Annotated in this window: 55 protein-coding genes, 1 tRNA gene, 1 pseudogene and 2 riboswitches (1 of these 59 only partly in view); of the genes and pseudogenes, 21 read left to right on the top strand and 36 right to left on the bottom strand. The window is 46.9% G+C overall.

The window, feature by feature from the left end; all coding sequences use genetic code 11:
* Positions 1-140 precede the first annotated feature (140 nt).
* The 5 genes from DCMF_RS12255 to DCMF_RS12275 all read right to left on the bottom strand — a co-directional run bounded on the left by DCMF_RS12255 (position 141) and on the right by DCMF_RS12275 (position 5,138).
* Positions 141-698, bottom strand: coding sequence for a hydrolase (locus tag DCMF_RS12255; RefSeq protein WP_148134697.1), 558 nt, complete (start codon positions 696-698; stop codon positions 141-143).
* Between the two features lie 115 nt (positions 699-813).
* Positions 814-2,196 (bottom strand): DUF5808 domain-containing protein, encoded by a 1,383-nt coding sequence (locus DCMF_RS12260; RefSeq protein WP_148134698.1) that lies wholly within the window; start codon positions 2,194-2,196, stop codon positions 814-816.
* Positions 2,197-2,208: 12 nt separating this feature from the next.
* Positions 2,209-2,583, bottom strand: a complete 375-nt coding sequence (locus DCMF_RS12265; protein ID WP_148134699.1) for a GntR family transcriptional regulator — start codon at positions 2,581-2,583, stop codon at positions 2,209-2,211.
* 395 nt (positions 2,584-2,978) lie between these two features.
* Positions 2,979-4,208 carry a serpin family protein gene (locus tag DCMF_RS12270; RefSeq protein ID WP_148134700.1) on the bottom strand — a complete coding sequence of 410 codons (1,230 nt, stop codon included), beginning with the start codon at positions 4,206-4,208 and terminating at the stop codon, positions 2,979-2,981.
* Positions 4,209-4,367: 159 nt separating this feature from the next.
* Positions 4,368-5,138, bottom strand: a complete 771-nt coding sequence (locus DCMF_RS12275; protein WP_148134701.1) for an IclR family transcriptional regulator — start codon at positions 5,136-5,138, stop codon at positions 4,368-4,370.
* Positions 5,139-5,441: 303 nt separating this feature from the next.
* Here DCMF_RS12275 and DCMF_RS12280 point away from each other — a divergent pair, with 303 nt between their 5' ends.
* Positions 5,442-5,981 (top strand): helix-turn-helix domain-containing protein, encoded by a 540-nt coding sequence (locus DCMF_RS12280; protein WP_148134702.1) that lies wholly within the window; start codon positions 5,442-5,444, stop codon positions 5,979-5,981.
* Positions 5,982-6,105: 124 nt separating this feature from the next.
* Here DCMF_RS12280 and DCMF_RS30240 read toward each other — a convergent pair whose 3' ends face one another.
* From DCMF_RS30240 to DCMF_RS12315, 7 genes are all read right to left on the bottom strand, one after another.
* Positions 6,106-6,978: a methyl-accepting chemotaxis protein gene (locus DCMF_RS30240; protein ID WP_269467162.1), complete on the bottom strand. Its 873-nt coding sequence runs from the start codon at positions 6,976-6,978 to the stop codon at positions 6,106-6,108.
* A 123-nt stretch (positions 6,979-7,101) separates the two neighbouring features.
* The gene (locus DCMF_RS12290; RefSeq protein WP_148134703.1) at positions 7,102-8,736 is read right to left on the bottom strand and encodes a carbon starvation CstA family protein; all 1,635 of its coding nucleotides are present in this window, start codon (positions 8,734-8,736) and stop codon (positions 7,102-7,104) included.
* A gap of 179 nt (positions 8,737-8,915) precedes the next feature.
* The gene (locus tag DCMF_RS12295) at positions 8,916-10,097 is read right to left on the bottom strand and encodes a glycine C-acetyltransferase (RefSeq protein ID WP_148134704.1); all 1,182 of its coding nucleotides are present in this window, start codon (positions 10,095-10,097) and stop codon (positions 8,916-8,918) included.
* A complete protein-coding gene (locus DCMF_RS12300) occupies positions 10,082-12,376 on the bottom strand; it encodes a xanthine dehydrogenase family protein molybdopterin-binding subunit (protein ID WP_148134705.1) in 2,295 nt (764 codons plus the stop codon). Before DCMF_RS12300 ends, DCMF_RS12295 begins: the two co-directional genes overlap by 16 nt.
* Positions 12,373-12,861, bottom strand: coding sequence for a (2Fe-2S)-binding protein (locus DCMF_RS12305; protein ID WP_148134706.1), 489 nt, complete (start codon positions 12,859-12,861; stop codon positions 12,373-12,375). The genes DCMF_RS12300 and DCMF_RS12305 overlap by 4 nt, the downstream gene beginning before the upstream one ends.
* On the bottom strand, positions 12,845-13,726 hold the full coding sequence (locus DCMF_RS12310; protein WP_214659302.1) for an FAD binding domain-containing protein: 882 nt from the start codon (positions 13,724-13,726) through the stop codon (positions 12,845-12,847). Before DCMF_RS12310 ends, DCMF_RS12305 begins: the two co-directional genes overlap by 17 nt.
* Before the next feature lie 16 nt (positions 13,727-13,742).
* Positions 13,743-14,930: a 4Fe-4S binding protein gene (locus tag DCMF_RS12315; protein ID WP_214659303.1), complete on the bottom strand. Its 1,188-nt coding sequence runs from the start codon at positions 14,928-14,930 to the stop codon at positions 13,743-13,745.
* A gap of 618 nt (positions 14,931-15,548) precedes the next feature.
* On the opposite strand from DCMF_RS12315, the gene DCMF_RS12320 reads away from it, so the two are divergent.
* The 3 genes from DCMF_RS12320 (at position 15,549) to DCMF_RS12330 (ending at position 18,501) form a co-directional block, all read left to right on the top strand.
* Entirely contained in the window at positions 15,549-17,204 is a 1,656-nt protein-coding gene (locus DCMF_RS12320; RefSeq protein ID WP_214659304.1) for a M24 family metallopeptidase, read from the top strand.
* A 73-nt stretch (positions 17,205-17,277) separates the two neighbouring features.
* Positions 17,278-17,613 (top strand): cupin domain-containing protein, encoded by a 336-nt coding sequence (locus tag DCMF_RS12325; RefSeq protein WP_214659305.1) that lies wholly within the window; start codon positions 17,278-17,280, stop codon positions 17,611-17,613.
* Positions 17,614-17,961: 348 nt separating this feature from the next.
* Entirely contained in the window at positions 17,962-18,501 is a 540-nt protein-coding gene (locus tag DCMF_RS12330) for a helix-turn-helix domain-containing protein (RefSeq protein WP_214659306.1), read from the top strand.
* Between the two features lie 227 nt (positions 18,502-18,728).
* Here DCMF_RS12330 and gcvT read toward each other — a convergent pair whose 3' ends face one another.
* Positions 18,729-21,377 carry a glycine cleavage system aminomethyltransferase GcvT gene (gene gcvT / locus DCMF_RS12335; protein WP_148134712.1) on the bottom strand — a complete coding sequence of 883 codons (2,649 nt, stop codon included), beginning with the start codon at positions 21,375-21,377 and terminating at the stop codon, positions 18,729-18,731.
* 235 nt (positions 21,378-21,612) lie between these two features.
* A riboswitch (glycine riboswitch) is annotated at positions 21,613-21,716 on the bottom strand.
* 88 nt (positions 21,717-21,804) lie between these two features.
* Positions 21,805-21,890: riboswitch (glycine riboswitch) on the bottom strand.
* Positions 21,891-22,146: 256 nt separating this feature from the next.
* Positions 22,147-23,061, bottom strand: a complete 915-nt coding sequence (locus DCMF_RS12340; RefSeq protein WP_148134713.1) for a metal ABC transporter substrate-binding protein — start codon at positions 23,059-23,061, stop codon at positions 22,147-22,149.
* 150 nt (positions 23,062-23,211) lie between these two features.
* Here DCMF_RS12340 and DCMF_RS12345 point away from each other — a divergent pair, with 150 nt between their 5' ends.
* The 7 genes from DCMF_RS12345 to DCMF_RS30090 all read left to right on the top strand — a co-directional run bounded on the left by DCMF_RS12345 (position 23,212) and on the right by DCMF_RS30090 (position 29,722).
* Entirely contained in the window at positions 23,212-23,895 is a 684-nt protein-coding gene (locus tag DCMF_RS12345) for a metal ABC transporter ATP-binding protein (protein ID WP_148134714.1), read from the top strand.
* Positions 23,882-24,697, top strand: coding sequence for a metal ABC transporter permease (locus DCMF_RS12350; RefSeq protein WP_148137871.1), 816 nt, complete (start codon positions 23,882-23,884; stop codon positions 24,695-24,697). Before DCMF_RS12345 ends, DCMF_RS12350 begins: the two co-directional genes overlap by 14 nt.
* A 195-nt stretch (positions 24,698-24,892) precedes the next feature.
* Positions 24,893-25,846 (top strand): CobW family GTP-binding protein, encoded by a 954-nt coding sequence (locus DCMF_RS12355; protein ID WP_148137872.1) that lies wholly within the window; start codon positions 24,893-24,895, stop codon positions 25,844-25,846.
* Between the two features lie 4 nt (positions 25,847-25,850).
* On the top strand, positions 25,851-27,425 hold the full coding sequence (locus DCMF_RS12360) for a permease (protein ID WP_148134715.1): 1,575 nt from the start codon (positions 25,851-25,853) through the stop codon (positions 27,423-27,425).
* Positions 27,426-27,427: 2 nt separating this feature from the next.
* Entirely contained in the window at positions 27,428-28,327 is a 900-nt protein-coding gene (locus DCMF_RS12365; protein WP_148134716.1) for a TIGR03943 family putative permease subunit, read from the top strand.
* Positions 28,328-28,423: 96 nt separating this feature from the next.
* Complete coding sequence (locus DCMF_RS12370; protein WP_148134717.1) at positions 28,424-29,173, top strand: Uma2 family endonuclease; 750 nt, start codon at positions 28,424-28,426, stop codon at positions 29,171-29,173.
* A 423-nt stretch (positions 29,174-29,596) separates the two neighbouring features.
* A complete protein-coding gene (locus DCMF_RS30090; RefSeq protein WP_257790959.1) occupies positions 29,597-29,722 on the top strand; it encodes a hypothetical protein in 126 nt (41 codons plus the stop codon).
* 274 nt (positions 29,723-29,996) lie between these two features.
* Here the strand turns inward: DCMF_RS30090 and DCMF_RS12375 are convergent, their stop codons facing one another.
* The 15 genes from DCMF_RS12375 to DCMF_RS12445 all read right to left on the bottom strand — a co-directional run bounded on the left by DCMF_RS12375 (position 29,997) and on the right by DCMF_RS12445 (position 40,170).
* The gene (locus DCMF_RS12375; protein WP_148134718.1) at positions 29,997-30,338 is read right to left on the bottom strand and encodes a cupin domain-containing protein; all 342 of its coding nucleotides are present in this window, start codon (positions 30,336-30,338) and stop codon (positions 29,997-29,999) included.
* On the bottom strand, positions 30,320-30,550 hold the full coding sequence (locus DCMF_RS12380) for a DUF1858 domain-containing protein (RefSeq protein WP_148134719.1): 231 nt from the start codon (positions 30,548-30,550) through the stop codon (positions 30,320-30,322). Before DCMF_RS12380 ends, DCMF_RS12375 begins: the two co-directional genes overlap by 19 nt.
* Before the next feature lie 34 nt (positions 30,551-30,584).
* Positions 30,585-31,772 (bottom strand): anaerobic nitric oxide reductase flavorubredoxin, encoded by a 1,188-nt coding sequence (locus tag DCMF_RS12385; RefSeq protein ID WP_148134720.1) that lies wholly within the window; start codon positions 31,770-31,772, stop codon positions 30,585-30,587.
* A gap of 344 nt (positions 31,773-32,116) precedes the next feature.
* Positions 32,117-32,192 (bottom strand) — tRNA-Ala (locus DCMF_RS12390).
* A 115-nt stretch (positions 32,193-32,307) separates the two neighbouring features.
* Complete coding sequence (locus DCMF_RS12395) at positions 32,308-33,060, bottom strand: class I SAM-dependent DNA methyltransferase (protein ID WP_148134721.1); 753 nt, start codon at positions 33,058-33,060, stop codon at positions 32,308-32,310.
* Positions 33,057-33,413, bottom strand: coding sequence for a ribosome silencing factor (gene rsfS, locus DCMF_RS12400; protein ID WP_236860259.1), 357 nt, complete (start codon positions 33,411-33,413; stop codon positions 33,057-33,059). The genes DCMF_RS12395 and rsfS overlap by 4 nt, the downstream gene beginning before the upstream one ends.
* Before the next feature lie 39 nt (positions 33,414-33,452).
* Entirely contained in the window at positions 33,453-34,025 is a 573-nt protein-coding gene (gene yqeK / locus DCMF_RS12405) for a bis(5'-nucleosyl)-tetraphosphatase (symmetrical) YqeK (protein ID WP_148134722.1), read from the bottom strand.
* A 64-nt stretch (positions 34,026-34,089) separates the two neighbouring features.
* On the bottom strand, positions 34,090-34,338 hold the full coding sequence (locus DCMF_RS12410) for an RNA recognition motif domain-containing protein (RefSeq protein ID WP_236860260.1): 249 nt from the start codon (positions 34,336-34,338) through the stop codon (positions 34,090-34,092).
* A 100-nt stretch (positions 34,339-34,438) separates the two neighbouring features.
* Positions 34,439-35,062 (bottom strand): nicotinate-nucleotide adenylyltransferase, encoded by a 624-nt coding sequence (gene nadD / locus DCMF_RS12415; protein WP_148134724.1) that lies wholly within the window; start codon positions 35,060-35,062, stop codon positions 34,439-34,441.
* 65 nt (positions 35,063-35,127) lie between these two features.
* Positions 35,128-36,384, bottom strand: coding sequence for a glutamate-5-semialdehyde dehydrogenase (locus DCMF_RS12420; RefSeq protein ID WP_269467163.1), 1,257 nt, complete (start codon positions 36,382-36,384; stop codon positions 35,128-35,130).
* A gap of 11 nt (positions 36,385-36,395) precedes the next feature.
* The gene (proB, locus tag DCMF_RS12425) at positions 36,396-37,532 is read right to left on the bottom strand and encodes a glutamate 5-kinase (RefSeq protein WP_148134725.1); all 1,137 of its coding nucleotides are present in this window, start codon (positions 37,530-37,532) and stop codon (positions 36,396-36,398) included.
* A 98-nt stretch (positions 37,533-37,630) separates the two neighbouring features.
* On the bottom strand, positions 37,631-37,921 hold the full coding sequence (gene yhbY, locus DCMF_RS12430; protein ID WP_148134726.1) for a ribosome assembly RNA-binding protein YhbY: 291 nt from the start codon (positions 37,919-37,921) through the stop codon (positions 37,631-37,633).
* 136 nt (positions 37,922-38,057) lie between these two features.
* Complete coding sequence (locus tag DCMF_RS12435) at positions 38,058-38,255, bottom strand: hypothetical protein (RefSeq protein WP_148134727.1); 198 nt, start codon at positions 38,253-38,255, stop codon at positions 38,058-38,060.
* 39 nt (positions 38,256-38,294) lie between these two features.
* Positions 38,295-39,572 carry a GTPase ObgE gene (obgE, locus tag DCMF_RS12440; protein ID WP_148134728.1) on the bottom strand — a complete coding sequence of 426 codons (1,278 nt, stop codon included), beginning with the start codon at positions 39,570-39,572 and terminating at the stop codon, positions 38,295-38,297.
* 67 nt (positions 39,573-39,639) lie between these two features.
* A complete protein-coding gene (locus DCMF_RS12445) occupies positions 39,640-40,170 on the bottom strand; it encodes a Spo0B domain-containing protein (protein ID WP_148134729.1) in 531 nt (176 codons plus the stop codon).
* Positions 40,171-40,470: 300 nt separating this feature from the next.
* On the opposite strand from DCMF_RS12445, the gene DCMF_RS12450 reads away from it, so the two are divergent.
* The 10 genes and pseudogenes from DCMF_RS12450 (at position 40,471) to DCMF_RS29675 (ending at position 50,741) form a co-directional block, all read left to right on the top strand.
* Entirely contained in the window at positions 40,471-41,451 is a 981-nt protein-coding gene (locus DCMF_RS12450) for an ornithine cyclodeaminase family protein (RefSeq protein ID WP_148134730.1), read from the top strand.
* A gap of 335 nt (positions 41,452-41,786) precedes the next feature.
* Positions 41,787-41,975, top strand: coding sequence for a hypothetical protein (locus tag DCMF_RS12455; protein WP_148134731.1), 189 nt, complete (start codon positions 41,787-41,789; stop codon positions 41,973-41,975).
* Between the two features lie 163 nt (positions 41,976-42,138).
* Positions 42,139-42,891 carry a 4Fe-4S double cluster binding domain-containing protein gene (locus DCMF_RS12460; protein WP_148137875.1) on the top strand — a complete coding sequence of 251 codons (753 nt, stop codon included), beginning with the start codon at positions 42,139-42,141 and terminating at the stop codon, positions 42,889-42,891.
* Positions 42,892-42,915: 24 nt separating this feature from the next.
* Positions 42,916-43,932, top strand: a complete 1,017-nt coding sequence (locus DCMF_RS12465) for an MtaA/CmuA family methyltransferase (protein ID WP_148134732.1) — start codon at positions 42,916-42,918, stop codon at positions 43,930-43,932.
* Positions 43,933-45,897: an ASKHA domain-containing protein gene (locus tag DCMF_RS12470; protein WP_148134733.1), complete on the top strand. Its 1,965-nt coding sequence runs from the start codon at positions 43,933-43,935 to the stop codon at positions 45,895-45,897.
* A gap of 17 nt (positions 45,898-45,914) precedes the next feature.
* Positions 45,915-46,850, top strand: a complete 936-nt coding sequence (locus tag DCMF_RS12475; protein ID WP_148134734.1) for a tetrahydromethanopterin S-methyltransferase subunit H family protein — start codon at positions 45,915-45,917, stop codon at positions 46,848-46,850.
* 21 nt (positions 46,851-46,871) lie between these two features.
* On the top strand, positions 46,872-47,945 hold the full coding sequence (locus DCMF_RS12480) for an MtaA/CmuA family methyltransferase (RefSeq protein ID WP_148134735.1): 1,074 nt from the start codon (positions 46,872-46,874) through the stop codon (positions 47,943-47,945).
* Between the two features lie 42 nt (positions 47,946-47,987).
* Complete coding sequence (locus tag DCMF_RS12485; RefSeq protein ID WP_148134736.1) at positions 47,988-48,662, top strand: corrinoid protein; 675 nt, start codon at positions 47,988-47,990, stop codon at positions 48,660-48,662.
* A 29-nt stretch (positions 48,663-48,691) separates the two neighbouring features.
* Positions 48,692-49,333, top strand: a complete 642-nt coding sequence (locus DCMF_RS12490; protein WP_236860261.1) for a corrinoid protein — start codon at positions 48,692-48,694, stop codon at positions 49,331-49,333.
* A gap of 19 nt (positions 49,334-49,352) precedes the next feature.
* Positions 49,353-50,741: pseudogene (locus DCMF_RS29675) on the top strand (monomethylamine:corrinoid methyltransferase).
* A 450-nt stretch (positions 50,742-51,191) separates the two neighbouring features.
* Here the strand turns inward: DCMF_RS29675 and rpmA are convergent.
* The 7 genes from rpmA to DCMF_RS12530 form a co-directional block, all read right to left on the bottom strand.
* Positions 51,192-51,458, bottom strand: a complete 267-nt coding sequence (gene rpmA / locus DCMF_RS12500) for a 50S ribosomal protein L27 (protein ID WP_148134738.1) — start codon at positions 51,456-51,458, stop codon at positions 51,192-51,194.
* Between the two features lie 14 nt (positions 51,459-51,472).
* A complete protein-coding gene (gene rplU, locus DCMF_RS12505) occupies positions 51,473-51,784 on the bottom strand; it encodes a 50S ribosomal protein L21 (RefSeq protein WP_148134739.1) in 312 nt (103 codons plus the stop codon).
* Between the two features lie 115 nt (positions 51,785-51,899).
* Positions 51,900-53,591, bottom strand: coding sequence for an Rne/Rng family ribonuclease (locus tag DCMF_RS12510; RefSeq protein ID WP_148134740.1), 1,692 nt, complete (start codon positions 53,589-53,591; stop codon positions 51,900-51,902).
* 94 nt (positions 53,592-53,685) lie between these two features.
* The gene (locus tag DCMF_RS12515; protein ID WP_214659310.1) at positions 53,686-54,360 is read right to left on the bottom strand and encodes a TIGR03936 family radical SAM-associated protein; all 675 of its coding nucleotides are present in this window, start codon (positions 54,358-54,360) and stop codon (positions 53,686-53,688) included.
* Complete coding sequence (locus DCMF_RS12520) at positions 54,357-56,225, bottom strand: TIGR03960 family B12-binding radical SAM protein (RefSeq protein WP_148134742.1); 1,869 nt, start codon at positions 56,223-56,225, stop codon at positions 54,357-54,359. Before DCMF_RS12520 ends, DCMF_RS12515 begins: the two co-directional genes overlap by 4 nt.
* 122 nt (positions 56,226-56,347) lie before the next feature.
* Positions 56,348-57,232, bottom strand: coding sequence for a site-2 protease family protein (locus tag DCMF_RS12525; protein WP_148134743.1), 885 nt, complete (start codon positions 57,230-57,232; stop codon positions 56,348-56,350).
* Between the two features lie 46 nt (positions 57,233-57,278).
* Positions 57,279-57,671, bottom strand: partial view of a murein hydrolase activator EnvC family protein gene (locus DCMF_RS12530; RefSeq protein WP_148134744.1) — the 3' portion only. It continues 159 nt past the right edge of the window; 393 of the gene's 552 nt are visible here — the last part of the coding sequence; its start codon lies beyond the right edge, outside the window; it ends in the stop codon at positions 57,279-57,281.

The following is a 57,671-nucleotide window of genomic DNA, read 5'->3' on the forward strand; positions in this document are numbered from 1 at the left end:
ATAGAACCTGGAATAGTTAATGGGTTATGGGTTATAGAGAAAGTTTTTTTCACCTGAAAATTAAAATGCCGCACCATTTTTGGTACAGCATTTTTTTTGAAACTATTTTCGTTTGCAACTACCGTAAACAAAACCCAATCTCATAATTCACACGATCTTAGGGCCAAGATTGTTTGCTCAATAAGCTCATCAAGCTCCCATCCGAGCATTTTTGCCCCTCGTTCTATCACTTCACGGGAACAACCGGCCGCAAAATTTGCCGTTTTATATTTTTTCTTCACTGATTTTAATTCTAAATCCATCACGCTTTTGGATGGACGCATGATGGCAACGGCCCCGATCAGTCCTGTAAGTTCGTCAGTAGCGTATAATATCTTTTCCATTTGATGCTCCGGCTCAATATCTACCGTCAGATCGTATCCGTGACTGGCGACAGCATGAATCAAACGCTCATCAAGCCCGCGCTCCCCCATAATTTCCTGCACTTTGATACAGTGCTCCTGAGGGTATACCTCGAAATCAAGATCGTGCAAAAGTCCAACAATGGCCCAAAAATCAGCCTCGTCGCCGTAGCCCAGCTTACATGCAAAATAACGCATTACGCCTTCTACGATCTGAGCGTGTTTTAAATGGAATTCATCTTTGTTAAATTCCGTGAGAAGCGCCCACGCTTCTTCTCTTGTGATATCCTTTGCCATTTCTATCTCTCCAAATTTATCAGTTTCTTATTAAACAGGTTTATTTAATAGGAATTATAATACTACTTTTACCAAAATGTCAACTATCCTGGATAAAAAAGAACTATCTCAAACCTTATTCCGCCAGCCATTGCTTGATCGTTTGATACAGTTGCTCCGTTTCATCCTGAGATTTATCATTAACAATCACATAGCTTGGATCGTTCCCTTTCAATTGTACCACGATATATTTGTCAACATGATTGTAAACATAAAGCATACATTTCCCATATCCCTCAATGGAGAAATGTCCGAAGCTTTTGTTTAGGCCCCCATATCCATTTGTCCGCATACCGTTCGGAATTTTATCAACTATGGACAGTGAAACGACCTGATTCTTCTCAAAGCGCATGTCGTACATAGCTGCATCAATTGTAATCTGGGCGCCGTTTTCCGCTATGGTATAATCCTTGATGCCGCCATAAAAAACGCTGCCCATGATGATCAGAAATAAAGCAATCATTCCCAGGCCGATGGCTTTCCCGGCCGGGTTTCCGATATTAATCGTCCAACCCATGCCTGCAATCCGCTTGGGCACAATGATTCTGGGATCATGGGGATTATAGTAGCACCCCCATTTCCAAGTACTTTCCTGTTCAAAAATACCGTCGTCACCCTTCCATATTTCACCGAAAAGGCTATTTTCTACAGCACGGATTTTTCTCTGCTGCCAGTGGGCAATCATAAGCAGAGCAACTACCAGAATGGCGGACGATAAAACAACAAGGATGCCATTTTTTACATAGATGACAGAAATATTAAACAGAATCCAGAAGACCAGCATGGCAAAAGCGGAAAGTGTCGCCGCTGTTGTATTGATGCGCTCCTCTGCCCTGGCACTGGCCTGATTCATCTCCGTGAGATCACTGAGCACCGGTGCATGGCGATTTCTCATTTGATAATATAAGTAAACTGTACTTAACTGGCACAACGGCCCAATAAGGCTAAAGCCGATAGGGTAGAACACTTGCATCTCTCCATATCGGATTAGAAAAACCGTAGGTATAAAACTCAAGAAAAAAAATAACCAAGTCCAAAAAGGGGTAAGGCCTGATTTTCCCTTCTCTTTTGCAACATTCATATCAACCGTTACGACCCTCGTGCGCGGGTAAGTCCATGCCTTTTTCTTTTTTATCGCTAGAAGCCTTTGCTGATAATGATGAATCACAAGCCAATTTGCAAAAAGGTTTGCCATAACCAGAACCAGCATATAGAACTCCGCGTATGGTCCCATCGCCTTAACCAGCATCAAAAGGCTAAACCCTATGGATAGCAGTAAAACCAGATAACAAGCCATTTTGAATCCCTTGATCATTTCCTGCACTTCCGGCGACCTTGCATGTTCGTGGGACAGGGTCACTCCTAGAATCTGATGATCATGATGATTCTTATAGAACAATGCGGACGCAGCCATTGTTCCGAAAACTAGCCATGTAATAATGAGCAGTACTTGAAGCATAGAAATCCCCCCTTATTCGTAAACCATGTCAATCAGATCTGAAAAATGCTTTTTGATCTCCTGCTTTGAAGCGCCTTTCATACGTGCTTCTGAAACTAAAAGTTCTGCCCGATGGTCAAAATCCGGATCAAAAGCATTTCCGTTCATGCCGCGATTGCTGATTTGGGCACCATGTCTTCGGTCAATGACAATAATCCCTTCTTCTCTTAGAAGAGCATAGGCTTTATTTACCGTCATGGGGTTCACACCAATATCATTTGCCAGTTGGCGGACGGTAGGCAGTGAATCGCCCGGCTTAACATCCCCTTTGGCAACACCAAACACAATTTGATTGCGGATTTGCTGATAAATTGGGATATCGCTGGTCATGTCTATCCTTAATATCATCTGCCTTCCCTTCCCTTTTAATATCTGTATTATTCATAGTAATACAAATAATACTTAATGTCAATTATTTTCTGCTGGACAGCTTTTAAGCCGGTGGTTGTATGGCACTGCGATAAAACGGAATCAATATCTTTCTTCGCCCCGTCATAGCGCCGCTGTTCAGCTTGCGCTATTCCCAGTACTTTTAGGAGTAGTAATCAAAAAACCACGAGACCTGGAAGTATCGTGGTTTCTACGATAGGAAGTATCTCCTATTTAAAAGCGCAAGCTCATCGTCTACTCAGTAGCTCGGCCCCTGATCAGCCTGAACACTTGCAAAATTTAAGATGAGTATAGTTAACATACCTAAACCCAGATATCCTATTCCGAAATTTCATTGGATTCGTCCTCCTATCCTATTTTACATCCCACATCTTCCCCATAAAAAGAATGGTGCCGGTTTCATCATCCGCAATCATAAAGACAAAAGGCCGGTCGGCAATAAATGTCAACGGCTCAAGGGCGGCTGATTCCTTCACTTCCACCACGGTTGCCGCCGCTGCTTCACTTCCTTTTTCATTGACTTCAATCACTGCTTTATGGAGAACTCTGCTAATGCAGAGACCATCACGGATGCCGGAAAAATCGGCTTCAGCTGTAAAGGCCTCCCCCATTCCCAGGGCTTTCAGACTGTCGTTCAGATTTTTGATCCCATACTCCAGTTTGAAACGGGGTAGCCTTAATTGAACGCCATCCCGCTCGCTGATGCTTTCCCTAATCCTCTGCCAGTGCTCCTCATCCAGTTCCCCAATAAAATCATGGACAGATATATCCTCCCGGGGCAGAATACAATACATCGCCGCTTTTCCTCCGCCGTAGGGAAGTCTGACGGCTTTATAGTTTTCCCCCTGCCCGTATTCCACTTTTCCGTTTTTACTCATCATCATTACTTCCTGGTTACTGCCGTCTCCGGCCTGAAATGACGCAGAGATAGTTTGCTTCGGATCAAATTGATCAGCCCATTCCCCTTTGAAATAGATGGCATTAATCAGGTACATGACCACATCCGCAGGTATGGGAGGTTCAATCATCTTTTCGATTTTCTTTTTTGTCGCGTCGGATATCCATTGATTGATTCTATCTACCTCCTTTTCTTGGGAAAAATCCAAAGGAGTTACAGGGGCATCAAATATCTCCCTGTTTACAGCTAAAAAGTCCTCCTTAATATCCTCTCCTTCTCTCACCCACAAAGAATTGCCGATATTCAGCTCAATCTTATTATCCGACTGCCTCAGATACCGGATCAGGTTCCTATAGCTTCTATTTAACTCCTCATCATCAATTCCCGTATAGCCCAAAGCCTTCGCCATAGCTTCCTTCGTTGTGGTCCCGGCACCCTGATATGTCATGGTCAGGGCAGTTGATATGCTAAAAGGAGAAATGAAGACATTCTGATCCCCGTCCTCCTGCTCCAACTGCCGGAAAAGATCAAAAGCAAACCGGGAATTCCCCTCTACCGTCGCCGTCCCGATCTGTTCCAGATCAAAATCATCATTTTGCCCGAAAGATAAAGCCTTGCCGGAACAGCCGGAAAGTATGACCATCATCAGGAATAAGAAAAAAATAAGACATAGGCATTTTCTCATAGGATCATCTCCTCCAAAAGCTTGATATGTCTTTAGACGTACAGAAGAATCTTTCAGTTCCAAGAAAAGGTAGGAAGTCCTTCTTTTTAACGACTTCCCAATAAATCACCCTTTTTTTTGTAAAAAGAATTCAATTCAAGAACCGTCCCCGAATTGAATTCATTTCTGATCACTGCCATGCCAACCAAGGATCCCCGAAAACTGTCTGGAAACCTGTTTTAATCGTGTTGCTAAACCTTCCATATTATTTTTGTGGATTCTCGTTGCTGGTCCGGAAATACTTACTGCGCAAGTAATGTTCCCCGTGTGGTCCCTTACAGGACATGCCAAGCAGCGGACCCCTTCATAGCACTCTTGGTCGTCAAAAGCCCAGCCCTGCTGCCGCACTTCATTTAGCTGCAAAAGAAGCTCCCCAAATGAACCGACGCTCTGCGGCGTATAGCGCACAAACTGATCGTGGCTAAAGAGCTGCTTTAGTTTTACTTCATCAAGTCCCGATAAGATTGCCTTCCCGATGGAAGTCAAATGGGCAGGAAGACGGGTTCCCTTTTTAAAAGAAGCATTCAAGGTCTGATTTGGCTCAGCCGAATCTATAAACAATATTTCATTGCCCACTAGTATCCCTAGGTTTGCCGTCTCGCCTGTCTCATCAGTCAATTCCCGGAGAATATCATGGGTGTTCAGCTTAAATCCCCTCATCAACGGCACTGCCTGTCCTATCTCGAATAGCTTCCAGCCCAAAGTATAGTTGTCCCCGCTCTGTTCAATAATATTGAATTCCATGAGAGTGCTCAGTATCCTGAAAAGGCGCGTCTTATTCATTTTTAAGGCACTGCCTATCTCTGTGAAGGATAGTTCTTTTCTCTTTTGTTGAAATAACTGCATCACCGCTAAGCTGTCGGCTAGATTTTTCACGGTATAGTCGGCCATAGTATTCCTCCCCTGACAGGCTATTAAATTTAATTAAGTAATAAAAAATTTTCTAAAACCTTTTTTCATTTTTTATTTCATTCTATTATCCAAATTTCACCCTGTCAAGGAAAACCAACACGAGGTTCCCCGTGTAAAGTGTCTATTTTTCGTTTTCACATAGAAAATAATATATCTGTAAAACCGGAAACCTGGTTTTATTTTTTGTGCAAATAAAGCAGCGCTTATTATTTTATTTACTGATGTTAACATATAGTGTAGAATAATAGTGTTATAAGCATATATATCGAAAGAAGGTTTTCCATGTCAGTCGGTACTAAATTAAGAGAGATTAGACTAGCAAAGAATATGAGTATCGCGGAAATTGCTGAGAAATCCCAGCTATCTCAAAGTTTTATCAGTCAGGTGGAACGAGGGTTAAACAACCCTTCCATTTCTTCTTTAAAGTCTATTTGTGATGTGTTAGAAGTACCCATGTTTCAACTCTTTATTGATGATGAGAACGATGGAATGATCGTGAGGAAAAATAGCAGGACGAAGATTAGTTATCCGGATACCAATGTCGTGTATGAATTGCTAAGCCCTAACCTCAGTAAATCTTTTGAAGTGGTCCAGATTAACCTTGACCAAGGAGAAGAATCGGTGCCCCGGCCCTTTGGCCATAAAGGCGAAGAATGCGTTCTGGTCCTCAAAGGTAAAGTTGAGGCACAACTTGGTTCAAAAAACCACACCTTAAATAAGGGAGATACGATTTATTATGACAGCCTGCTCCCCCACACCTTTGTAAACACCGGAAAAGGGACTGCTGAAATTCTTGTGATTATTTCTCCGCCCACGTTATAAGCAGCCAACAAAAGCAATAGTAGCTATTGAATAAAAAAATCTTAGGGGTATCCTAAAGAATAGATTGGGGATACCCCTAAGACGTTATTGATTTATACCTTACCAGCGCCTAAAATAGGCTTACTTATGTCTTTTCGTGCAGTGCTAATTTATCAGTTGTCAACACGTTTGCCATTAGGAGAATTGCATCTGCCAAATTGATTAATTCGTCAACAGCAGGTGCCATATCGCTAAGAGCTTGGGCTTGATGGTTAGCCGCTGTCGCAACCTCCTTGACCCCTGTATTTATTTGCCGTACATCGTCTTTTATGTGGTTAAGAGTTTGCTTGATATTTTTTGCAGAAGTTGAGCTGGTCTGGGCCAATCTTCGTATTTCCTCAGCAACAACAGTGAACCCCCGGCCAAGTTCCCCAACCCGCGCCGCCTCAATCGCGGCGTTGAGACCAATTAAATTAGTTTGGTCGGCAATTTTTCGAATCATCTCCGTTATTTCATCTGTTTCGTCAACCCGCATATTGGTTTTCTGAGAAACACTTCCCAACTCCTGTCCCGTAGCTGCCAATTCCTCAGCTTCTGAAGCTATCTGCTGCACTGTGAGATGTACAGATTTAATAATGTTATCCAGTGATTTGGCAATTGATAAAAGCTTTTCTTTCTTTGCTACCGATTGGTAAACGCAGATACCGCCAACCAGTTCATTATTCTCAAAAATTGGCACTGCCACAGTCACAAGGGGTAGTCCAAAAAGATTACTTTCTACATCTCTTAACACGCGTTCCCCTTTCTGAATGGCTTCATAAAGCACTGATTCCGTCCGCACCGAATCACCCACAGATAAATCATTAGGTAGTTTAAAAGTATTTGGGGGAATATTCAAAATATATTTTTCCGCGTCACATACAACTACACCTAAATCTTCGATGGTTAATTGATTAATATAAGGTGCGACTGCTAAAAACTGTTGAAGGATTGAACTAATTCTATTTTCTTCTGACACCTTGATCACCTCTTAAGTTTTTATGCAGTGTGTCATCCCGGTCGGCCCTTAAAACAAAAGCAGCAATAATATGTGCTGCTTTTGCCCCCTTATAATATAACTCTAAGGTAATGGAATCGTTTTTTACATTACCGCTTCAACCTGTTCCTTATTCTTTAAAATTTTCATCTTATTATTAACCTGTAACAGGGTTAAAGCAGTCAGTACCATCAAAGCGACGATGATGACCGATGGAATCCAAGCCCCCTCGTTAAGGTATTTAACCAGGAACATAACCATCGCCACAATTGTTGTAACCAGCATAAATATGCCGGGTAAAACCACCCAAAGAATAAAGTGGCCGTCAAAAGCTTTCTTCTCTTCTATTCTCCTAAGAATAGCCAAGGAGTATGCATAGATGGTCAGCTGAATAGCAATAAGAGAAAATCCCGACCACAACTCTCCGAAGGGGGAAGAATATAAAAGGTACAAACCAATTAGAACTACCATGAACGACCCAATATATGGGTTGCCAAGAAATTTCTCAGCAGGGGTTTTTTTGACCAGTTCCCCAAGGATCAATCTGCCGGTCCGTGCATAACCATCCACAGTGGTGATAATAAACCCCGTTAAGGTAAGAGCACCGATAACCAACCCGGTTTGCTCGGAAATACCAATATAGCTAAAAGTCTTCCCAAGGGCCATAGAAAAAGTCGGGCCCGGATTGCTCACAACAGATGTTAAAAAGCCGTCATAATTGTAAAAGCTTGCAATAAGGGCAATCGACATTAAACCAATAACCGTCTCGCCTCTGGTGCCAATAGCCGTAATCCAATAGGCCTCTTTTTCGTTTTTCAACTGTTTTGGGGTAGTCCCCATGGACACTATAGCATGCATGCCGTTAATAGCGCCGCAACCAATAGTCGCGATAATACCGGGGTATAAATACCCCCGGGCCGTTTCAAAACTGGTAAAAGCAGGAATGTTAAAGGTAGGGTGCCCAACCAATAGCGCAACCGATCCTAAGGCCAGACCAACCACGAGAATAAATGAATTCAAATAATCCCGCGGCGCAAGCAGCCATTGGATGGGTGTAAAACAGGCAATTAGCACATATATGGCGACACCGATCGACCATTGATTCTCTGTTAAGACAAGAGGATACTTAATGCCCAGAACAATCGTTGCAGTCCATATTGCCAACGCGATAACCGTACTTAAGGTTAAACCCAGTTTCGTCTTATAACGCAAAAAACCGAACAAAACCGACACTAGTATAATAGAAATCGTTGGGATCCCCGCGGTAGGTATCTTAGCGAGAGTAGCGCATAACAGGGAACCCATCACAGCATAAGTAAGGGTACAGACAAAAAACAAGATAATGCTGATATAAGTACCCGTGGCCTCCCCAATCTTATCCCGGCAAACCGTTCCCAGCGATGCTGCTTTATTTCTCAGGGAAAACATCAACGTGGTGAACTCACTGGGTGATCCCAGGAAGGTCACGGCAAAGACCAAATAAATGGTAGCCGGGAGCCATCCCCACATCATTCCCAGGATTGCCGCCACGATCGGAGCTGCTCCTGCAATAGTCATAAAATAGTGTCCTAAGGCGACGTTTAGATCAAGAGGTTCAAAATCCAGACCATCCCGCATGGAAATGGCTGGAGTTACCATGTTGACATCCGGCGGGTAAATCTTTTCTACCCATTTCTTGCATCCGATGGTACCTACTACAAGAAGCGTGTATGTCACCAAAGTAAAATATAGTGCGTTCAATCCAAGTCCTCCTCTAATTATTTTTTTGATTTGGCTAAAGCTACACTAAATTAATCTTTTCCCACTTGATAAATATTCTTTTGATTATTGGGATGTTTCTTCGAATGTACTTTAAAACTACACCACCTCCCTAATCAGACAGATACCCGGACTTTCTCTTTCCACCATCCTTTCATTGCTCAGATAAGACCATTCGCCCTGCCCAGACGTTCGAAAGCACTTAAGGCATAATCAAGATCCTCCCTCGTATGCGCCGCGGACAGGATCACTCGAATACGGGCGGTGCCGCGGGGCACCACAGGATAGATATATGGCTGCACAAATACGCCTTCTTCATATAATTGCTGACCCAGCTTGAGGCAGGCGGTATCATCATGGATCATCACCGGGACAATGGGCGTTTGGCTGGGATGAATTTGATAGCCCAATTTACTCAAACCGGATTTAAGATAATGCGCGTTTTCCCATAACTGTTCCAATATCTTGGGGCTTTCCTGCAATTTTCGCAGACTGGCGATCCCCACGGCAATTACAGTAGGCGGCAGCGTATTGGTAAAACGATAGGGCCGGCCGAATTGGAAAAGATAATCGATTACCTGCTGTTTTCCGGCAATAAAACCGCCGGCTGCCCCTCCTATGGCTTTACCAAGAGTCCCTACTAAAATGTCAACTTCATTTTCCAGGTTAAACAGGGCTGGGGTCCCTTTTCCGCCAGGCCCAACAACACCGGTAGCATGCGCGTCGTCTATGACCACGACAGCATGATATTTTTTTGCCAGCTCCACCATATCCGGCAATGGGACAATATCCCCGTCCATGCTGAAAACCCCATCGGAGACAATCATGCGCTGGCGGCAGTCCTGATATTGGTGCAGATAATTTTCCAGGGCTTTCATATCGCAGTGGGGATACACCTGCACCCTGGCACTGCTTAGCCGGGCACCGTCTACGATACTGGCGTGATTCAATTCGTCGCTTAAGATGATGTCCTCTTTGCCGGTAAAAGCAGTCATAGCTGCCACGTTAGCGAGAAATGCCGAATTGAAGAGAAGGGCATCCTCCTGCCCGGTAAACTTAGCCAAATCCTGCTCCAGCTGTCTGTGCAGAGATGTGACGCCGATAATCCGGGGTCCTGAGGAAGTTCCGCAGCCAAAGGAATCTATGATCTCTTTCACATACTGTTTGATATCAGGATCGTTAGCAAGGCCCAGATAATTGGTGCAGCCCAGGATCAGCTTCTTCTTCCCGTCCAGCTCAGCCCAAGTGTCCTGGGCACTCCCCAGAATTTTTCTCTCGGCATACTTATTGTCATTTTTCAACTGTTCGATCTGCTCATCGATCAGATCTAAAAATTCCGACATGGCTCCCCCTCCTTATTTTTCTTCTTTTCCTGGATTGCTTTCAGCACTTTATCCGGGGTAAAGGGCAGTTCTGTCAGCCTGATTCCCACGGCATCGTGAATGGCATTGGCGATAGCCGGTACGACGGGGTTGATCGCCGGCTCACCCAGGCCCTTACTGCCAAAGCCGGTATTAGGGTCATTGGATTCCAAAAAGATGGATTTCATATCCGGAACATCTTTGCTCCCGGGCAGCCGGTAATCCAAAAAATGAGAATTCTTGAGGACACCATTTTGATAAACCATGTTTTCCGTTAAAGCCCAGCCGATTCCCATGGCTACACCGCCTTCAATCTGGCCTTCCGCCCCCATCGGATTGATCACCTTCCCCACATCATGGGCAGCTACGTAATCGATCACCTTGACAACGCCGGTCTCGACGTCTACGTCCACTTCCGCAATATGGCAGGCAAAGGGATATGTGATAGAGGGGTTTCCCATCTTGGTTGCCATGTCCGGAACCACCGTCCCGGGATCCACATATCCCTGCCCGTACAAATACGAGCCATTGGTTTTATATAAATATTTCCTGCCAATTTCGGACAGATCGGTTATTTCTTCCCCCTGCGTGTTTACTACAACACCATTAGCAATGCTGAGCTGCTCAACAGCTATGCCATATTCCTGGGAAACAAACTGTAATATTTTCCCCTTTAAGTCCTCTGCCGCGTTTTGAATAGCCTTTCCTCCCAAAGCGGTAGACCTGCTGGCCCAACATCCTAAGCCAAAGGGTATATAATCGGTATCAATCGGGGCCATCCTGACATTCTCCAAAGGTACATCCAGGGCTTCCGCGGCCATCATGGCAAAGGCCGTCTTTTGCCCCTGGCCGATTTCTATCTCGCCGGACATGACCAAAAATTTGCCATCCATGTTCATCCGGATAACCGCAGCGGAACCATGGAAAGGCGGAAAAAAGGCACTGTATCCGGACACATGGTTGCAGCAAGCCAAGCCGATACCCCGGCCGGATTTCTTTTCTTTTCTTTTTTCCTGCCATTGGGCGGCTTCAACTGCTTTGGTGATACATTCCTGCAGGAGACAACTGTTGATTACCCAGCCATGACAGGAAACAAAACCGGGATAAACCGCATTCCGCAGTCTGATATCCGCCGGATCAATTCCCAGCTTCTCGGCTGCTTCATCCATGATGCACTCTATACAGAATGTCCCCTGTGAATTGCCGAATCCGCGGAAGCATCCTGATGGCACCATATTGGTATAAACCAGATAACCGTTTGCCCTCACGTTTTCATACTTATAAAGCTGGTCATGACGGAAGCAGGCCGTTCCTAATACGGGAACCCCATAGCATGCCCTTCCTCCGGCACCGGCATAGAGTACCAGGTCTTTTGCTTTGATCATGCCCTCCTTAGAAAAGCCCATTTTGACATGAAAATGCATAGGCACCCGAGGGTTGCCCCCCTCAAAGTCTTCTTCTCTTGTGTTAATGATCCGGACCGGCTTTCCGGTCTTTTGCGCCAGCACCGCGGCAATCAGGTGGAGGACGGTTTCCATTTTGGCCCCGAAGCCCCCGCCTGTCGTCGGTTGGATCACGTGAATGTCTTCAATTTTCATGCCAAGTGCCTTGGCATAAGTGACCCGGGTTTTGCTGGGGATCTGGATGGGCAGATAAAAGGTGAGTCTGCCGTTATCTTCCGGTTTCACCACGGCTGCCATGGTCTCCATATAAGCCTGGTAAACCTGGGTGGTATAAAAATCTTTTTCAATGATCAGATGGGATTCTTCAAAAGCCTGGTCCACATTGCCTCTCTCCACGTGAAATTTAGAAGCAATATTATTTTTCACCCCGTTTATATCGACAGCATCCGGCTGTGCGGCTTCTTTAGGATCGAAAACCGCCGGAAGCTCTTCGTAGTGCACTTTAATGAGCTTAAGAGCCTCCCCCGCAATATCTTCATTTATCGCCGCTACCGCCGCTACCTCATCTCCCGCAAACCTTACTTTCTCATGGGCCAGGATGTACCAATCCTCATGGAAGATACCGAATTTAATCAGGGGGGTATCCTTAGCCGTGATCACAGCTTCCACCCCGGGAAGCTTTTCGGCCTCCGAAGTGTCAATGCCGACAATCCGCCCGTGGGGAATAGTACTTCTTAAAATCTTCCCGTACAACATGTTGGGGAATTTCATATCGGTTGTATAAACCGCCCTTCCCGTCACTTTTTCTGCTGCATCAATAAAAGGGGTACTTTTCCCAATGGTTTTGTAACCAGTCATGCTCCTTCCCTCCCCTTTTCCCTAATTTCCTTTGCTGTCGCTGCTACAGCCTCCACAATTTTCTGATATCCGGTACAGCGGCAGATATGCCCGATTATTCCCTCCCGGATATCCTCTTCAGAAAGATCCGGGTTTTCCTCAATCATACTTTTTGTCGTCATGATCAGCCCAGGCGTGCAAAAGCCACACTGAATGGCGCCATGTTTAATAAAGTTTTTTTGGAGAGGATGAAGTTCAGTTCCATGCGCTACTCCTTCAATGGTCTCAATTTCCTTCCCATCCGCCTGAACTCCCAGAACCAAGCAGCCGTTGACCGGCTTGCCATTCATCATGACGGTGCATGAACCGCATTCTCCTGCCCCGCAGCCAACTTTTGTTCCCATTAGCCCTAAACGGTCCCTTAAGACATCCGCTAATAATTCATGGGCATTTACCAAAATTTCATATTCCCGGCCATTAACCTTTAATTTAATGTGATGCACCATCAAGCCTCCCTCCTTGCTCTCCGGCTATCTTCTCCAGTCCCCGTTTCGCCAGAACTTCTACAATTGTTTTTCTGTATGCCGCGGTAGTCCTGACATCGTCAATAGGCTTGCAGGCTTCCTTGCAAAGCAAAGCTGCCTGCGCGATCACTTCCCCATTCAGTTTTTTATCAAGAAGGTGCTTTTCCGCTTCATATACCCGAAATGGAGTAGGTCCGACGGCGCCTAAGGCGATCCGGCAATTATTTACGACTTCTTTGTCTTCCACCAGGATCGCCACCCCCACCGCGGCAATGTCCATCGATCTCTTTAAAGTATGCTTTAAATAAACCGTAGCAGCCTTTTCACGGGAAAGCAGAGGAATCCTGATACTTTTAAGGAGTTCGCCCCTTTCTAAGATGGTTGCGCCCGGCCCTACAAAAAACTCCTCTGCCGGCACAAGGCGGATTCCCCGGGGCCCGATGATTTCCATTTTCGCGTTTAAAACCAGCAAAGCGGGAAGCAAGTCGGCGGATGGGGAAGCATTACAGATATTGCCACCGATAGTGGCCAGGTTTCTGACCTGCAGTGATCCCAGGGAATGAGCCGCTCCCGCCAAAGCTGCATATTTGCCTCTGATGTGGTCTGATTTCTCTATTTCCGATACTTTACACGCCGCTCCTATTATCATCTCTCTTTCATCTTCATGAATCCCGCCGAGGGAATCCAGTTCACCAATGTCAATGACTGTTTGAGCCGTCAAAGCCCCGTTTTTCATTTTTACAAACAGATCAGTCCCACCGGCAAGAAAAAAAGACTCCTTTTTGTCCGCTTTTAATGCCATGGCTTCACTGATATCTTTCGGTTTAAAATAATCGAAGGCTTTCATTGCCATCACCTGCTTTCTATTTGTCTTTAAGCGATATGGCCGAAGAAGGGCAAGCAGTCAGACAAAGGCCGCATCCCTTGCACTTTTTGTTAATAACCGGGCTTCCCTCAACCATGGTTAGTGCTTCATAAAAACAGAAATTTTCGCATAAACCACATTTCTTGCAGGAATCCATGTTTATTTCCGCTACCTGCTGCATTTCGTACAATTCTTCATAGGTCTTGGCGTTTCTCACCGCCAGTCCGATGATTTCCTGGACAGAACCGTACCCCTTTCTCTCTAAAAACTCTTCAATTCCCCGGACTGCCTCAGTTATTACCCGATAACCCCGCAGCATCAGTTCTGTGCAGAAACAGGCCATGGTGGCACCTGACATGATAAATTGCAAAGCATCTTGATAGTCAGAACAGCCGTTTGTGCCCAGGATGCTCAAGCCAGGGTCAGCCTGATGGACCCGGGACACCCAGCGCAGGGAAAGAGGCAGCATCCAAGGTCCTCCTACTCCGGCCCAACTGTTGATGACCGGTCTTCCGGTTTCGATATCCACCAAAAAGCCGGGATAACGATTCATGACGGTTACCGCCACTGCGCCGGCACTTTTAACAGCTTTGCAGGTAGCCATTTTATCCAGGTCATCTGCCGCTACTTTATAAATAACCGGAATCGATACTGCTTTAACAACGCTTTCAGTCTGATATTTGGCAATATCAGCGGAGGTAACCAAATCCAATTTATGATCATATTGAAGCTGGCCTGTTTGGGGACAACCAGCATCCAGTTCTATAATTCTGATACCTACTTTTTCCATTCTATAGGCCGCTTCAGCCATTTGTTCCACCGGACCGGTACCTACACTGCCGATAAGTACCGTATGATATTTCTCCGACATTTCCTGCGCCCGTTTCAGTTCCTCCATCCATCCCTTCGGTTCCAGGGGGATACCGCCCCGGCCATAAAAAGCATATAATTTAGGATATTTACCCTTGGTGCACAAATCTCTGTTCTCATTAATCACTGCCCATCTGGCATGATCATACGACTTGGCTAATTCCGGAGAAAAGCAAATGGATTTAGCAACAACCCCTCCTGCTCCTGCTTCCATGGCTTTTTTCATGTGTTCAAGGTCAGTTGTTGGCTCGCCGGCCGAGGCAACAATGGGATTCTTAAACACAACACCGCCAACTTTTACTTCTAATTTTGTCAAAACCGAACACCTCTCTTTTTTATTTTGCATTAAGTTTCGATAATTTTTTAAAATATCCTTCACAATAAATTAATTTTTTTTGATAATATTTACTTATAATAAATTTATCTGTATTATATATTTATCAATAGTTAATATTAAGCATGGCATGGAAAAATATTTTTACATAATATGAAATAAATATCATATTGATACTGTATAAGTTAATTGGAATCTTTTTCGCTTATCATTTTGCTCCAGTGTCTAACGGAACCATAATCTTCCCGCAAACTTTTTAATATATTTTTAAAACTCTGTTTCATTATTTTTCTATATTTTATTTCGTACTATAGAATTCGTCAACTAAATTTTCTTCCTCCATAATATCCCTGGAGTTTTTGAACAGGCCATTATTCTGTTCCGTAAGGGATATGCTCAGGATAATCAGGGTGAAGGGGAAAGAAAAAGATTTTTTCTTCCTAGAAGGAAAATATAATCAACGCGTAGAATAAAAAACTCAGTTTCACTTTTTAATATCTAAAACTAGATTTATCTAGTTCGGGCCAGCGCTAGCCAGATGAGATATTTAAAAAGAAGAAACATTAATCTTACAAAATAATGGGAAAGAGGTGTCTATTCATGGCAGAATTAGTGATCAACCAATACCAGTACAAAAAGGAAACCGGCTTTGATATCTTTGAAGACTACTTATTTCCAAAGCTACAACTGGCATCCTGGAAAATGCACGGTCCTTTTGCGCTTAAGGTCGGGGAAAATATTTATCTTGGTGGACGTTTTCATGAAAGAGGTTACCACCAAGGCCGGGTTATTCCCACCAACATGAAACCTATCTATATCCGGCCCTATTTTCTTTTTGAACCCCAGCCCGAAAAGGCCTACCCGGATCTGGCTTCAGCAATTACTGAATTAGCTGATAAGGAACTAGTGGTTGACTATGATATTCCCGTAGCTTTTTATACCCAATTACTGGGGAAAATTGAGCTGAAGTTTAAACCCAACTCACCTCAGATTAATAGCAGGATCCTGGAACAACCCGTGGATGCAGTAGAAAAACTCCTCAATAATTCCTACCATGCAGCTGCTAAACTAGCTGAGGAAATCATGGAAGACAAAAAAATCCCCCAGATATCGTCCTTAAGCAAATTTATGGAACGCTCTTTCCCTTCCCGTTTTGCTGTTCTCGACAGATATATGGGTGAAAACGATATTCAGGCTATTATCGCTACTTCTCCCCTGAACGTGCAGGAACTAGCTGCCGTACCCCAACGCACCAATGAAGGGGGGATTCTGGCCATGTATATAAAAGGCGGTGATGAAGTAATCATTCTCCACACCGATGAGCTTAAAGAGCTTCGCAAAGGACGGTCCGGCATCCTGAATGCTCCTCAATTTCTTAGCCTAGTGCCTGATGGTGTGATCGGAGTGGAAGATGAAGATATGGGCATGGGCCAGCTTATAGGTTTGGGGCTCGATAGTAAAAAGGTAAAATTCGCTTCGACTCTCTTGAGAGATTGGCGTGAAGAAATTGCCGGCGCCGACCTGCCCTTCTATATTCTTTGTGCCCTCTCCACGTCCCACGCTATTGAACGGGCCCTTGGGGAAGCGGAACACCGCTACAGAGAGGACTGGTTTGTGACAGAAGAAGATATCTTTGCTTTTTTCAAAGCCAGTGTGGATTCTTTTAAAAACAAATATGGCATACCTTTTTCCCATGAAATATACTTTGCCAACCTGCACTCCGGGAACCGGAGTGAATCCCCATCCTCTTACAAACCAGGTTATCAACTGACAGCGGCCAACAATTCCATTAAATACGACACCGGCATCAAAATGTATGACAGCTATGGCTTCCTGCGCGGTGTTTCCGATTTGGCCCGGACCCTCTGTTTCAATGAAGCAGGTCAAACAGTTTACGAGTACCTGGAAAAAGTTCAGTTGGAACAAGGGATCCCGGCGGCAGTACCGGGAGCAACCGGTGAGGATGTCTATCTAGCCGCTTGCCGCGGCGTAGACAAATATTTGGATGATATTAAACAAAAAAATCTTGTCCCGGCATCTATCATCCACTTGGAAGACGTTTATAGCCGCGACGTAGGCCATACCATGGGTAAGGAGGAGCCGGCCAACCTCTGCTTTAAGAAGGGTGAAAAAGCTCAGTTCAAAGTTGGTATGATCTGCTGCTTCGAACTGCAATGGGGTTACAGGGGACATGGCTTCGGCATTGAGGATAGTTTTGTTATCACCGAAGAAGGTCCGGTCATTTTCTCCAGGTAAAAAATCTAAGCTTCTAAATATCCCACAGTATAAACCAATAAGTTTTGAGTCTTTTTGTAAGGAGAGATGGCAGTTGAATTTTGTAACGAATGTTTCCGTTCTCAATTCCAACATTGTTGGCTCCTCAAGTATCGCAAAATTGCTTAACGCAGCACAAATTGATGGGATGACCGTTGGAATAACCGAGCTTGCTCCAGGTGATGAATTGCCTTGGAGTATACATGGTTGCGTTGAGATATTTTATGTTTTATCAGGTTTAGCTGAGGTCTTTATCTCTAATCAACAATATCCGATTTCATCTGGTGATTTTGTAGTTATACCGACAGGACACCGTCATATGGTAAAAAATGTTGAATTAGAGACTCTCAAAATGTTATTTATCAAACCACCAGAAGAACAAAATAATTAACATATACTCTATTATGTGTAAAGAGGGGTTGACGGGTAATTATTTACCTGTCAACCCCTCTTATGAATTATCGGTTTTTGTTATAAACAAGATAACGCCTGATTTAAATCCAACCATTCGGTTGGATTTAAATTTAGGCTATGTGCCTACTATTTGATATTAACAGAAATAAAACCTTGATTTTATCACAGGCAGCTTTATAAATACTGTCGCGGATGAAACTATATTTTAATACATTATTTATCAACGTATTAAATCACTATGCTCATTATTTTATTTACTGGCATTAACATATCGTGTAAAATTATATCATTATACTAGCACATGTATAACGAAAGAAGGTTTTCCATGTCAGTCGGTACCAAATTACGAGAGATTAGACTAGCTAAGAATATGAGCATCTCGGAAATCTCCGGGAAATCCCAGTTATCCCAAAGTTTTATCAGCCAGGTGGAACGAGGGTTAAACAACCCTTCCATTTCTTCCCTAAGAACTATTTGTGATGTATTAGAAGTACCCATGTTTCAGCTCTTTGCTGATGATGAGAACAAGGGAATGATCGTTAGGAAAAATAACAGGACGAAGATTAGTTATCCGGGTACCAATGTCGTGTATGAATTGCTGAGTCCCAGCCTCAGTAAATCTCTCGAAGTGGTCCAGATTAACCTTAACCAAGGAAAAGAATCGGTTGCACGACCATCTGGCCGTAACGGTGAAGAATTCGTTCTGGTCCTTAAAGGTAAAATCGAGGCACGGCTTGGTTTAAAAAGCCACATTTTAAATAAAGGAGATTCTATTTATTATGACAGCCTAATCCCCCACACCTTTGCAAACACAGGAAAAGGTACTGCCGAAATTCTTGTTATTGCTGCCCCGCCAACATTATAATAATCCTTACATTGGGTAATCGAAGAAACCGCTTCAACCTACCCATAAAAAAGATAGACCATGAGTTACAAAAGGAAGTGATGTTTTCTTAAAAAAAACAGAGGATACGACGTTTGTCGTCATTCCCCTGTTTTCCAACCTGAGAGATTCAGCCACTATTAATTTTCCTGCTTCTTTTCCTGCAATTTTTGATAATTCTTACTTATATCTTACTATTTCAACAGTCTTTAGAGACCTATGCCGTTCGCCAATTTATCTAAGCCTGACACGATTTCCTCGTCGGTAAAGCAATACTTCATGTCAGTGAAACCACTTCTCAGTTTTTTGACTTCTTCTTTGACGTTTTTCTTTCTCAATATCACATCCGCCATCAGTTCAGACAATTGGTCAAACTCTTTCTTCCCAAAACCAAATCTTGTCATTTCCCCCACGCCCAGGCGTAAAGCTCCTGATGCCGTGAAGCCTTCTTCTTCCGGTGTCGCCTGGTAGTTGACAATGATATTGTTTTCTTCCAGCCTGTTCGCTACTTCGGGACCGGTACCGTATCCTACCTTGACAATGACTTGATGGGTCTCGGTATAAGAGATATCGGCATCTCCTGCTACGTCTAAGCCGGCCTGTTTTAAGGATTTAGCGAAGTGTTTGGCATTTTCGATGATATTTTTTTGATAGGTGTCTTTGAAATGATTCATTTCGTAGGCGGCCATTAGTAATCCCAGCAGGGTACCCAGGTGGTGATTGCTGACACTGCCGGGGAAAGCCCTTGTTTCAATGGTTTCCCAAAGCTCGTATTTGAGCTCTTCTTTGGGGTAATTTGCCGCTATTACGCCTCTTTGGGTGCCGAAGAAGGTTTTATGGGTGGATCCGGTGACAATTTCCGCCCCTTCCGCAAAGGGATTCTGGAAGTAATCCCCTATCAGCCCAAGCACATGCGCCATATCATACATAATCACCGTGTCGAGTTTTTGTTCATTAATAAATTCTCTAATCTCTCTAACCGGTTCTTTATGCAATACCATGCTTTTCCCAAAGATGATCAGCTCGGGTTTGTATTGGGTGATGATTTTTTTGGTTTCTTCCACATCTATTTTGTACGGATTGTCTTTTAAGACGGGGAAGTTAACGACAGCGGGTTTTTCCGTAATGGGGTCAAGGGCGATGTAATCATGCAAGGCGCCCATGGGCTGGGCACTGAGATGACCACCCCGGATGATATGGTTGTTGAGTATATACCCTAATCGATCGGCTTCTTTTTTTCGATTCCCTTTGTTTTTGAAATCCATCAGGGCGCTGAAAACCGCTGTATTCGCCATTTGGCCACTGATCACCCTTGTTTCTACTTCTAAGCAATGGAAGTATTTTTTGAATTCTTCTACCAGTAAGTGTTCTACTTCATCAATGAATTTTGTGCCCTGATAGTAGAAGACATCTGCTTCATAAAAGGATTTTATTTTTTTGTGTTCGGCATACCGGAAAGAGGGGTCCGTGATGGACAGCAATCTCACCGCACGGGAATGGGATTGTTCGGACGGGATGAGATTGATGCATGCTTCTTGCCGCCAGAGATGATTGTGGTAGCTTTTTTCAATCAGGTTCAATGCTTTGGTTTGATAATCCGGTGCCGTGTCTTTTAAGTATGTTTCCGTGAAACCGTAAATGATGGGCCGGGCAAAAGGCGGAGCATCCCCTCTCATGTGATAGGGAGGGATCACTGCCGGCACTTTCTTGCCCCGGATTTCCACTTCTACTTGATCGTCTACCAGAACGTCACTGTTTACCAGGGCCAGGCCGATGGCTCTCAGGCCGGTTTCTTCTTTGATAACGGTTTCCAATCCATGACCTTCTGTCTTGTAATAAGGCACCATGGTCCCACTGGTGACATAGCCCACCTCTACCCCGTTTTTGAATACCTGATAGCCGTTTCGGGCAATCCCTTTGTCGCTTAAAGCAATGGGCTTGATTACTCTGGGCAGATCGGCGAGACGGGAGAAATCTCTTTTCATGATTTTCTGAAAAGCTTCGAACTGTTTCCAGAGGGCTTTTCTGCCGATGAAGTCTCCTTTTGCTTCCGCATAGCTGACGGCAAATTTGGCTAAGGGGACAGCATAAATGGGAATTTCCTCTCCCTGGAGGTCCATGCCTAATTCATGGCCATACAGGGGCAGGCCGGCTTCCAGTCTTAGGGTGTCTCTTGCTCCCAGTCCGATGGGCATGGCGCCCTTTTCTATTAAAAGGGACCAGATGGCAACGGCATCATGGGATTTGACAAATAATTCAAAACCGATCGGTTCTCCTGTATAGCCTGTTTTGGCGATCCACACTTCTTTGCCGGCCAATTCAATGATATTCAGGGCATTTTTTTCCGGTTCCGTGAGATAAAGGTTCCCGGAGAGTTTTTGCAAAATATTTTTTGCCTCGGGTCCTTGTAAGGAAATCATCGCTATGGCCTCGGACTGATTGGTAATTTGGGCGTCAAAGCCCTTGATTACCTCGGTCAAGTGAGCCCAATCCTTCTCCGCATTGGAGGCATTCACCACCAACAAATATTCATGCGCATAAAAACGGTAGAGGTAAGCGTCGTCCAGGGCCCCCCCCTGTTCATTGGGGATCATGGTATATTGGGCCTGCTTCAGATCCAAAGCCAAAACATTGTTCGTTAACACATATTGGAGAAATTTTACCATTTCCTTGCCGGTGATGACAAATCTTCCCATATGGGAAACATCAAACACACCTGCTTTTTTTCGGGTATAAAGATGTTCTTCCACAATACCGGCCGGGTAATGGACAGGCATTTCCCACCCGCCGAAGTCCACCATCGTGGCTTTTAATCTCACATGTTCCTGAAAAAGTACTGTCCTTTTAAATGTTTCCATAAAGCCTCCTTCTCTCTTTACCTATAATTTTTAACCCCCTGGATGGGCAAAATTTTTCCCCTTCCACCAATTTTAGCGGTTTCCCCCCTCCCATATTTAGCCTCATGTCTTCCCCAAAAAAAATAGAGGATATGACATTTCTCCGTCATTCCTCTGTTTTTTAACCTGAGAGATTCCACTCCGTATGCACGAAGTGTTGCCCCATCGGTGCCGGTTTTACGGCTTTTCAGAGACCTGTCAAGATCCGGTCTTTTTGCCTGAAAGGTTCATTGTAAGAAGACCCCTTTACAACTTGCTTCTTCGGCTCCTAACTCAGTAGGTATCTCCCGGAATCCTTCATCCAGATATTTATTCAATTATTAAAAACAAACACCTGAGGTCTAAAGTATGATCATGAGAAAATAAAAAAGCACAGCAATATATGTATCGCCGTGCCTCTGTCTTCTGACCTGAGAGATTAACCGATTTACGGTTTGCTCCTTCGGTGTCATTTGACTTTCCAGAGTCGAGTCCGGATACGGTTCGGAAACCTGAAAGTTTCACTGCTGATATGGCAAACCAGCAATTTGCTTCTTCGGTGTCTCTAAAGACTCTCCCACATCCATCATACTCATTCGTTATTATAATTATAATTTCTTAGTTTACTATATTTTACTATTAATAGGTCACTAAGGTCAACAAAAAAATATGTAGCTTTTCATAAATCCCCTGCCGCAGCCCTTCAGATCTGGGTTTTGCCCTAGGGTGTGCAATTGGTTTCCGCAGCTATTTACTGTAACAGACTATCATAAATCTTGGACAAATTGTCCGTCATCCTATCCAGATATGTCAGATCATCCTCGTTGCTCTCAATGGTGTAGATTGTGTCAACTTTTGCGCCGACTTCATTGGCCAGCGTTTGGGAAACGTCCGGACTTGCCATTTCTTCGGCAAAAACGGTGGTTACTTTATTCTCCTTGCAGTATTCTACAAGTTCGGTTAATTGCTGAGCGCTGGGTTCGCCCTCCGCAAAAACGTCTTCCACGCTATTTTGCTCCAAACCAAAGTCCCGGCAGAGATAAGCAAAAGCAGCATGTCCCGTTACAAAGCTCTTTTTCTGTATCGGCTGGAACTTCTCGTTATATTCATTGTAAAGGTTCTCCAGTTGAGAAATATAATCAGTGCAGTTTTTTTCGTAATAGTCTTTATTGGCTGGGTCTGCCTCGACCAGGGCATCTTTAATATTTTTGACTTCCATTTCAGCGCCCTTCAGGCTCAACCAGATATGAGGATCATATTGTCCGTGTTCTTCGATTTCCTCAGGCTCCGTATTCGTAATTGCTTCAGCACCCTTGGACGCTTCCACTGTAATGAGACTGGCATTGTTGGCGGCTTTCAGCGCATCATTCACCCAAGTCTCCATTCCAAGCCCGTTGTATACAAAAACCTTGGCCGTGCTTAAGCCAACAAGATCCTGCGCCTTGGGTTCAAAATCATGGGGTTCCGTACCATCAGGAATAATCGTTGAAATTTCCACCTTGTCCTGTCCGACCGCTTCAACAAACTCCTTTATGGCGTTAAAGGTCACGGTTACTTTGAGTTTGCTTTCTTCCGGTTTATCTGCTTGGCTGTTATTGTTGCTGCACGCCGAAAAGCTTATAAGTGCAATCACGCATAATAGCAAAGCAGCCCACCTTTTAAGCATTTTTATCAACCCCCTAAAATGCACTTGCAAATTTTTCTCATTCGCATTTATAATGTACATAATAATTGGCAAGGATAAATTTGTCAAGTGCAAATGAAATGCATTTGCAAAAAAATCGTTTTAGGTTTGCAGTCAGAAAGGGTGTTTTAGATGATCGAGATAGAAAATTTGTTTTTTTCATATACGGGTTCGCCGCCATATATCCTGGAGGGCATTGACCTGGAAATCCGTGATGGTGAGTATGTATCGGTAGTCGGTGAAAACGGCAGCGGAAAAAGCACACTGCTGCGGCTTATCTTGAAATTCATCAAACCTACCAGCGGAAAGATTATTTCCCCCTCCAAAAGAATTGGTTATGTCCCCCAGAAAAAAGATTTTTCTAATTCTGATTTCCCGATTACTGTTTATGAAGCACTGAATTCTTATCGAAGACTTCTGAAAATAAAGAATAAAGATGTGATTATGGAAAATCTGGAACAGGTCGGCATGTCCAACTTTATGAACGCATTGATGGGCACCCTGTCCGGCGGTCAAAGCCAAAAGATCCTGATTGCGCGGGCACTAATGGGAAGCCCCGATTTGCTCATTCTGGACGAACCCTCTACCGGCGTGGATATCACCAGTCAAAAAGAAATTTATGGGATCTTGAAAAAAACAAACCAAGAAAACGGGATCACGATTGTTTCCGTCGAACACAATCTGGATGCCGCCGTTTCAAATTCAACGTCAATTTACCATCTGTTAGGCGGGCAGGGACATCTCTGTACGCCTCAACAATATGCTGATGAATTCCTGAAAAACAAGAGAAAGGACGATAATGGTGTTGAGTTATAGCTTCATGCAAAATGCTATTTTTGTTTCCGTATTTATTTCGATTTTATGCCCGTGCATCGGTATCTTTTTGGTTCTGCGCCGTTACTCCATGATCGGAGATACTTTGTCTCACGCCTCACTCGCCGGGATCGCCATCGGACTCATGTCTAATCAGAATCCCATCCTGGGCGCATTTATTTTTACATCTATCTGTGGCGCATTGATTGAATTTTTACGCAGCTATTTCAAAAAGTACACCGATCTGCTTCTCACCATTGTGCTCTCTCTGAGCGTAGGTACCGCCATTACCATCATCAGTTCCGGGAAACTCCATGCAAATGCGGATTCCTTTATGTTCGGAAGCATCCTCACTGTAACCCGGCTAGATATGGTCATGGTATTGGTCCTCAGCGCCATTTCCATTTTGACACTGATTCTTCTCTGCCACCAGATGGTCTATATCGCCTATGATGAAGAAACGGCTAAAGTAGCGGGGGTAAAAGTCAGGTTAATCAATTATGTTTTTTCCATCCTTGTGGCATCCGCCATATCTGTCTCGATAAGAATCGTAGGTGTGCTGGTGCTAAGCTCAATGATTGCTCTTCCTGTTGCTACAGCACTTCAGCTGGGAAAAGGATTTAAGCTTACGTTGTTCTTCTCTATTGTTTTTAGTGTCATCGACATCATGCTGGGATTGTTTATTTCCTATTATCTCAATGTAGCCCCCGGTGGATTTACCGCCCTTATATCCGTTGCCATCCTTGTTTTAGTCTTGATAACAAGAAAGATACAAGCAAGCATCCGCATCCTTCGCACTAAATGATGTACGTATGTAAATATCTTAAAGTGCTTGACTTCATGGCATTGCCATTTTATAATTAGCTAGATGCGAATGATATACATTTGCATATCATGGAAGCTGCGCTACAAAGGAATGCCGAATAAAGCGCGAGCTTAATAAAACGTAACACAAAATGATCCATACTGATATGAGTTAATAATGTCAATGGAGGATTTTATGACTACTGAAATTTATATCATTTCGGGTTTTTTAGGAGCCGGAAAGACTACGCTGATTCAGAAGCTGCTTAAAGAGGCTTTTATGAATCATAAGGTGGCCCTGATTGAAAATGATTTCGGCGAGATCAGCGTTGATGCCGCCCTACTAAAATCGGGCGGCATTGAAGTTAAAGAGATCAATTCCGGGTGTATTTGTTGCAGCTTGTCAGGCGATTTTGTGAAAGCCCTGAAGGAGCTTTTAAGCCGATTCCATCCGGACAAAATTGTGATTGAACCGTCCGGCGTCGGCAAGCTGTCGGATATCATGAAGGCCTGTTCTGATCCGCTTATTCAACCTCATGCAAAAGTGATGGCTAAAATTACGGTCGCGGATGTGAAGCGCTGTAAAATGTATCTTGATAACTTTGGCGAGTTTTTTGAAGACCAGATCCAACATGCCGATGTTATTTTACTCAGCCGAACTGAAAATCTCCCCGACAAAGTAGACAATGCCCGCAAGCTGTTGAAAAGCCTGAATACACAGGCTGTTATTTTTTCAAAGCCTTGGAATCGAATCACAGCTTCTGAAATCCTATTTCCCGCGCAGGAATATCACACACACAGTGCGCACCGCGACCTCATACATATGTGCAACTGCGGTCAGCACGGCCAGGAGCATGATTGTGACCACAATCATGGAGCGGAAGATATTTTTGATACCGTTACCATCCGGACAAATCAAATATTCAGCATGGAGGATTTGAAGGCGCGAGTTTCAAATATGGAACGAATTGCTCAGGGAACAATCCTTCGCGCTAAAGGCATCGTGCGCGGTACAAATGGATATATAAACCTTCAATATCTTCCCGGAGACATACGGATGACAAATTGTGCTACCGGCGGTGATATGCTTTGCATCATAGGCCGGAATCTAAACCGCCAGGAATTGGTTTGCCTTTTCAACGGGAAGTGATGTAATGACGATACCCGTTTATGTTGTCACCGGTTTTTTGGATGCCGGGAAAACAACGTTTCTAAATAGCCTGCTGAACAGGCGTGATTGGCGGGAGGTAAGGATACTTGTCATTCAGTTTGAAACCGGCGAGGAAGAATTTCAAAGCCGGCATCACAACTGCTCTAGCATCTCCTTCCCCAAAAAAACTCTGGAGCAACAACCGAAGCAAATAGTTGAAGAGATTTGTAGCTGTATACAAAGCCGCGAACCCGACGAGATTTGGATCGAATGGAACGGTGTGGTTCCGTTTTCTCAGCTACAGTCTTTGCTTTTGCATTCCTCGCTGCGCCGCCTGTGTAAAATTCAAAAGGTGGTGCACATGGCAGATGCCGCGCACATCGAAAATTTGTTGGGCAGAACGGGCGGTGCTCTGCCCGAACAGATTGCGAATTGCGATTTCATTGTATTACGCAATGCACGTTCGACAGCTACCCATCATCGAATCCGGCGGCTTATGCGCGGAATAAACCCCAGTGTTGATATATATGAAATAAAGGCCTATAACGATCTATATAAACAGCTTTTCGGCAGGAAAGAACACCCTGTCAACATTTTTTTCCTAATTGTCATCCTGATTGTGGCCCTGCACTTTGTTGCCAAACCGATTCTAGAATTGTTCCAAATCCCAGTCAATACTATCATTAATGTATTTTTAGGAATCATCCTTCAAGCCGTCCCGTTTTTGCTGATCGGCGTATTGCTCTCTTCCGCAATTCAGGTCTTTATCCCTCAGGATGCCATTGAACGCCGATTCCCCAAATCAATCGGTGCGGGAATGCTTGTGGCAATTTTAAGCGGTTTCTGCCTCCCAGTCTGCGACTGCGCCTCCATCCCTATTTTTAGGAGCTTGGTAAAAAAAGGAATTCCTCTTTCAGTGGCCGTTACCTTTATGACGGCTACACCGGTAATCAATCCGGTAGTTATTTTATCGACTTATTACGCTTTCAGCGGCAACATGACAATTGTGGTCGGGCGTGTGTGCTTTGGTATTATCGCCGCTGTTACCATCGGGTCCATCCTTGCCATCTGGCCGCCGAAAGGTTATGTATTATCCGGGGGTGCGCTGGACAGGCTTATGTGCAGCTGTGGCTGCTATGAAGATACAGAATCGATCACCACTTTTCCCGGAAAGGTTGGTTTGTTTTTCCGTCATTCACAAGCAGAATTCTTTAGTGTAGGAAAATATTTGGTGATCGGAACTTTTATTTCTTCCCTTTTTCAGACGATGGGAACAAAAATATTCACGGCCCCTCAGAGCGGCACAGGTTTGGCAATTTCCCTCCTGATGATGATGGTGATGGCGTTTGTCCTCTCTTTGTGTTCATCATCCGACGCCGTTATTGCACGCAGCTTTGCCAATCAATTTCCCATGGGTGCGATTATGGGATTCTTAGTGTTTGGGCCGATGATGGATATCAAAAATGTGATGATGCTCTCTGCCGGATTTTCAAAGCGTTTTATTGGCAGGCTATTATTGATCGCCTTTATCGTATGTTTTACCGTGGTCTTTCTACTTTCTGGCTTGGGAGGGATATAAATATGCCGGCAAGGGCGTTTAATCCTCAGATTTTTTTAGAGTTCGTCTGTTACTCCGTTTTTGGGGGATTCATTTTTTATTTGGTGCGCAGCGGGGAATATCTTTCCTATGTCACGCCCAGAATGAAACCGTATCTTTACTTTACAGCAATCGTCATGCTGGTATGGGCTTGTGTGGGACTTTCCAGGCTATTTCGCCCACAGTACAAAATACGCTCTGCCCACTGCTTTGTGCTGACGATTCTCATTTTATTTTTATTGCTTCCCCATAGTCCTCTCAGTACTGCCGATCTTACTGCCAATTACACCGGGGGCAGTGCCTTTAGTCAGGGTACCCTTACCAATAAACAGATGCCATCGAATAATCCCAAGGGCAGCCCCTCGTCAAGCACCCCGGCACCTACCGAAAGCAACGCGAATACACCGGTGACTGCACAGCCGAATGACAATATCTCCGATTCTACAGATAGTACGCCACCCAATACGCAATCGGCAGCCACGGATGATCCTGAAGCCGGGCTTTCCGGTCTGGATGCCGAAAATAAAAAAATAACAGTAGATAACGATGAATTCTATCCATGGATTGCGGAAGTCTATACAAATATGGCTAAATATGAAAGCTATACGATTTCCATCACGGGATTCGTATTCAAAGATCCAGAATACTTCGCCGAGAATGAATTCGTACCCGCCAGACTTGCCATGACATGTTGCACCGCTGATTTGGCGCCGCTGGGGATGTTATGCAAATATGATAAAGTATCCGAGTTGAAAGCAGATTCATGGGTCACCGTCGAGGGCGTGATTCATAAAGGTCAATATGAGGGGGAGGATGAACCGCAAATTACGGTGACAAAAATTACACCTGCCCAGGAAGTAGAAGGCTATATCTATCCCTATTAATAATGTTCCTATTTAAGAGTTGGCTATTGTTGCTTTCAGTCTATTTTAGTTGATTTTTGTTCCTAGATTTTATATGATAGGGATGGAGGTGATTTTATGTCTGCAGATAAGGAACTGATAACCGCTCAAGTCCTGGCGGAAGCCTTAGATCTTTCTGTTGAAACAGTGTGGAGGTACACAAGAGAGAAAAAAATACCCTACCTTGAGTTGGGCAGCAAGCAATACCGCTATAAGCTTGCTGATGTAATCAGTGCCCTGACCGGTCCAACCGTTCAGGAAAAGGCAGCCGAGTACAAAATCGAATCCACTAAAAGCTACACTTACCAGGACTATCTGGAACTGCCGGAGGAACCAGGCTATCGTTACGAGATTCTCGAGGGCATGTTGATCAAAGAACCATCACCTAATGTTTCCCACCAGCGGGTTTCCCGGCGGCTGCAACGCATTCTGGAAGATTATTTTTGGGAGGCTGATCCTGAAGGTGAAATCTTTGATGCCCCGTTGGATGTGACCTTCCTTGATGTTACCGTAGTCCAGCCTGACCTGTTCTATGTCTCAGGGGAACAAAAACTAATTGTGAAAGATGCCCGTATTGATGGTCCGCCCACACTGGTAGTTGAAGTTATTTCTCCCTCCAGCAGCCGTAAGGACCGGCTTCAAAAACTGCGGGTTTACCAAAAAGCCCAAGTTCACCACTATTGGATTGTCAATCCAGAGGAAAAAACCCTCGAATGCTTTTCCCTCCGGGATGGCATATACGCCCTGGTGGCAGCGGGAATGGATGAAGACGTTGTAGAACACCCAAGTTTTGCAGGGTTATCCATTGCCTTAAAGGCCCTGTGGTAGAGGCAGCATATTCAAAAATTTTTATATCATCAATGTGCGTGATCATAAGGAGACGATCCCTGTAAGCAGAAATATGTGAAAGAACTGAAAGAAAAGTTTGACTGGTAATATGAAAAGTTCTCCTTTGACCCTATGGCTTATTGTTTACATAGAAAAACTCAGTCTCATCGTCACTTAGGACTGAGTTTTTGTTTTTGGCGGAGATAGTCGGGATCGAACCAACGACCTCTTGAATACCATTCAGGCGCGATCCCAACCTCGGATATTCCCGTGTTTATGCAATTTCAAAACTAAGAACTATTTCAATAATTTTATGGGGGTCCGGCATACGTTAAAGCAAGATAAAGAAATAGGGGAATGATGTTTGCTCTCCCAAGTGATAGGTAAAAACTATTACTTTTATGATATGCCCACGGATGTGCAATGGAGTTCATGGAGGCAAACGACGGATACCGCAAAATCTGTGATTCCATCATCGTTTCCTACGGTGAATTGAAGACAATTACCAATGAGGATTATGCTATGGGCAATATAACATCTGCCGATTAGCCAGCAGCTCATTACCGCGGTCAGCTCTATGGTTTTCAGATGCCCACCCAACCGGCACACAATAGCATTATGAATTGGACGGAGGTCGGAGAGAGTCCGGTTATCGCATATATTGTAATCTTCTTCTTTACTATTTTTTCTCCCATACTACTATTACACAAGTTATCCACAACCTTGACAAGAGCATAATTTCCTTAATAAAAACTGTGCCCAAGCAGAGCACAGTTTTTATCTATCAATTTCGCAATATTTCTTTGCCGTGTTTTACCTTCGCTCACACAGGAAATATCACCGTGAGCAGCATCTTGAACTGCGCCGCCGCTTCCACTGCGTGCGGTATACCGGCAGGCATCACAATGCTCTGCCCGGCTTCAATCGTATATGCCTTACCAGCAATGGTAATGAACGCGCTGCCATCCAGAATATACACCAACGCGTCGCCCTTGGATTCGTGCGCGCTGATTTCTTCTCCCGTGTCAAACGCGAACAGCGTTATGCTCACAGCCTTGTTTTGCACAAGCGTGCGGCTGACAATCTGCCCCTCCTGATACGCGACGAGGGAAGCCATATCCAGCACTTTTTCAAAATCAATATTCTTTAAAATCTTGTCCGCCATATTGTTCTCTCCTTCTTATTCCGATACAAGCCGCTTTTCGCCCGTAATCTGCTTGTGATTAAGGCCATATCCAGCTTTTTAAGCGCCGCACCCTTGGGTATCGTCATAAAGCGGCCTACGCTCGCCAGCATGCCTGGCTTTGTGATGTCCGTAAAGCCGATCTGCGCCAATATCCCGACCAGCTCCGGATACCGGGTGCAAAGAGAATGCACCGATTATTTCAAATCAATAGCTTTTGTTTCCATATCATTGATCTCTCGCTATGGTTTTCCCATACGCCTCACAATTGGAGAGAGCAGCTTCATCCGGAACCCAAAGGGTTCTGATCCCCTCGTCGTGCACGCGGAAGCCCGATTCTGCAAGCGCTTTGGCGATATGCCCCACCGATTCTCCACTCCACCCGTAGCTGCCGAAGGCCGCCGCACTCTTTCCGGTAAACTTAAGGCCCTTTATCATCTCCAGCAAGCCGCCGATGGAATGCAGGATGCCACGGTTGATCGTGGACGATCCTATGAGCACTGTTTTAGAGCGAAATATCTCCGTGATAACATCATTCTTATCCTCTTTGGCTGCATTCATCAGTTTTACCGTCACATCCGCGTCCTGGCTGCGTATGCCCCCGGCGATCGCCTCGGCCATGCGGCGTGTCGCTCCCCACATGCTATCGTAGACGATGCTGATCTGGTTCTCCTGGTAAGAATCCGCCCATTTCAGATACGTGCGGACGATCTGTGTGGGGTTTTCTTTCCATATAATTCCGTGGCTTGGACAAATCAACTCCACCGGCAGACCGAAACCCAGCACCTCATTGATCTTTTTTGTAACCAGCGGCGAAAACGGAGTCAAAATATTTGCGTAATACTTGATGGCCTCGGCGTAAAGCTCGGCGTTGTCCACTGCGTCATTATACAAGGATTCGGTGGCGTAATGCTGGCCGAACGCATCGTTGGAGAACAGGATGTTTTCACCCGTCAGGTAGCAGAACATGCTGTCCGGCCAATGCAGCATCGGCGCTTCCACAAAAATCAACTTCGTGTTGCCGAGATCCAGCGTATCCCCTGTCTTTACCGTAACAAAATTCCAGTCCTGATGATAATGCCCCTTAAGCGATTTAACCGCGTTGGCCGTGCAATAGATGGGCGTATCAGGGATGTGGCGCATCAACTCCGGCAGCGCACCGCTATGGTCGATCTCTGCATGGTTTGCAACAATGTAGTCGATGTCGTTTAAGTCGATCTCCTGGCGCAGACTGGTAACAAACTCCTTGTCAAAGGGCTGCCACACCGTGTCTATCAGTACGTTTTTGCTGTCCCTTACGAGATAGGAGTTATAGGATGAGCCTTTTCGCGTCGAGTATTCGTCGCCATGGAATTTCTTCAATTCCCAATCCACCTTGCCGACCCATGTCACTTTGGTGGTGAGATTTTTCCCCATTGTCAAAAACCTCCGATCCTTTTTCGTATATTTAGCATAACACAAAGCCATGAGACTGTACGTTGCAATTGCAACAAATCCAAAAGATTTATACCGTGAATATCCGAGGTCAGGGAGCCGTTAATTTGTAAATTTGTTCATATTTTCCTGCCGCCTATTTTATTACAGATTTGCTCACTAGTCAACTTTACTTGCCCTGTAAAAGTACACAATGATATATGTTTCATAGCCGACCGACAACGGTAAAAAACTGTTGCCGGTCGGCTATGTGCTTTCAGCATTTTTTGCGGGTTTACATAGAAAAACTCAGTCCAATTGTTATTTCGGACTAAGTTTATTGTTTTTGGTGGAGATAGTCGGGATCGAACCGGCGACCTCTTGAATGCCATTCAAGCGCTCTCCCAGCTGAGCTATATCCCCATATTTTGTTTTCCGAGGTACATTGGATATTATATTAAATTCATCCCGGCTTGTCAACGGCAAAAATAATTTTTCCGGGCACAGATCCTGCCACCCGGCTACCGGCAATTTCTGGCTATGCGTTAATGGGCTTGCGCACAGCGAAATACATCCTCTCATCTTTAGACAGATCAAGAGAAGTCCCCAACAAATCTCCCCCTATGTGGTTCAAAGCAAATCCCGTTTTTTCCGCCAGTTCCCGGATCGTCTCTATCGAGTAACATTTCTGTTGATGTTCTTCCACATATCTGCGGAATAGTCCGTTCCCCTGTTTCACGAAAAAGGTCAGGTCAATGCGCATGATGGGACTGTGGGAAAAATCATTTTCCCAGATCAACACCACATCATCTTCCTGTTGCACCCATTGGTTATCGGCCAATACCGCTTGGTAATAGTAGGGGGTACGCAGGTCAAAGATAAAACTGCCCCCAGGTTTCAAAGCCCGAAAGATGCTTTTAAAACAGCGCGCCAAATCTTTTTCTTCCGTGAGGTAATTTAAAGTGTCACAAAGGCAGATCACCGCATCAACCCCACCCGGCAGCCTAATCTGACGGATATCCATTTCCAGCAATTGAGCAGGAAGATTTTCTTGGAACAGCTTGTCCTGACATACCGCCAGCATCTCGGCCGAATTATCAATCCCGTAAACCTGGTAATGACGCCGCACCAGGTGCAGGAGGACACTCCCCGTCCCGCAACCGGCATCCAGAACTGTCCGGGGCAGAGTACCCATCTGGCGCCACCGGTACTCCAGACCATCGACCCATTGACCGTAATCTACATGACCCATGAGCCGGTCATAGACGGAAGCCATCGCATGGTAGGTCATTTTGCCTGCTGCTCCCCGTAATAAGTAAACTTGGCATCGCCCCACAATCTTTCCAGGTTGTAATACAACCTTTCTTCTTCCTGGAAAATATGGACGACGACGGTGCCGAAATCCATGAGAACCCACCTGGCATCCCTCAAGCCTTCCGTGCGTAAAGGTGACAGTCCCTCCAAGGATAATTTTTCGTGGGTATGATCGCTGATGGCTTTCACTTGAATGGCATTTGAGCCGGTGCACACCACAAAATAATCGGCAATAATAGAAATCCCCTGCAAGTTCATGATGACGATGTTCTTGCCTTTTTTATCTTCTGCACTTGCTGCACAGGCCATGGCTAAATCATATGACGTCAAATTTTCTTTCTCCTTTCCCATTTATGGATTCATATTTGTTTAAGAATCTCCTCGATTTTTTCCTCTGATATCATCACGCGTTACCAATGTCAGAGGATGAACCGCCTGCTTTCGTTTCTTCAGATACTGAATCGTCCCGTTCAGCGCTTCCAGCATCGCCCCGTCAAGATCCCGATAAATCAGGGATCTTAATTTTTCCACCCCGGGCCAGTCTCTTTCCGGTTCTACCATATCGGCCAAAAAAATAATTTTGTCTAATAAGGACATCGACTTACCGCCCACAGTATGTTTTGCTATGGCACTGAGTACTTCCTGATCTTGGATCCCTAAATCATGCTGTACCAAAAGAGCACCGACAGGGGCATGAAGCACCACAGGATGGGCTCTTTCCTCATCCAAAAGGACCAGTCCGTGATCCAGGGCAATTTTGATTAATTGGTCTTCCGGCACTTCCCGGGCATAATCATGAAGGATGCCCGCCAGCCATGCCTTTTCCTGGTCCCCCCCCCAAAAACGGGCCAGATCTTTGGCTGTTTGAGCGACTCCCAAGGAATGCCTCCACCGGTGGGGCGACATTTTTTCCTGAATATCTATTTCCATAGGTTGACCCATAATTCCTCCCCCAAAATACACTTAAACCTCCTTTTTCTTACATAAGGAGGTTTAACATACTCAGTTACTGTCGGGCCTTAGCCTCACTAACAGTAAGAACCCGCCCTCCAAATTCCGCACCGTTCATAGCGTCAATAATCTTCTCAGCATCTTCATCACCGACTTCGACAAACCCAAAGCCACGGCTTCTTCCCGTTTCCCGGTCGGTGATAATCCGCCCGCTCACTATTTCACCGTGCTGAGTAAAGGCAGCAATTAAATCTTCTGATTTGGTAGTCCAGGGTAAATTCCCTACATATAACGTACGCACCAAGATTTTCACCTCACAAGTAGCATTTACTACTATTATGCACTTGGCGGAATAGATTATACGGTAAAATCCCCATTTTCAGGGACCTGTTGCCCGGAAAAAATTATGGATGGTACAGTTTGTTGTCCAAAATATATTGTTCCACAGCTTCCGGAAGCAAGTATTTGATGGGCCTTTTATCCATCACCCGCTGCCGGATATCCGTTGACGAGATCGCCAAAGCGGGGACTTCCATGAAAATAATCTTTTTTAAAAATTCCTGGGGCAAATGGTTGGCTTCCTGAAGATGAAAACCCGGCCGGGTGGCCGCGATAAAGCGGCACTGTTCCATCAAGAATTTCACATTTTTCCAGGTGATGATTTCTAAAATGGCATCTGCCCCGGTAATAAAGTACAAATCGATATCCTGGCCATATTGATCTAAAAAAGCGGCCACCGTATCTACGGCATAAGAATATCCCGGCCTGTCCAATTCCACCCGGGAGACATGAAAAAAAGGATTGGTGGCTACGGCCAGCGCCGTCATATGATACCTGTGTTCCGTGGGCGTAATGTCCTGTACTTTTTTATGGGGAGGCCTTCCGGAAGGAACGAAAATCACCTGATCCAGATGAAATCCGCACCGGGCCGCTTCTGCCGTGACCAGGTGCCCGTAATGAATGGGGTCGAAGGTTCCCCCCATAATGCCTATGGCCATTTTTTTATCCTTTGAAATAGAATCTTCCATAAACCCACCTTTTGGGGAATAGTTTTGAAAATATTATATCAGAATTCAGCAGCAGATGACTACGGTTAATTTCTAATTTGTCCGTTTCCGTATATGATATACTTGATCGTGGTAAGAGCTTCCAGTCCCATGGGACCGCGGGCATGAAGCTTCTGGGTGCTGATGCCGATTTCCGCCCCGTAGCCGAATTGGCCTCCGTCGGTAAACCTTGTTGAAGCATTTACATATACTGCGGCCGCATCAACTTCCTCCAGAAACCGTTGGGCCTTGCCGTAATTGTTGGTCACAATCGCTTCTGAATGCTTGGTCCCGTATAAAGAAATATGTTCGATGGCAGCATCTAAGTCATCGACTACTTTTACAGCTAAAATAAGATCCAGGTACTCCGTAGACCAATCTTCTTCTTTTGCGGGCACCGCTTCCGGAAGGATCCGGCAGGTTTGGGGGCAGCCCCGTAATTCTACCCCCTTTGCCCGAAATTTTTCACCCAAAAGAGGAAGAATCTGAGGGGCAATTTCCCGGTTTACCAGCAGGGTCTCCATGGCATTACATACGCCCGGCCTGCTCGTTTTGGCGTTGATTGCGATGTCCAGGGCCATATCCATATCCGCTTCGCTGTCGATATAGGTGTGGCAATTGCCTACTCCCGTTTCGATCACCGGCACCGTGGCATGATTGACCACATGCTGAATTAAGCCCGCCCCACCCCGGGGAATGACAACATCCAGATATTGGTTCATCTTGAGCAATTCATCTACGGCAGACCGGTCCGTAGACCGCACCAATTGGATGCACCCAACCGGCATCCCTGCCTCTTCCGCCGCCTGGCTGATTACTTCTGAAATAGCCAGGTTGGAGTAAAAAGCTTCCGAACCTCCCCGCAAAACGGCGGCATTCCCTGTTTTTAAACACAACCCGGCCGCATCAGCGGTCACATTGGGCCGTGCTTCATAGATGATTCCCACCACGCCCAGGGGCACCCGTTTTTTCCCGATCATCAGCCCATTTGGCCTTTTCCACATTCCCGTCACTTCCCCTACCGGGTCAGGCAGGGCAGCCAGCGCCCGCATCCCTTGGGCCATTTCCTCTATGCGCATTTCATTCAACAAAAGCCGGTCCATGAGCGCCTCAGGAAGGCCTTTTTGCCGTCCTTCTTTCAAGTCCTTTTGGTTGGCGTCAAGAATCAGGGAGGAATGATGGATTAAAGCCTCTGCGATCATTTTAAGCCCATGATCTTTTTGGGCACTGGATAAGGTGCTAAGTTTCCGGGCCGCCTTTCTGGCCTTGGCACCGATTTCTCTCATTTGGTCTTTCAATTCCATGTCTTCACTCCTCACACTTTCAGCACCATATTGTTCCGGTGAATGACATAATCATATTCTTTGTATCCCAGGATGGTTTCAATTTCCCGGGACTTGTGCCCCATGATCATCCCCAGGTCTTTCGAACCGTAATCCACAATACCCCGGGCAAATTCCTTGTGATCGGCGCTCTGAACGCTGACCGTTGCTCCCGGATCAAAATTTCCTTCAAATCCCACTACGCCTATGGGGAGCAGACTTTTCCCCAAAGCAACAATCGCCTCTTCCGCCCCTTTATCAACCCAGAGAGTTCCCTGCAGTTCCGCCCCGTAAGCGATCCATCTTTTTCTGTGCTGTAGCTTGTATTCTTTGGGAACAAACAGGGTTCCCACATCTTTCCCGTCCATAATTTCATCCAGCACGGCGGGATTCTCCCCCTGGGCGATCACCATGGGAATCCCGGAGTCCCCGGCAATTTTGGCGGCATGGATCTTGGTCAGCATGCCTCCGCTGCCCCACCGGGTACCTGCCCCACCGGCCAGAGCCTCAATTTCCGGGGTGATTTCTTCAATCAGCGGTATTAACTTCGCCTCTTTATTTTCTTTGGGATTGCCATCGCATAATCCCGCAATATCGGACATAAGAATCAGCAAATCCGCATCAATCAACCCGCCCACCAAGGCAGCCAAAGTATCGTTGTCCCCGAAACGGATCTCCTCCCAGGCCACAGTGTCGTTTTCGTTAATGATGGGGATAATGCCCATACTTAGTAATGTGTTCAAGGTGTTTCTGGCATTTAAATACCTCTTCCGGTCCCCGATGTCTCCCCGGGTCAACAAAACCTGGGCCACAGTTTGTCCATATTCCCCGAACATCTTTTCATACATCTGGAGCAGAATACCCTGCCCCACAGCAGCAGCTGCCTGCTTTTCCGGAATGGATTTGGGCTTTTCTCTCATTCCCAGCCTTCCCATACCGACGCCCACGGCACCCGAGGTCACCAGGATTACTTCTTTCCCCCTATTCACTGCGTTGGTTAAGGTACAGGCCAGTTTATCAATCAGTTTTAAATCCAGCTTCCCTGTTTTGTGGGTCAGGGTACTGGTGCCAACTTTGATCACTATGCGCTTGGCATGTGCCAAATCATTTTTTGAAATTAACAGAGCCATCACCCTTCTTGCCTTATTGTCTCTTACCTCTTCCCTTTTGTCATGCGGAATGTCCTCAATTGCAGAAAAGGCCAACTGCCCGAAGGCAAATTGGCCAATTAAGGTAATTCCAACCGGGGTTTCTTTTTAGACTGTCTAAAAAACAGCATATTCTTGCCGATTACTTGCACTAACTCAGAACCGGTGGCATCGGCAATTTCCCCTGCCACTTCTTTGGGTAGTTCCTCGCTGTTTGCTAAAACCTTTACCTTAATCAATTCCCTTGCTTCCAGGGCATCATCCAACTGCTTCAGCAGGTTTTCATTCATGCCGCCTTTCCCAATCTGAAAAATGGGGTCAATTCCCGTACCCATCGCCCGCAAAAACCTTCTTTGCTTTCCAGTCAGCATAGGTTACCGGTACAAACCGGAACCACACCTCCCCTTATTCCATAAATTTATCCTATTATACCACATGTCTATTATTTTCCAAAAGGAAAAATGACAATCCCTTAAAAAAAGCAGGCCTCTGAAGGCCCGCTGTTGTCTACCCTATTTTTTCCATGTCATTCTGCCTGATCTTGCGTCTCCGTTTTTCGTAATCAGGAGTGCCCTTTTTCCACCCTTGGTATTCCTTTTGCCGTTCCACTACCGAATGCTTCTCCCCAATCACAAAATCGTTTTTGGCTGGGCAGTAATACATTGCTTCATTTTGCCTGCAGTTGCCACAATCGAAGCAATCCATAATTTGATTTTCCCCCGTTCATTCATTCAATATAATACACTAGTCTGCGAAATCAAATTCTAACTCTTTAATTCGTATTACGTCACCAGCCTTTGCCCCTTTCTCTCTCAGTCCTTGGTCCAAACCCATTTTCTTAAAGATCCTTTGCAGTCGTTTCACAGCCGCCTCATTCTCAAAATCAGTCATAGCGACATGTCTCTCCACTTCTTCACCGGAAACCACAAAAATTCCTGCTTCATCCCGAAAAATTTGAAATCTTTCTTGAGGAGTAACATGTACATGCCTGATTTCCCTTTCCGCCGGCTCCGTCACCACATTTTTTTCTGCGTCCTGAACCAGTTGGAAAGCCCGCTGCATCAGCAGGGGTAAACCTGCCCCTGTCGCGGCAGAAATAGCAAAAACTTCGTATTGATCTCCCAATCGCTCTTTTAATTCTCCCAGACGCTCTTCTGCTCCGGGAAGATCCATCTTATTGGCGGCCACAATCTGAGGGCGTTCCGCTAAAGACGCTTTGTAGGCCTTTAATTCCCGATTGATAATATCAAAATCATCCCAGGGTGTTCTGTCGGGTAATTCGGACAGATCTAACACATGAATCAGGATTTTCGTGCGTTCCAAATGCCGTAAAAAGTGATGGCCTAACCCGGCCCCGGTATGGGCTCCTTCAATTAAACCGGGAATGTCCGCCAGGACAAAACTATTTCCTTCATCAACCCGCACCACACCTAAATTGGGGCTCAGCGTGGTAAAGGGATAGTCGGCAATTTTCGGTTTTGCCGCAGACACCCGGGAAATGATGGTTGACTTCCCCACATTGGGGAATCCCACCAAGCCCACATCAGCCAAAAGCTTCAGTTCCAGCAGCAGCCACCTTTCCTGTCCCGGTTCTCCCTTTTCAGCAAATTCCGGGACCCGGTTTTGCGAAGACACAAAGCGGGTATTTCCCCGCCCTCCACGTCCCGCTTGAGCAACAACCACTTTCTGGCCATGGAAGATAAAATCTGCGATGATCTCGTCGGTTTCCGCGTTGCGCACCACAGTGCCGAGAGGCACCTGAAGCACCATGTCTTCCGCACCTCTGCCGTGCATGTTTTTTCCCTGTCCGTGCTCCCCTCTGCCGGCTTTATAGTGCTGTTTATATTTGAAATCAATCAAAGTACGTAATCCTTCGTCCGCCACCATGACCACGTCGCCGCCCTTACCTCCGTCTCCTCCGCTGGGGCCGCCTTCTGGCACATACTTTTCCCTGCGAAACGCTACAATCCCGTTTCCCCCGTCGCCGCCTTTCACATAGATCTTTGCCCGATCATAAAACATGAAATACTCCTTCAATCCATTCTATTTTTATATTATATTCTCGATGTTTTTGCTGTCAATTATTCCTTTACGAAAAACTAAAGATTAACATGGTGCCCGCTTCCGATCTTTCTATTCGGGGACAAACCTGATCAAAGGGAGCCGTCTGCCCCTCCCTTAATTTTTGGAGAATCCTGTCCGGAGGCATTTGAGGAGAAAAAGAAATCTCCCACCTTAATTCCCGGGCACTTTCTTTCAGCGTTACTTTTATCCAGCGCTCACCCTGTGCCGAACGGCTGATACAGTCAATGGACGTGTTAAGAACCAGCTCGAAAAAATCAACTAAGGGATCGGAAAAAATCTGACAGGATAAATTTTCCGGTTCGGTCTGAAAGCGCAAATTTACTTCCAAGCTTTTGCTTTTTTGCACAGCCATGAGAAGGATCATGACCAGAGCAGGCTTGTCCAGCCTAGTCACACTGCTTAATGCTTCCATATCGGCAGTAATCTGATGAATATAGGATATGGCCCGGTCCTTATGATTCAATTGCAAATAGCCTAAAATAACTTGGAAATGGTTCAAAAAATCATGCCGTTGTTCCCGAAAGAGGCCAGCCATGTCGTTGCATAATTTATCCGCGTGCTTATTCAGTGTAATACACCTCCGTCCATTTATTCTCCAAGATCAGGCGAACTCCTTTTTCCTTTAAAAATAAAGATGGGATAGCTCCCCATGCGATACCCCTTGATAAAAAATGAGCAGAATATATTTTTCACCTTTTGGATCCAAGTCATTCACATGATCTCAGGTGCCACATGTTGACACTGCTTGAAAAATAATGATAATTAATAAGGAGAACGTCAATGACTACTTCCTGCTATGCGCAGACATGAAATCAAGAATAAGGAGGAAAATGGAATGCTGATTCTCAACGCAGATGAAATGTGGCAAGCGGTAAGCTTGCCGAAAGTGATGGATACCGTGGAAGAAGCATATCGGATTTTTGCTAAAGGTGAATTTTTTATGCCGGACCGTCCCGTCGTCACTCATGGCGATGATACGCTTCTTTATATGCCTTGCTTTACAGAAAAATGCTTTGGCACAAAAGTACTGACCCTATTTCCCGCCAATCCTGCCAAGGGGTTCCCCTATATTGACGGACTGATGCTCCTGAACGACGCCGAATCCGGCAAGACCGTGTCTATCATGGACGGCGGATGTCTGACCGCCATGCGTACCGGCGCTGTGGGCGGTGTGGGCATGCGCTGCTTTTCTCCTGCCAGCGCCCATACCGTGGGTGTGATCGGCGCAGGAAAACAGGGTTTCTATCAGGCGCTTTACGCGACCTGTGCCCGTGATATCAGACACATTTACCTGTACGATTCTTTCCCCGGCAAAGATTTCGGCCCTTATGTCGCATCCCTGCAGGCTGCATTAGGCGGGAAACAGCCGGAAATCCATGTCTGCGGCAGCCCGGAAGAACTGCTGGCCAACAGTGAGATCGTCGTCACGGCCTCTCCGGCCACTTCTCCCGTAATGCCAAATGACACAGCTTTGCTGAAAGGCAAATGCTTTGTGGCGATCGGTTCTTACAAACCGACCATGCGCGAGCTTCCCAACGCGATCTGGGAACTGGTGGACCATGTTTATACGGAACTCCCTTTTGCCATGGAAGAAAGCGGCGACCTGTCGCAGCCGTTGGAAGACGGCATCATCACCGAAGATCGGGTCCGCTATATCGGCGATTATCTGCTCGCTCATCCCGTTCCCGTTCCGCCACCCCCAGGAACAACCACGTATTTCAAATCGGTCGGTATGGGGTTGCTGGACCTGTGTGTCGCCGACTTCATTTATCATGAAGCACTGCGTACCGGTATGGGGCAGAAAGTCAGGTTCTAGGGCTATAATGGCTTCAAAGAACTCCCATGTGGTTTGCAGCTGTGATAAATTCCCCATAGAATTTTTGAAAAAACTCTTGACAGAACAGATGGGATTAGGTATCTTATTAATAAGTTTTAAAAATACAATCAGAGGATTCAATGGCGAATCACTAGTGTATGTTTAAAAGCAACGAAGCTTTCCGGAGGGTATCTCTATGGAAAGCTTTTTTTCTAGGTTATGCAGCCTGGAAAAGATGTTTGCTCAAACAGCGATGAGCAACGGCGCTCTCTACAGACAAATGTTCTTTTGTCTTGGGGAGCGTTTTTTATGACAAAATCGATGAGGTGATGCGGATGACAACCCATGTAATCCATGGTGAGAAAAAAATTGGCCTGGGGTTTGCCCCCCAAAAAGAAGGGGAATTTTCCCCCGTATCCTCGGGAATACTGGATAGATTTTTGGGTTTCCTCCAAAAAATGAATCTCGCCGCCAGGGAAACAGCTTATGCCAGGCGCGGATTCTATTCCTACAAGCAGGAATAGGAAGAGCATGTAATTCTTTTATCGCTTTGACGGTTTAATTTAATAAAAGGATGATTCAGTGTGGAATCATGTTTTCCGGGCAATGGCGCTCTCTAACCGTTAGTTTTTTAACGAATTCTAGAGGGTGCCTTCTTTTTTACTTCACTAAAATGAGGTGACCGCTTTGATCCCTGAAGCTTTATTCGACCAGAAAGAGTTAAATAGCACCGTGATTAAAGAAATCTCCCTGAAGCTGGGCGCAACCATCGTCGGGTTTGGGGATGTCAGTACGGGTCTGGCTAAAGAATTTCGCCACATGCCCACGGCCATATCCCTGGCCATCAAACATCCCTTCCCGGAAGATGCCCTGGAAAATAGCACCGGGGCACAAACCGTTTACCTGCACCATTACCCGGAGTTAGACCGGACCCTGGAGGGAATTCAAAAACGGATCGTCAAGTGGCTGAGAGGGTTGGGGTGGAGAGCCTTAGCGATTCCCCCTTATTCGGATAGGATCGATGCCCGGTTTATCGCCAAGCTGTATCCTCTTTTTCCCCATAAGACTGCCGCCACTTGCGCCGGGCTGGGTTGGATCGGCAAGAACGGACTGCTGGTAAATTCCACCTTCGGTGCCCGCCTGAGTTGGGCAACGATTTTAACGGACGCGCCACTGGCAGTTAGTGAAACCCCTCTTTATTCCAGCCGGTGCGGAGCATGCCGCCGTTGTGTGGACGCCTGTCCGGTCGGAGCCCTGCTGAACGTGAAATGGTCCCGGAGTAAACCAAACAGACCGTTGGTGAATTTTGACGCCTGCCGCAGCCAATTGGCCAAAAACCACCAAGAAACAGGGGTATTTGCCTGCGGACAATGTATTTTAGCCTGTCGTAAGGGCAGTTCTTGCCATCCCTTATTTTTTAGCCAGGCATCGCAATCATAATGCAGACAAAAGGAGGAAATGATCATGGCAATGCGCAAGCGGGAACGATTTTTACAGGCCCTGGCATCTCAACCCGTAGACAGGCCGGCCGTCTTCAGTGCCTGTCAACATGCCACCTATGAACAAATGGAAAAATTGGGGGTGTACTGGCCGGAAGCCCACCGGAACGGAAAGGCGATGGCTACCCTTGCCGAAGGAGGACATACTATTTTAGGATTGGATGCCGTACGTGTCCCCTACTGTCAGACCTTTGAGGTGGAAGCCCTGGGGGGCACCATCAAAGATGCCGGCCGGGAAGGCATCCCCAGCGTGGCCACCCATCCATACCAACTGGGAGAAGAACCAGTTTTTCCGGAAGATTTTCTCTCCCAGGGCAGGATTCCTCAGCTTCTGGAGGCGGTCCGCATCCTTAAAGAGACCGTCGGTGAAGAGGTTGCTGTGATCGGAGGCATTGTCGGTCCTTACACGGTTGCCGTCAACCTGGTGGGCGTGCCGGAAATGATGAAGGCCAGCTTTAAAAGGCCGGACACCGTGGTTCCTTTTCTGGACTTGGCGGAAAAAGCCGGCACCACCCTGGCAAAAGCTCTGATAGACGCCGGCGCTGATGTGATCTGTGTGGAAGATATGATGGCCTCTATTGATATGCTGCCCCCGAAAATATACCGGGAGTTAGCGGCCCCCTATGAAAAAAAACAATTCAGCCAGATTTCCGTACCTACCATCATCCACATCTGCGGCAGACTGGACAAAGTGATTGCCGACCTGGCCCAAACCGGGTGTACCGCCATCAGTGTGGAAACATCCGTGAATATCGCGGAGGCCCGGGAAAAAATTGCGCAGGCCGGCCTTCAGGTCCCCCTGATCGGCGGCGTTGATCCGGTACGCCACCTCTGGAACGGAACCCCGGTCACAGTCCATGAGGCAGTAGGAAAAGCCGTCAGCGACGGCATCTCCCTCATCTCCCCGGGATGTGCCGTGGCCCCAAGCACCCCGACGGAAAACCTTTCGGCCATGGTGCAGGCCGCAGAAAGGAGCATCTAGATGTCATTTCATGTGATTTTTCAGCCTTCCGGACGGCGCGGGCTCATCAGCGCAGAGAAAAGCCTTTTAGAAGCCTCCCAGGAATTGGGCGTGGATATTGAGGCTCCTTGCGGAGGTGCCAAGGTGTGCGGAAAATGCAAAGTGAAAATTGAAGAAGGCTATTTTGAAAAATTCGGCTTGGATTCCCAAATGTCCCACCTGTCCTCCCTGACAGAAGAAGAAAAAAGGATGTTACGGCCTGAAGAGTTGGGGGACAATTACCGGTTGGCCTGCTGCGCCAAGGTTCAGGGTGATATTCTGGTCTTTGTTCCGGAAGAAAGCCGGGGCGCAAAACAAATCGTCCTGGAAACAGGTACAGACCGTTCCTTTCAACTAAATCCGGCCGTTAAAAAATACTATGTGGAATTGGATCCAGCCACTTTAGAAGACCATCGAGACGATTTTATCCGCTTGAGGGAAGCCCTCAAGAAAAAATTTACCGACTTAAATGACGAGATCACCATTGATTACCCGGTCCTCCTTGCCCTGCCCGATGTGATCAGAAAGAGCGGGTGGAAAGCCACGGTGACCCTGTGGAACAACCGGGAAATCATTCAAGTGGAACCGGGGGTAGTAGAAAATGCTTATGGCATTGCCATTGACATCGGTACTACCACCCTAGCCGCTTACCTGTGCAACCTGGCCACGGGAGAAGTGCTGAACCGGGACTCCATGATGAATCCCCAGGTCCGCTATGGGGAAGATGTCCTTTCCCGCATCACCTATGCCATGATGCAGGAGGACGGCCTGGACAAAATGCACCGGGCCATCGTGGAAGGGATCAACACCATGACGGCACGCATGACACAGGCCAAAGGCCTATCCCCCGAACAAGTCGCCGAAATGGTCCTGGTTTTTAACACCGCCATGCACCATATTGCCCTGAATATTCATCCCCAGTATGTAGGGCGGGCTCCCTTTACCCCGGCTTTGAGAAATTCCGCCGATATCAAGGCACGGGATTTAGGCATCAAGATTGCGCCGGGAGGAAATGTGCACTGTCTCCCCATTGAAGCTGGTTTTGTCGGTCCGGATAACGTAGCGGTATTGATCGCCGAAGAACCGTACAAACAAGATGCCATGATGCTGATTATCGACATCGGTACCAATGGGGAAATTGATTTCGGCAACAAAGAACATTTGCTCTCTACTTCCTGTGCCACCGGTCCGGCCCTGGAAGGCGCCCAAATTAAATTCGGCATGCGGGCCGCTCCGGGCGCCATTGAAAGAATAAAGATTGATCCTTCTTCTCTGGAACCCCGGTTTAAGGTGATCGGAGAAGAAGACTGGTATCATGCCGAACAAAAACCCAGCGCCAAAGGCATCTGCGGTTCAGGCATCATCGATGGGGTGGCGGAGTTGTTTAAATCCGGTATTATCGAACCCAGCGGGCGATTTAACATGAAGCTGTCCTCCCCGAGAATTCGCCGGGGTGCCGACAATAAACCGGAATATGTCTTAGCCTGGAGTCAGGAAACCTCCCTCGGCACAGATATTACCATTACCCAGGGAGATGTCCGGGCAGTGCAGCTGGCCAAATCGGCCTTGTACGTAGGGGCGAAGATTCTCATGAAAAAGCGGGGCGTAGATCATGTGGACAGCATCACCCTGGCGGGGGCTTTCGGCAGCTATATCGACAAAGAAAGCGCCCTGGTGATCGGCATGTTCCCCGACTGCCCTTTAGATAAAGTAGTGGCGGTAGGCAATGCCGCCGGGGACGGCGCCAAACTGGCCTTACTGGACACCGGTAAAAGAGTCGAAGCCCAGGAAGCCGCCAACTTTGTCCAATTTGTGGAGACCGCGGTGGAGCCGGACTTTCAGGTTCAGTTTGCCGATGCCATGTATTTCCCCCATGCCAAAGACCCGTTCCCCCATATCCAACATATTCTGGATGCAGTGCCCAAAACAAGTAAAAAAGCCGTCTAAAGAAAGGTGTTGTGCTCATGTTTACATTAACCAAGGATCAAAAAATTTGCCGGATAGAAAATATTCTCGTCGGGGGGCAGCCCGGAGAAAATCCCCCTTTGATGATTGCCTCCATGTTTCATAACGGGGACCGGATTCTGGAAAGCAGAAAAGAGCGCAAGTTCGACCGGAATAAAGCCCGGGATTATCTCTTAAAGCAGGAAGAGCTCTCGGACCAAACGGGCATTCCCGCCCTCGTGGCTATGGTAGCCACTTCTGCCGATGAAATGAAATCCTATATTGACTTTTATCTTTCTGTAAGCAGCAGGCCTTTCGGCATCGATATGTGGGTGGAAAAGGCCCGGCTGGAGGCCATTCATTATGTCGCCGAACTGGGCCTGCAGGACAAGGTCCTGTACAACAGCATTACGCCCTGGGATAAGGATATTCCCGGTCAGGTCGCCCAGCTGAAAGAGCTCGGCATTAAAAACGTGGTGGTCCAGGTTTTTGATGAAGGAAATCAGACGCCGGCGGGAAGAGTCTATTCCCTGAAAAAAATGATGGCAGCCATTGGGGAGGATACCTTCCCCACTGTGCTGGTAGACACTTCCGTGATGAACCTGCCCGCCATCTCCTTCTCTGCCCTGGCCTGCAAGCTGATCAAGCAAGAAACCGGCCTGCCCGCCGGAGTGGCTGCTTCCAACGGTACCTACATGTGGAAAGAAGCCCGGGAAATGTGGGGTGCCGACGGTTTTTCCGCCATGAATTTTTCCGCCCAGGCCATTTCCACCGTTTTGTGGAGCGATTTTCTCTTTTACGGCCCCATTGTGGCAGCGCCGAAGGCCTTTCCGGCCATGGTCTCCGCAGCTCTGATGCTGGCTACCCTAGCCTATGAGGAAACAGGAAAATTACCCACCCATCCCCAACACCCCCTGTTTAAGTTTTTTGGGGATTTCGCCGCTAAATTATCTTAATCAACAAGGAGGAAAAATGCCATGTCATCAACATTAACACCAAAAGAACGGGTTTTAAACTTACTGGCCGGAGAGCCGGTGGACCGGGTCGCCTGCTTCAGCGGCATGGGTAACATTACCACCGCCGGCCTGGAGCACTTTGGCTACCGGTTCCAGGACCTGCATAGCGATGCCAAGAAAATGGCTGATGTCGCCGCTACCTCGTATAAATTATTCAATTACGAATGCGCCGTCGTCCCTTTTGACCTCTGTGTGGAAGCCGAGGTCCTGGGCTGTGCAATGAATCCTTATGATGAAGTAGCCCAAATCCTCTATCCCACGGTAAAAGAAAAAATTGTCCACCAGCCGGACGAAATGGATCTGGTCACTATCCCGGAAAATCTGGAAAGCTTGGGCCGGGTCCCCGTGATTTGCCAAGCCGTGAAATATCTCAAAGAAGATATCGGCGACAAAGTAGCCATTGGCTCCTATCTCTTAGGGCCCTTTACTTTGGCGGGTCAGATCATGGATTTAAACGATTTGTTTAAGCTCTCCTTTAAAAAGCCGAAGCAGGTGGGCGCCTTACTGGATAAAATGGCTGCTGTGATCATCAAGCTGGCCAATATTTACCGGCAAGCCGGTGTGGACTACATTTGCATCCGGGAAATGGGCGCCACCACCGACGTGCTCAGTCCCCGAATCTTTAAAACTTTGATCCAGCCCTATTTGCAAAAGGTGGCCGCCGGTATTGATTATGCCAAAATCCTCCATATCTGCGGCAGCACCAATACCATTGTCCATATTATGAACGAATGCGGATACGATGCCTTAAGCCTGGAAGAAAAGAACGACCTGGTGAAAACCCGGGCGGAAATCGGTTCCGGCACCCTGATCTTTGGCGCGGTCGATGCTTATGATGTTTTAGCCAACGGCACCGGGGAAGATGTGAAGAAGTCGGTACTGAAAAGCTTAGAAGGCGGCGTAGACGGGGTTTGGCCCGGGTGTGACATCTGGCCCACCGCCCCCCTGGCAAACCTGAAAGCAATGACGGAAACGGTGGAAAAGTTCGGCGCCGAGCTTTGGACCCGCAAAAAAGAAAAAGAGATGGCGTCATAAAAGAAAATTGGACTACAGACAAAAACAAAGGAGGCAAAAATTATGCTGACCCCGGAAAAAGAGCGTGAAATACTGGAACTGCTGAAAGATGGCGTGGTAAATTTCGATGAGGATTTAGTGGCCGAAGTGTCCCAACAAGCTTTAGATCTGGGCATGGATGCTTACAAAACCGTTTTTGAAGGGCTTGTGCCCGGCATGCAGGAAGTAGGCCGGCTTTATGAAGAGCAGGAATATTTTGTGCCGGAAATGCTCATGTGTGCCGACGCCCTCTATGCCGGGCTAAATATTCTCAAGCCCCATATGACAAACCGGGAGAAAGGCATCAAAGGACAGGTCGTGATGGGTGTAGTCCAGGGCGATGTCCATGACATCGGCAAAAATATTGTGAAAATGATGTTCGACGTCGCCGGCTTCGAAGTGCACGATTTAGGCCGGGATGTCCCCCTGGACAAATTCCTGGAAGAGCAATTAAAAACAGATTCGGAACTGGTTTGCCTTTCTGCCATGATGACCACCACCATGGTGGGCATGAAAGAAGTGATCACAAAAATCAAAGAAAGAAACCCTAAGGTAAAGATCATGATCGGCGGTGCCCCTGTCACGGAAGATATTGCCGATAAATGGGGTGCGGACGGCTATGCCAAGGACGCCAGCAACGCCCTTCAAGAAGCCATTAATATGATTTCGTCATTGAAGGATATCTGTGCGGCATCATAATATCCACATAAATAGAGGAGGTAGGGACCGTGAGTGAAATATTGGCGAAGCTCCAACAATCCATTGAAGAATTTGACAGCGATCTGGCCGTGGAAGCGGCAAATGAGGCGATCACGGCTGGCATTGATCCCATTATGGCGATCAATGAAGGCCTGTCCAAGGGAATGCAGACCATCAGCAACCTATTTGACGAGGGAGAAATCTTTGTTCCCCAAATCCTCCTTGCCGCCGAGGCCTTTGAGGAAGCGGTAAAGATTCTGACCTCAGTTCTGCCGGAAGATCTGAAAAAGCAGGCCTCCCGGGGCAAGGTTCTCATTCATACCGTGCAAGGGGACATTCATGACGTAGGCAAAAACATTGTCAAAACCATGCTGGCGGCCAGCGGCTTCGAAGTAATTGATTTGGGACGGGATGTGCCCGTGGATGAGGTGATTAGAAAAGCCAAGGAATTGGAGGTAGACATTATCAGCGGATCGGCTTTAATGACTACCACCATGCCGGCCCAGCGCGAAATCATTAAAGCTCTGGAAGAAGAAGGCATTCGTCATAAATTTAAGTGTTTGTTCGGGGGCGCCCCGGTCTCTCCGGAATGGGTGGCAAAGATCGGCGCCGACGGATATGCGGAAAACGCTTCCGAGGCCATTGAAAAGGCAAAAGCTTTATTGGCTTAATCAGAAAGGAGTGAGAAAAATGGCTTTGCCAAAAAAGGTCACTGTTTTTGACATTTATGACCGGGCCAAAACCGGCCCGAAACTTGAGGAAAAGGAATGGGATACCAAGGTGATCCCCCAAACAGCCGCGAAGCTGAAACAGAAATACGGCATTAAAATGGATAAACAAGTGATTGTTCCTACGGATCAGGAACTCATTCGTCATCTCTTTCAAGCCGGACTGGAGATGCTGGTGGAATGCGGGGTATACTGCATGGATACCGGCCGCATTATCAAGTATACCGAAGAAGAAGTGCTGGCTTCCCTTGACGCCGCACCATCCAAGGTCATGATCGGGGAAGGAAAGGACGCTGTGGAACTGGCCTGCCGCAGTTACCATGATCCCCGCCCTCCCATCATTCAGGGAGGCCCTACCGGAGCTCCCTGCTCAGAAGAACATTTTTTGGGGATTCATCAGTCCTATGCCCAGGAGCCCCTGGTCGGTACCATCGTAGACGGGGTCCTGCAAACGATCAACGGTCATGACCCGGTTCCGGGCAGCCCTTGGGAAATCGCCGCCGTGAAGTCCGAAGCGATCCTGGTGCGGGCTGCCCAGCTCAGAGCCGGCCGATCCGGCATGGGATTGTAGGGGAATGAAACCTCCCTTTCTGCCGCCGGGGTGATCGCGGCCGATTTTCCCGGCGGGATGCGGCCATCTGACAGCCATGAAGTGTCCCAGTTAAATGAGCTGAAAATCGATGTAGGTGCATTGGCTTTCACCGCCCATTATGTACTGGCCGGGAACATCATCATGTGCGAACAGATGCCCATTTACGGGGGCTACGCCGGCGGCCTTGAGGAAACGACCATCGTGGACGTGGCTACCACCATTAATTCTTTTGTGATGACGCAGGCTACCTGGCATTTAGACGGTCCTGTCCATGTGCGCTGGGGCATCACCACCGCCAGAGAGGCTCTGGCAGTGGCCGGCCACTGTGCCATGGCCATCGAGGCCAATACCCACTTAATGCTGGGCAACCAATACTATACCATGGCCGGCCCCTGTACGGTCATGTGCCTGCTGGAAACAGCGGCCCAGGCTATTACCGACACCGCCAGTGGCCGGGAAATTGTCTCCGGTGTTGCTGCCGCGAAAGGGGTTGCCACCAACTACACCACCGGTATGGAAGCCAGAATGATGGCAGAGGCAGCCCGGGCTGTAGCCGGCATGGAAACAGAAAAAGTCAACGAGATTCTCAATAAACTGATTGCCTTATATGAAAAAGAATACAAAACCGCTCCTAAAGGCAAGCCATATCAAGAATGTTACGATGTGGTAAGTTTAGTTCCCACCCAGGAATACCTGGATGTATACGATGAAGCAGTTAAGATACTGACCGGTTTGGGCTTGACCTACTGGACAAAATAAATTTTCCAACCAAGGTGTCTCCCGCATCCATGATCAGGATTCCCCATGGGAATCCTGGTCGGTTGGAATTAAAATTAATGAACCCAGGTGAATACCGGGGTTACTTTTTTTAGCAAAAAAGCCCAATCCCTTTGATCAAAAAGTCTCCCTTACTTTCTGATACCCATAAGGAACCCTTCAGACCAAGTGGCAAGCAGAACGAGACGAGCATGAGGTCGACAGCGGGTCGCACTGCAGGACGCAGTGCGTCGGCAACTGAGACATGGATGTCGAATTTGCCGTGTGCCCGCTGGAGGCCGAATGGGAGTCCGTTTCTGCTCCACGAAGGTCTAGGGTGACGTTGGGTGTCTGGAAGTAAGTGTTTCTCTCTTTGAGCTCCTTATACAACGGGAAAAACAAAAAAGGCTGCCGACTTTATCAGCAACCTTTTATCATTCCATTTTCACTTAGTTATACTGCAGCAGTCTCCCCATAAACACTGACCTGTTTTTTGGTTTGACTCTTCCGTTCAAACTTCACATAACCATCTATCGTCGCAAATAAGGTATCATCCTTGCCCAAGCCTACATTCACACCCGGGTGGAACTTTGTACCCCTTTGGCGGACCAGAATGCTGCCTGCGGTGACAAACTGACCGTCATGACGTTTGAGTCCCAATCGCTGCGCGGCACTGTCGCGACCATTCCTTGAACTACCACCGGCTTTTTTGTGCGCCATAACATCCCACCTCCTTAGGCTTCAATTTTTTCTACCTGTACTTTTGTAAAGGGCTGGCGATGCCCCTGTTTTTTCCGGATATTCTTTTTCGCTTTGTAATGGAACACCACAATCTTTTTGCCTTTGCCTTGTTCCAGAACTTTTAAAACCACCTTGGCACCGGAAACTAAAGGAGTCCCCACAGTCAAAGCGCCGTCCTTGCTTACGGCAAGCACCTTGTCAATCTCCACGGTCTGTTCTGTCTCTACGGGGAGTTTTTCCACCCGCAGCACATCCCCTTCCGCTACTTTGTACTGTTTTCCTCCTGTTTCAATAATCGCGTACATGTTGCACCTCCTCGTCAAATACTCGCCCCGTTTTGGTGGCCTCAACGGCACTTAAACCTGACAGATGCGGTTTTAAAACGCAACACACTGATTTTAGCACGGCAGCCTGTTTTTGTCAAGGTGCGGATACCACGACAGCCTTGGCATAGGTACGGTAGATCCGGGTGATCTCCACCCAGACCTCCTGACCCAGAAGGGCGCTGCCGCCTTCAATATCGATGACGAACCCTTCCACCCGGGCAATACCGTCAAAATTATGCCCGGCATGGGGTTCTTCCACTTTCACTTTAATCTTTTGGCCTATTTCCACCGGAACGGCCTGTTTTTCCATTTCTTCCAGGTCGTAAGCGGGCCGAATTAAGGTTTCTTCCATGCGCATCCCTGCCACGCCTTTAATGACAATCCGTTTGCCTGTGCGCTGTTCCAGGATGCGCAAATTGTGTCCCCCTGAGCCGATCAGGTAAGCCGCCACGGCCGGATTCGCCTCCACCAGAATGGCGGGGGCACCCGAGTATTCACTCACGGAGAGAATCTCTTTTTTGGCGGAAAGACTGACACTTTCCTCAGAAAGCACTTTCCCCTTTCCTTCGCAAAAGGGACAATCCTTCTGCAAAACATGGGTTAATCCCTGACCCACCTTTTTCCTGGTCATTTCTAACAGGCCTAACTGGGTAAACCCCAGGATATTGGTTTTGGTTTTGTCCTTTTTGAGCTCGTTTTCCAGGGCCTGCAGCACCAAAGCTTTATGCTGGGGAATATCCATGTCGATAAAATCAATAATAATAATGCCTCCGATATTCCTCACCCTGAGCTGCCGGGCAATTTCCACCGTGGCCTCCAGATTGGTTTTGAGCACCGTATCGGAAAGATTGGTGGTGCCGACAAATTTGCCTGTATTGACATCGATGGCGGTGAGGGCTTCCATCTGGTCCACAATCAAATATCCCCCTGATTTTAACCAAACCTTGCGTTTTAAGGCCTTTTCCATTTGCGCCGGGATATCGTAAACGAAAAAGATATCCTTCACATCTTTGATCATGACCCGGTTTTTCAGGGTAGGCGCCGTCACATCCAAAATTTCCTGTATCTTCTCGTACCCTTCTTTGGAATTGACCAGCACCCGGTCCACATTTTCCGCTAAGGTGTCGCGGACAATGCGCTGCAACAGCTCCAGATCCTTATGGATCAACTGGGGGGCGGAGCTGCGCAGGGCTTTGCTCTGCACCTTTTTCCACAGCTTCGCCAGCATTTTGATATCGGCGGCCAGTTCCTCCTGGGACATTCCTTCCGCCACCGTGCGTACAATCAGTCCCATCCCCTCAGGTTTCACCTGTTCCGCCAGCGCCTTCAGCCTCTTTCGTTCCGGCTCGGACTCGATGCGCCGGGAGATCCCCACATAATCAACGGTAGGCATCAGCACCACATACCGGCCCGGCAAAGTCAAATGGGTGGTCACTCTTGCTCCCTTTGTGCCAATGGGCTCTTTGGCAATTTGGACTAAAATCTCCTGTCCTTCTTTGAGCACTTCTCCAATGGAATAGTGCCTCGGTTCGCCGTCCGCATCATCCTCCCCCACCCGCTGAGGGACCGCCTCCTCCACATAGAGAAAACTGTTTTTTTCCAGTCCAATATCCACAAAGGCGGCCTGCATGCCAGGCAAGACATTTTCCACAATCCCCTTGAAGATATTTCCAGCCAAGCGCTGGTTGCTGGACCTTTCCAAATAAATCTCCACCAGTTGTTGGTCTTCTACCACAGCCACTGCCGTTTCTTCGGGGTCCATTTTGATTAGTATCTCTTTATACACGCGAAACACATCCTAGAAACTTATTTCAGGTCCCGGGTACGGTTGACCGTTTTCAGGACCAAATTACCTGAAAGAAGATGCTCCAAACCGGAAATCACCAGGGTGCCACCTTTTCTCCCCCGACATTTCTGATAAATAACCCGGTCCGGGTAATAGCCCCCATTTCCCCCTCTAAAGCTAAAGCGGTAATCACTTCTCCCGGCCTGACGTTTCCTTCGTTTCCCACGGCTACATCCATATGAAACAGGGCCCCTTCCGGAAGAGCCTGGGCGGTGAGAGAGAAGATCCCGGGCCGGATGTCATAGGTTTTCCTTCCCTTGGGAGAAACTCTCTCCACGACGATTTCTTTTTTGTCAAATAAACGATCCATTTTTTGATCCAATTCTTCCTGGGTAAAAGGGAAGGGAGATTGGACCATCACCCGGTAAGAAGCACAATTAATCACAGCCATTAAAGGAGGCGATGCGGGGGAGATTTCCCTCGTTTCCTTGATCACAAGACCGCATGGGCATTGTTCCTGAAGGCGCTGCCGAAAATCGGCGGGAGGTACATACCGGTCCAATTCTACGTCGAAGTATTCACATTCACTTGCCAGGCCTACCGCCCGGGCAGAGCCGAAGGCTATTTTGGGATGGGGATTAAATCCTTGGGAAAAGGCAACAGGAAGATCGGCTCTTCTCAGGGCCCTTTCCAAAACCTTTAACAAATCCAAATGGGACAGGAATCTGATCCTTCCTGTCACTTCAAAGCAAGAGCGCAGCAGTATCATGACTTCTCCTCCATGATTTCCGGCTTGATGTCCAGCTGGGGGCATACCCCGCAACCATGGCAGGAATTCGTCCGGCAGTCCGGTGTTTTCTCGCCTGCAAGGGCCAACCGGTACTCCTTTATTAACCATGCCTTGGAGACGCCGCTGGACAGATGGTCCCAAGGCAATATTTCCTCAAAATCGAACCGGCGGTTGGCAAAAAACTCCGGATCAAGGCCGCAGGACGTAAAGGCCTGGAGCCAAGCAGGATAGTTAAAATGCTCCGACCAGCCGTCAAATTTGCACCCCAAGCGCCAGGCTTGCTCTAAAACAGGACCCAGCCGCCTGTCCCCCCGGGCAAAAGCCGCCTCTAAAAAACTGACTTCCACGTCGTGATAATTTAAAGTAACATTCTTCATGGTACGGATTTTTTCTTTTAAATATTGCTGCTTCTCCTTGAGCACATTTCTCGCTTGTTGTCCCTCCCACTGAAAAGCCGTATGGGCTTTAGGGACAAAGGAGGAAACACTGACGGTAATCTTGATCGGTTTCCTGATCCCTGCCGGTTTCGCTTTCCGGCCCACAGATAATATTTTTCCGGCCAGGTCCACAATCCCGTCCAGGTCTTCAAAGGTTTCCGTAGGCAGCCCGATCATAAAATAAAGCTTCAGGGAAGTCCATCCCTGGGAAAAAGCGGCCGCTGCAGTTTCCAGGATATTTTCTTCTGTAACCCCTTTATTGATCACATCCCGTAAACGCTGGGTGCCCGCTTCAGGGGCAAAGGTGAGCCCGCTTTTCCTTACCTGCTGGACCTCCCGGGCCAGGTTCACGGAAAAAGCATCTACTCTCAGGGAAGGCAGGGAAACCCCGATGCCTTTTTCTCTGAATCTGGCAATCAACTCTTTAATCAACGGTTCAATGCAGGTATAATCTGCTGAACTCAAAGAAGTTAGGGCAATTTCGTCATACCCGGTGGCCCCCACTAAAGCCTCCGCCTGGGCTAATAATTTGTTCATGTTTCGTTCCCGGACCGGCCGGTAAACCACGCCCGCCTGGCAGAAACGGCAGCCCCGCGAACAGCCCCGTAAAACCTCCAGCATCACCCGGTCATGAATGGTCTCTGTGTAGGGGACTAAGGTCTTGGGGGGGAATTCCGCCTCGGAGAAATTGTTTAAGACCCGTTTGTACACCAGGGCCGGCACATCATCTTCCACCGGTTGAACCTCCCTCAGGATCCCATTGGCATCAAACTGGGGCCGGTAAAATTCCGGTACATAAACCCCTTTAATTTGGGCGGCATTTTTCAAAAAAATTCTCTTATCAAAAGGTTCCCCTTCCCTTTTGGTCTTTTTGATCAGGTCCATGATCTCCAGAATCACTTCTTCCCCTTCACCCAAAACAAAAAAATCCATAAAATCCGCCAAAGGTTCCGGGTTATAGGCACAGGGCCCCCCTGCCATCACCAGGGGGTACTGGTTTCCCCGGTCTTTTGTTTTCAGAGGGATCCCGGACAGATCCAGCATATTAAGAATATTGGTGTAGCTCATTTCATACTGGAGGGTAAAACCCAACACATCAAAGGTATGAAGGGGCCGGTATGATTCCAGGCTGAACAAGGGAACATGATGGGTCCGCATCAGCTCTTCCATATCCACCATAGGCGCAAAAGCTCTCTCCATTAAAAATTCCTGGCGCTGGTTTACCACATGATACAACAGGCGCAGGCCCAGATGGGACATGCCCACCTCATAGAGATCAGGGAAGAGAAAAGCCGATTTTACCGTGCATGCTTCCCAGTCCTTTTTGACGATATTCCACTCATCCCCCATATACTGGCTGGGTTTAGTTACCTTGGGCAGTATCTTTTCTTCGATCAATGTCTGCATTTTTTCCTCCGAACATTCCTTAATCCTCTTCATAGTATGGCACGTTTTTATCGATTTACTATCCGATAAGACAATTCAAATTATTTTTAATAATTTTCAACAGAAAGGGAGAAAATTCCTCCTCAGTTTCCGGTCTTGTTTAAAACTTCCTCTAGGGTGATGTGCATACCTCCTTTTAACGCTTCCCGAATCACCGTTTTTTCTGTAATAAACCCCAGGAGCTTGCCTTCATCATCCAGGACACCAATTAAATAATATTGATGGGGCACCAGCTTTTCGATGATCTGTCTTAATCTGACCCGGGACATAGCCACCACCACCACCGCCGGTAAATGCCCTTCCCGGTCGATTTCCTTATCTTTTCGGGTGAGATAACGCATAAAACTTAAAAAGGCCCATTTTTTTTCCTGTCTGGCCACGTAATATAAATATCCGGCAATCAACCACCAGTGAAAATTGGACCAGGACTGGAAGACTGCCCAGGTGCCGAAAAGGAAAAAAAGGGCCGCACAAAACTGGCCTAAGGTAGAAACCAGCCTGGCTGCATAAAAAAAGCCGGTCCATCGCGCTAAAATGGCCCGGCATATTCTCCCCCCATCAAAGGGCCAAACAGGGATGAGATTAAAAAGCCCCATTAATACCGTCACTTGGATCAGGAAGTAAAAGACATCCCCATTTCCCAGCTGAAAGTGCAGGGCCAACCAAAAAAAAGCCCCTAAAATAAAATTGATCAAAGGTCCCAGGGCAGCAATGGCTATTTCCTTATTTAAGCTATAAAGATGAGCCTGTTTCATGCGGGCCACTGCACCAAAGGGAAACAGCTCAACGGACTCGACACCGATTCCCCAAAAAAGGGCCAGTCCTACATGGCCGATTTCATGGATCAGGACGACGGCGAAAACCATTAATGCTTTATCCAACAGGCCCACAAAGTAATAAACAAGGAGTAATGCCAGTAAATAATTAGATACTTTAAGCTCAATCCCTCGGACACGCCCTATTCTCATATTCAGCCACACTCATTTAAACAGTTTTTCCGGACCATGAAAAGCCTTAAATACCATTCCTGTTACTGCGCAAATAGTTTAAAGGGTCAACCGGGGTACCCTTTACCCGGATTTCAAAATAAACCTGGGATTGACCTGCCTCCCCGATCGGCTCCCCTTGTTTAATTTGCTGGCCCTGGTGCACCAATACCCGGCCTAGATTTCCGTAAATACTGCTTAATTCCGGATTATGGAGAATCGTAATATGATAGCCTTGCCCCCCATCCCCTGTGATATCCTGCACGGTGCCGGCTGCTGCAGCCTTGACGGGCTGTATCTTTTGGGCCTTAATATCTATCCCTCCGTGCCATTCTTTTTTTTGATCATTTCCCGAAACATCCCAGCCAAAATTTTTTACCACAATACCGGACACGGGCAAGACCATTTGTTCATTGCCCCC

The organism is Candidatus Formimonas warabiya (assembly GCF_002777255.1).
Lineage (GTDB): Bacteria > Bacillota > Dehalobacteriia > Dehalobacteriales > Dehalobacteriaceae > Formimonas > Formimonas warabiya.

Coding starts and splice junctions, on each gene's coding strand:
- DCMF_RS12255 (WP_148134697.1), bottom strand. CDS start 698: ATGGCAAAGGATATCACAAGAGAAGAAGCGTGGGCGCTTCTCACGGAA.
- DCMF_RS12260 (WP_148134698.1), bottom strand. CDS start 2,196: ATGCTTCAAGTACTGCTCATTATTACATGGCTAGTTTTCGGAACAATG.
- DCMF_RS12265 (WP_148134699.1), bottom strand. CDS start 2,583: ATGATATTAAGGATAGACATGACCAGCGATATCCCAATTTATCAGCAA.
- DCMF_RS12270 (WP_148134700.1), bottom strand. CDS start 4,208: ATGAGAAAATGCCTATGTCTTATTTTTTTCTTATTCCTGATGATGGTC.
- DCMF_RS12275 (WP_148134701.1), bottom strand. CDS start 5,138: ATGGCCGACTATACCGTGAAAAATCTAGCCGACAGCTTAGCGGTGATG.
- DCMF_RS12280 (WP_148134702.1), top strand. CDS start 5,442: ATGTCAGTCGGTACTAAATTAAGAGAGATTAGACTAGCAAAGAATATG.
- DCMF_RS12295 (WP_148134704.1), bottom strand. CDS start 10,097: ATGTCGGAATTTTTAGATCTGATCGATGAGCAGATCGAACAGTTGAAA.
- DCMF_RS12300 (WP_148134705.1), bottom strand. CDS start 12,376: ATGACTGGTTACAAAACCATTGGGAAAAGTACCCCTTTTATTGATGCA.
- DCMF_RS12305 (WP_148134706.1), bottom strand. CDS start 12,861: ATGGTGCATCACATTAAATTAAAGGTTAATGGCCGGGAATATGAAATT.
- DCMF_RS12310 (WP_214659302.1), bottom strand. CDS start 13,726: ATGAAAGCCTTCGATTATTTTAAACCGAAAGATATCAGTGAAGCCATG.
- DCMF_RS12320 (WP_214659304.1), top strand. CDS start 15,549: ATGGCAGAATTAGTGATCAACCAATACCAGTACAAAAAGGAAACCGGC.
- DCMF_RS12330 (WP_214659306.1), top strand. CDS start 17,962: ATGTCAGTCGGTACCAAATTACGAGAGATTAGACTAGCTAAGAATATG.
- gcvT (WP_148134712.1), bottom strand. CDS start 21,377: ATGGAAACATTTAAAAGGACAGTACTTTTTCAGGAACATGTGAGATTA.
- DCMF_RS12340 (WP_148134713.1), bottom strand. CDS start 23,061: ATGCTTAAAAGGTGGGCTGCTTTGCTATTATGCGTGATTGCACTTATA.
- DCMF_RS12345 (WP_148134714.1), top strand. CDS start 23,212: ATGATCGAGATAGAAAATTTGTTTTTTTCATATACGGGTTCGCCGCCA.
- DCMF_RS12355 (WP_148137872.1), top strand. CDS start 24,893: ATGACTACTGAAATTTATATCATTTCGGGTTTTTTAGGAGCCGGAAAG.
- DCMF_RS12360 (WP_148134715.1), top strand. CDS start 25,851: ATGACGATACCCGTTTATGTTGTCACCGGTTTTTTGGATGCCGGGAAA.
- DCMF_RS12365 (WP_148134716.1), top strand. CDS start 27,428: ATGCCGGCAAGGGCGTTTAATCCTCAGATTTTTTTAGAGTTCGTCTGT.
- DCMF_RS12370 (WP_148134717.1), top strand. CDS start 28,424: ATGTCTGCAGATAAGGAACTGATAACCGCTCAAGTCCTGGCGGAAGCC.
- DCMF_RS30090 (WP_257790959.1), top strand. CDS start 29,597: ATGGAGTTCATGGAGGCAAACGACGGATACCGCAAAATCTGTGATTCC.
- DCMF_RS12375 (WP_148134718.1), bottom strand. CDS start 30,338: ATGGCGGACAAGATTTTAAAGAATATTGATTTTGAAAAAGTGCTGGAT.
- DCMF_RS12385 (WP_148134720.1), bottom strand. CDS start 31,772: ATGGGGAAAAATCTCACCACCAAAGTGACATGGGTCGGCAAGGTGGAT.
- DCMF_RS12395 (WP_148134721.1), bottom strand. CDS start 33,060: ATGACCTACCATGCGATGGCTTCCGTCTATGACCGGCTCATGGGTCAT.
- yqeK (WP_148134722.1), bottom strand. CDS start 34,025: ATGGGTCAACCTATGGAAATAGATATTCAGGAAAAAATGTCGCCCCAC.
- nadD (WP_148134724.1), bottom strand. CDS start 35,062: ATGGAAGATTCTATTTCAAAGGATAAAAAAATGGCCATAGGCATTATG.
- DCMF_RS12420 (WP_269467163.1), bottom strand. CDS start 36,384: ATGGAATTGAAAGACCAAATGAGAGAAATCGGTGCCAAGGCCAGAAAG.
- proB (WP_148134725.1), bottom strand. CDS start 37,532: ATGGCTCTGTTAATTTCAAAAAATGATTTGGCACATGCCAAGCGCATA.
- yhbY (WP_148134726.1), bottom strand. CDS start 37,921: ATGCTGACTGGAAAGCAAAGAAGGTTTTTGCGGGCGATGGGTACGGGA.
- DCMF_RS12435 (WP_148134727.1), bottom strand. CDS start 38,255: ATGGATTGCTTCGATTGTGGCAACTGCAGGCAAAATGAAGCAATGTAT.
- obgE (WP_148134728.1), bottom strand. CDS start 39,572: ATGTTTTATGATCGGGCAAAGATCTATGTGAAAGGCGGCGACGGGGGA.
- DCMF_RS12445 (WP_148134729.1), bottom strand. CDS start 40,170: ATGGCTGGCCTCTTTCGGGAACAACGGCATGATTTTTTGAACCATTTC.
- DCMF_RS12450 (WP_148134730.1), top strand. CDS start 40,471: ATGCTGATTCTCAACGCAGATGAAATGTGGCAAGCGGTAAGCTTGCCG.
- DCMF_RS12455 (WP_148134731.1), top strand. CDS start 41,787: ATGACAACCCATGTAATCCATGGTGAGAAAAAAATTGGCCTGGGGTTT.
- DCMF_RS12465 (WP_148134732.1), top strand. CDS start 42,916: ATGGCAATGCGCAAGCGGGAACGATTTTTACAGGCCCTGGCATCTCAA.
- DCMF_RS12470 (WP_148134733.1), top strand. CDS start 43,933: ATGTCATTTCATGTGATTTTTCAGCCTTCCGGACGGCGCGGGCTCATC.
- DCMF_RS12475 (WP_148134734.1), top strand. CDS start 45,915: ATGTTTACATTAACCAAGGATCAAAAAATTTGCCGGATAGAAAATATT.
- DCMF_RS12480 (WP_148134735.1), top strand. CDS start 46,872: ATGTCATCAACATTAACACCAAAAGAACGGGTTTTAAACTTACTGGCC.
- DCMF_RS12485 (WP_148134736.1), top strand. CDS start 47,988: ATGCTGACCCCGGAAAAAGAGCGTGAAATACTGGAACTGCTGAAAGAT.
- rpmA (WP_148134738.1), bottom strand. CDS start 51,458: ATGGCGCACAAAAAAGCCGGTGGTAGTTCAAGGAATGGTCGCGACAGT.
- rplU (WP_148134739.1), bottom strand. CDS start 51,784: ATGTACGCGATTATTGAAACAGGAGGAAAACAGTACAAAGTAGCGGAA.
- DCMF_RS12515 (WP_214659310.1), bottom strand. CDS start 54,360: ATGATACTGCTGCGCTCTTGCTTTGAAGTGACAGGAAGGATCAGATTC.
- DCMF_RS12520 (WP_148134742.1), bottom strand. CDS start 56,225: ATGCAGACATTGATCGAAGAAAAGATACTGCCCAAGGTAACTAAACCC.
- DCMF_RS12525 (WP_148134743.1), bottom strand. CDS start 57,232: ATGAGAATAGGGCGTGTCCGAGGGATTGAGCTTAAAGTATCTAATTAT.